Annotated in this window: 53 protein-coding genes (2 of these 53 only partly in view); 44 read left to right on the top strand and 9 right to left on the bottom strand. The window is 68.0% G+C overall.

The window, feature by feature from the left end; all coding sequences use genetic code 11:
- Positions 1–485, top strand: partial view of an SDR family oxidoreductase gene (locus tag ASF54_RS02485; protein WP_055958417.1) — the 3' portion only. 268 nt of this gene lie to the left of the window's left edge; the window shows 485 of its 753 coding nt (coding positions 269–753); its start codon lies off the left edge, out of view; it ends in the stop codon at positions 483–485.
- Positions 486–489: 4 nt separating this feature from the next.
- Here the strand turns inward: ASF54_RS02485 and ASF54_RS02480 are convergent, their stop codons facing one another.
- Together ASF54_RS02480 and ASF54_RS02475 are read right to left on the bottom strand one after the other, a co-directional pair.
- Positions 490–1,497, bottom strand: coding sequence for an App1 family protein (locus ASF54_RS02480; protein WP_055961886.1), 1,008 nt, complete (start codon positions 1,495–1,497; stop codon positions 490–492).
- Between the two features lie 190 nt (positions 1,498–1,687).
- Entirely contained in the window at positions 1,688–2,404 is a 717-nt protein-coding gene (locus ASF54_RS02475; protein WP_084815888.1) for an SOS response-associated peptidase, read from the bottom strand.
- Between the two features lie 64 nt (positions 2,405–2,468).
- Between ASF54_RS02475 and ASF54_RS02470 the strand changes: the two genes are divergently transcribed.
- The 9 genes from ASF54_RS02470 (at position 2,469) to cydC (ending at position 12,508) form a co-directional block, all read left to right on the top strand.
- Positions 2,469–3,113, top strand: a complete 645-nt coding sequence (locus ASF54_RS02470) for a TetR/AcrR family transcriptional regulator (RefSeq protein ID WP_055958410.1) — start codon at positions 2,469–2,471, stop codon at positions 3,111–3,113.
- A 143-nt stretch (positions 3,114–3,256) separates the two neighbouring features.
- Entirely contained in the window at positions 3,257–4,099 is an 843-nt protein-coding gene (locus tag ASF54_RS02465; protein WP_055958407.1) for an ABC transporter ATP-binding protein, read from the top strand.
- On the top strand, positions 4,096–4,776 hold the full coding sequence (locus ASF54_RS02460) for an ABC transporter permease (protein WP_055958405.1): 681 nt from the start codon (positions 4,096–4,098) through the stop codon (positions 4,774–4,776). Before ASF54_RS02465 ends, ASF54_RS02460 begins: the two co-directional genes overlap by 4 nt.
- Positions 4,773–5,519 carry an ABC transporter permease gene (locus tag ASF54_RS02455; RefSeq protein WP_055958402.1) on the top strand — a complete coding sequence of 249 codons (747 nt, stop codon included), beginning with the start codon at positions 4,773–4,775 and terminating at the stop codon, positions 5,517–5,519. The genes ASF54_RS02460 and ASF54_RS02455 overlap by 4 nt, the downstream gene beginning before the upstream one ends.
- Positions 5,519–6,445 carry an ABC transporter substrate-binding protein gene (locus ASF54_RS02450; RefSeq protein WP_055958399.1) on the top strand — a complete coding sequence of 309 codons (927 nt, stop codon included), beginning with the start codon at positions 5,519–5,521 and terminating at the stop codon, positions 6,443–6,445. The genes ASF54_RS02455 and ASF54_RS02450 overlap by 1 nt, the downstream gene beginning before the upstream one ends.
- Positions 6,446–6,704: 259 nt before the next feature.
- Positions 6,705–8,117, top strand: a complete 1,413-nt coding sequence (locus ASF54_RS02445) for a cytochrome ubiquinol oxidase subunit I (protein WP_055958396.1) — start codon at positions 6,705–6,707, stop codon at positions 8,115–8,117.
- Entirely contained in the window at positions 8,117–9,121 is a 1,005-nt protein-coding gene (cydB, locus tag ASF54_RS02440; protein WP_055958393.1) for a cytochrome d ubiquinol oxidase subunit II, read from the top strand. Before ASF54_RS02445 ends, cydB begins: the two co-directional genes overlap by 1 nt.
- Before the next feature lie 10 nt (positions 9,122–9,131).
- The gene (gene cydD / locus ASF54_RS02435) at positions 9,132–10,820 is read left to right on the top strand and encodes a thiol reductant ABC exporter subunit CydD (protein WP_055958390.1); all 1,689 of its coding nucleotides are present in this window, start codon (positions 9,132–9,134) and stop codon (positions 10,818–10,820) included.
- A complete protein-coding gene (gene cydC, locus ASF54_RS02430; protein WP_055958387.1) occupies positions 10,817–12,508 on the top strand; it encodes a thiol reductant ABC exporter subunit CydC in 1,692 nt (563 codons plus the stop codon). Before cydD ends, cydC begins: the two co-directional genes overlap by 4 nt.
- Before the next feature lie 290 nt (positions 12,509–12,798).
- On the opposite strand, the gene ASF54_RS02425 is transcribed toward cydC, so the two are convergent.
- Positions 12,799–13,533 carry an aminotransferase class IV gene (locus ASF54_RS02425; protein WP_055958385.1) on the bottom strand — a complete coding sequence of 245 codons (735 nt, stop codon included), beginning with the start codon at positions 13,531–13,533 and terminating at the stop codon, positions 12,799–12,801.
- Between the two features lie 12 nt (positions 13,534–13,545).
- Here ASF54_RS02425 and ASF54_RS02420 point away from each other — a divergent pair, with 12 nt between their 5' ends.
- The 6 genes from ASF54_RS02420 (at position 13,546) to holA (ending at position 23,043) form a co-directional block, all read left to right on the top strand.
- Positions 13,546–14,925 (top strand): anthranilate synthase component I family protein, encoded by a 1,380-nt coding sequence (locus ASF54_RS02420; protein WP_055958382.1) that lies wholly within the window; start codon positions 13,546–13,548, stop codon positions 14,923–14,925.
- A 115-nt stretch (positions 14,926–15,040) separates the two neighbouring features.
- Positions 15,041–17,581, top strand: a complete 2,541-nt coding sequence (gene leuS, locus ASF54_RS02415; RefSeq protein ID WP_055961883.1) for a leucine--tRNA ligase — start codon at positions 15,041–15,043, stop codon at positions 17,579–17,581.
- Positions 17,582–17,810: 229 nt separating this feature from the next.
- Complete coding sequence (locus ASF54_RS02410) at positions 17,811–18,497, top strand: helix-hairpin-helix domain-containing protein (RefSeq protein WP_084815886.1); 687 nt, start codon at positions 17,811–17,813, stop codon at positions 18,495–18,497.
- A gap of 91 nt (positions 18,498–18,588) precedes the next feature.
- Entirely contained in the window at positions 18,589–19,467 is an 879-nt protein-coding gene (locus tag ASF54_RS02405) for an NAD-dependent epimerase/dehydratase family protein (RefSeq protein ID WP_055958379.1), read from the top strand.
- A 175-nt stretch (positions 19,468–19,642) separates the two neighbouring features.
- On the top strand, positions 19,643–22,102 hold the full coding sequence (locus ASF54_RS02400) for a ComEC/Rec2 family competence protein (RefSeq protein ID WP_157509985.1): 2,460 nt from the start codon (positions 19,643–19,645) through the stop codon (positions 22,100–22,102).
- Positions 22,018–23,043, top strand: a complete 1,026-nt coding sequence (gene holA / locus ASF54_RS02395) for a DNA polymerase III subunit delta (protein WP_055958374.1) — start codon at positions 22,018–22,020, stop codon at positions 23,041–23,043. Before ASF54_RS02400 ends, holA begins: the two co-directional genes overlap by 85 nt.
- A gap of 316 nt (positions 23,044–23,359) precedes the next feature.
- Here holA and rpsT read toward each other — a convergent pair whose 3' ends face one another.
- Positions 23,360–23,620, bottom strand: a complete 261-nt coding sequence (gene rpsT / locus ASF54_RS02390; RefSeq protein WP_055958372.1) for a 30S ribosomal protein S20 — start codon at positions 23,618–23,620, stop codon at positions 23,360–23,362.
- Positions 23,621–23,917: 297 nt separating this feature from the next.
- On the opposite strand from rpsT, the gene ASF54_RS02385 reads away from it, so the two are divergent.
- The 5 genes from ASF54_RS02385 (at position 23,918) to hemW (ending at position 29,312) form a co-directional block, all read left to right on the top strand.
- Complete coding sequence (locus ASF54_RS02385; protein ID WP_055958368.1) at positions 23,918–25,057, top strand: pyridoxal phosphate-dependent aminotransferase; 1,140 nt, start codon at positions 23,918–23,920, stop codon at positions 25,055–25,057.
- 122 nt (positions 25,058–25,179) lie between these two features.
- Positions 25,180–27,030 carry a translation elongation factor 4 gene (gene lepA, locus ASF54_RS02380; RefSeq protein ID WP_055958365.1) on the top strand — a complete coding sequence of 617 codons (1,851 nt, stop codon included), beginning with the start codon at positions 25,180–25,182 and terminating at the stop codon, positions 27,028–27,030.
- Positions 27,031–27,067: 37 nt separating this feature from the next.
- Positions 27,068–27,226: a hypothetical protein gene (locus tag ASF54_RS16725; RefSeq protein ID WP_199726216.1), complete on the top strand. Its 159-nt coding sequence runs from the start codon at positions 27,068–27,070 to the stop codon at positions 27,224–27,226.
- Positions 27,227–27,432: 206 nt separating this feature from the next.
- Complete coding sequence (locus ASF54_RS02375) at positions 27,433–28,083, top strand: DUF1990 family protein (RefSeq protein ID WP_055958361.1); 651 nt, start codon at positions 27,433–27,435, stop codon at positions 28,081–28,083.
- Positions 28,084–28,085: 2 nt separating this feature from the next.
- Complete coding sequence (gene hemW, locus ASF54_RS02370) at positions 28,086–29,312, top strand: radical SAM family heme chaperone HemW (protein WP_055958358.1); 1,227 nt, start codon at positions 28,086–28,088, stop codon at positions 29,310–29,312.
- Positions 29,313–29,562: 250 nt separating this feature from the next.
- Here the strand turns inward: hemW and ASF54_RS02365 are convergent, their stop codons facing one another.
- A complete protein-coding gene (locus tag ASF54_RS02365; RefSeq protein ID WP_055958355.1) occupies positions 29,563–29,976 on the bottom strand; it encodes a DUF4870 domain-containing protein in 414 nt (137 codons plus the stop codon).
- Positions 29,977–30,121: 145 nt separating this feature from the next.
- On the opposite strand from ASF54_RS02365, the gene hrcA reads away from it, so the two are divergent.
- The 11 genes from hrcA to leuA all read left to right on the top strand — a co-directional run bounded on the left by hrcA (position 30,122) and on the right by leuA (position 41,323).
- Positions 30,122–31,153, top strand: a complete 1,032-nt coding sequence (hrcA, locus tag ASF54_RS02360; protein ID WP_055958353.1) for a heat-inducible transcriptional repressor HrcA — start codon at positions 30,122–30,124, stop codon at positions 31,151–31,153.
- A gap of 92 nt (positions 31,154–31,245) precedes the next feature.
- Positions 31,246–32,352, top strand: a complete 1,107-nt coding sequence (gene dnaJ, locus ASF54_RS02355) for a molecular chaperone DnaJ (protein WP_055958350.1) — start codon at positions 31,246–31,248, stop codon at positions 32,350–32,352.
- 2 nt (positions 32,353–32,354) lie between these two features.
- Complete coding sequence (locus tag ASF54_RS02350; RefSeq protein WP_055958347.1) at positions 32,355–33,095, top strand: 16S rRNA (uracil(1498)-N(3))-methyltransferase; 741 nt, start codon at positions 32,355–32,357, stop codon at positions 33,093–33,095.
- Between the two features lie 73 nt (positions 33,096–33,168).
- Positions 33,169–33,543, top strand: a complete 375-nt coding sequence (locus ASF54_RS02345; protein ID WP_055958345.1) for a histidine triad nucleotide-binding protein — start codon at positions 33,169–33,171, stop codon at positions 33,541–33,543.
- A complete protein-coding gene (locus tag ASF54_RS02340; protein ID WP_055958343.1) occupies positions 33,536–34,561 on the top strand; it encodes a PhoH family protein in 1,026 nt (341 codons plus the stop codon). The genes ASF54_RS02345 and ASF54_RS02340 overlap by 8 nt, the downstream gene beginning before the upstream one ends.
- The gene (ybeY, locus tag ASF54_RS02335; RefSeq protein WP_055958340.1) at positions 34,558–35,028 is read left to right on the top strand and encodes an rRNA maturation RNase YbeY; all 471 of its coding nucleotides are present in this window, start codon (positions 34,558–34,560) and stop codon (positions 35,026–35,028) included. Before ASF54_RS02340 ends, ybeY begins: the two co-directional genes overlap by 4 nt.
- A gap of 6 nt (positions 35,029–35,034) precedes the next feature.
- Positions 35,035–36,396: a hemolysin family protein gene (locus ASF54_RS02330; RefSeq protein WP_084815884.1), complete on the top strand. Its 1,362-nt coding sequence runs from the start codon at positions 35,035–35,037 to the stop codon at positions 36,394–36,396.
- Entirely contained in the window at positions 36,393–37,292 is a 900-nt protein-coding gene (era, locus tag ASF54_RS02325; RefSeq protein ID WP_055958337.1) for a GTPase Era, read from the top strand. The genes ASF54_RS02330 and era overlap by 4 nt, the downstream gene beginning before the upstream one ends.
- Positions 37,293–37,385: 93 nt before the next feature.
- A complete protein-coding gene (locus ASF54_RS02320) occupies positions 37,386–38,672 on the top strand; it encodes a sensor histidine kinase (protein WP_235480907.1) in 1,287 nt (428 codons plus the stop codon).
- Positions 38,669–39,370, top strand: coding sequence for a response regulator (locus ASF54_RS02315; protein WP_055958331.1), 702 nt, complete (start codon positions 38,669–38,671; stop codon positions 39,368–39,370). Before ASF54_RS02320 ends, ASF54_RS02315 begins: the two co-directional genes overlap by 4 nt.
- A gap of 189 nt (positions 39,371–39,559) precedes the next feature.
- The gene (gene leuA, locus ASF54_RS02310; protein ID WP_055958328.1) at positions 39,560–41,323 is read left to right on the top strand and encodes a 2-isopropylmalate synthase; all 1,764 of its coding nucleotides are present in this window, start codon (positions 39,560–39,562) and stop codon (positions 41,321–41,323) included.
- 141 nt (positions 41,324–41,464) lie between these two features.
- Here leuA and ASF54_RS02305 read toward each other — a convergent pair whose 3' ends face one another.
- Complete coding sequence (locus tag ASF54_RS02305; RefSeq protein ID WP_055958325.1) at positions 41,465–42,127, bottom strand: trimeric intracellular cation channel family protein; 663 nt, start codon at positions 42,125–42,127, stop codon at positions 41,465–41,467.
- A 34-nt stretch (positions 42,128–42,161) separates the two neighbouring features.
- Here ASF54_RS02305 and recO point away from each other — a divergent pair, with 34 nt between their 5' ends.
- Together recO and ASF54_RS02295 are read left to right on the top strand one after the other, a co-directional pair.
- Positions 42,162–42,995, top strand: coding sequence for a DNA repair protein RecO (gene recO, locus ASF54_RS02300; RefSeq protein ID WP_084815883.1), 834 nt, complete (start codon positions 42,162–42,164; stop codon positions 42,993–42,995).
- Positions 42,996–43,060: 65 nt separating this feature from the next.
- Positions 43,061–43,870, top strand: a complete 810-nt coding sequence (locus ASF54_RS02295; RefSeq protein WP_055958322.1) for an isoprenyl transferase — start codon at positions 43,061–43,063, stop codon at positions 43,868–43,870.
- A 263-nt stretch (positions 43,871–44,133) separates the two neighbouring features.
- Here ASF54_RS02295 and ASF54_RS16720 read toward each other — a convergent pair whose 3' ends face one another.
- Both ASF54_RS16720 and ASF54_RS02285 read right to left on the bottom strand, forming a co-directional pair.
- The gene (locus ASF54_RS16720) at positions 44,134–44,841 is read right to left on the bottom strand and encodes a hypothetical protein (protein ID WP_200919555.1); all 708 of its coding nucleotides are present in this window, start codon (positions 44,839–44,841) and stop codon (positions 44,134–44,136) included.
- A gap of 49 nt (positions 44,842–44,890) precedes the next feature.
- Positions 44,891–45,883, bottom strand: a complete 993-nt coding sequence (locus tag ASF54_RS02285) for a LysR family transcriptional regulator (protein WP_055958317.1) — start codon at positions 45,881–45,883, stop codon at positions 44,891–44,893.
- 81 nt (positions 45,884–45,964) lie between these two features.
- Here ASF54_RS02285 and ASF54_RS02280 point away from each other — a divergent pair, with 81 nt between their 5' ends.
- From ASF54_RS02280 to ASF54_RS02260, 5 genes are all read left to right on the top strand, one after another.
- Positions 45,965–47,020, top strand: a complete 1,056-nt coding sequence (locus ASF54_RS02280) for an aminotransferase class V-fold PLP-dependent enzyme (RefSeq protein WP_055958314.1) — start codon at positions 45,965–45,967, stop codon at positions 47,018–47,020.
- Positions 47,021–47,084: 64 nt separating this feature from the next.
- A complete protein-coding gene (locus ASF54_RS02275) occupies positions 47,085–48,470 on the top strand; it encodes a glycine--tRNA ligase (RefSeq protein WP_055958311.1) in 1,386 nt (461 codons plus the stop codon).
- 528 nt (positions 48,471–48,998) lie between these two features.
- Positions 48,999–49,493, top strand: a complete 495-nt coding sequence (locus ASF54_RS02270) for a hypothetical protein (protein ID WP_162237088.1) — start codon at positions 48,999–49,001, stop codon at positions 49,491–49,493.
- A complete protein-coding gene (locus ASF54_RS02265) occupies positions 49,490–50,173 on the top strand; it encodes a DsbA family oxidoreductase (protein ID WP_233573139.1) in 684 nt (227 codons plus the stop codon). Before ASF54_RS02270 ends, ASF54_RS02265 begins: the two co-directional genes overlap by 4 nt.
- Positions 50,170–50,373 (top strand): hypothetical protein, encoded by a 204-nt coding sequence (locus ASF54_RS02260; protein WP_055958307.1) that lies wholly within the window; start codon positions 50,170–50,172, stop codon positions 50,371–50,373. Before ASF54_RS02265 ends, ASF54_RS02260 begins: the two co-directional genes overlap by 4 nt.
- Before the next feature lie 28 nt (positions 50,374–50,401).
- Here the strand turns inward: ASF54_RS02260 and ASF54_RS02255 are convergent, their stop codons facing one another.
- Positions 50,402–50,890, bottom strand: coding sequence for an aminoacyl-tRNA deacylase (locus ASF54_RS02255; RefSeq protein ID WP_055958304.1), 489 nt, complete (start codon positions 50,888–50,890; stop codon positions 50,402–50,404).
- A gap of 167 nt (positions 50,891–51,057) precedes the next feature.
- Here ASF54_RS02255 and dusB point away from each other — a divergent pair, with 167 nt between their 5' ends.
- From dusB to ASF54_RS02230, 5 genes are all read left to right on the top strand, one after another.
- Positions 51,058–52,209: a tRNA dihydrouridine synthase DusB gene (dusB, locus tag ASF54_RS02250; RefSeq protein ID WP_235480906.1), complete on the top strand. Its 1,152-nt coding sequence runs from the start codon at positions 51,058–51,060 to the stop codon at positions 52,207–52,209.
- Positions 52,210–52,305: 96 nt separating this feature from the next.
- Positions 52,306–53,583, top strand: a complete 1,278-nt coding sequence (locus tag ASF54_RS02245; protein ID WP_200919594.1) for a deoxyguanosinetriphosphate triphosphohydrolase — start codon at positions 52,306–52,308, stop codon at positions 53,581–53,583.
- A gap of 37 nt (positions 53,584–53,620) precedes the next feature.
- Complete coding sequence (dnaG, locus tag ASF54_RS02240) at positions 53,621–55,528, top strand: DNA primase (RefSeq protein ID WP_055958301.1); 1,908 nt, start codon at positions 53,621–53,623, stop codon at positions 55,526–55,528.
- Between the two features lie 161 nt (positions 55,529–55,689).
- Positions 55,690–57,348: an ABC transporter substrate-binding protein gene (locus ASF54_RS02235; RefSeq protein WP_055958298.1), complete on the top strand. Its 1,659-nt coding sequence runs from the start codon at positions 55,690–55,692 to the stop codon at positions 57,346–57,348.
- A gap of 121 nt (positions 57,349–57,469) precedes the next feature.
- Positions 57,470–57,671, top strand: partial view of an ABC transporter permease gene (locus ASF54_RS02230; protein WP_423263762.1) — the beginning only. It continues 881 nt past the right edge of the window; the window shows 202 of its 1,083 coding nt (coding positions 1–202); the start codon lies at positions 57,470–57,472; the stop codon falls past the right edge of the window.

Here is a 57,671-nt window from a genome sequence, read left to right as displayed (position 1 = left end):
AGCCGGAAGACCTGCACTCGGCCGGGTTCCTCGAGACCGCCGAGAAGACGATCACGACCAACCTGCTCGGGACGATCCGCACGATCGCCGCGTTCACCGAGTTCTTGCAGACCAAGCCGGACGCCACGATCATGACCGTCACCTCGGGCCTCGCCTACACGCCGCTCGCCCTCACCCCGACGTACAACGCGACTAAGGCCGCCGTGGCCTCGTTCACCGACATCCTGCGCCTGCAGCTCGCCGACACGTCGGTCGAGGTGCTCGAGCTGGTCCCGCCGGCGGTCGCCACGACCCTGCTCGGTCAGGATCAGGACGACAGCGGGCGCGCCATGCCGGTCGACGAGTTCCTCGACGAAGTCATGTCGATCCTCACCGAGCGACCGGACGAGAAGCAGGTCATGGTCGAGCGCGTGAAGCCGCTGCGCTACTCCGAGGCCAACGGCAACTACGACCAGGTGATGCAGACGCTGGCCGGCAGCCACTAGCCGCTCAGTTCGGCTCGACGAGCCCCTTCTCGACCAGCTGATCCCAGATGCCGGCGCCGTCGGGCGCATAGATCCAGGGCACGTTGGTGGCGCGCTCGCGTTCCTCGCTCCGGGAGCGGCCACCGGCGAACACGGCCTCGCTCGACGACAGCTGGCGGATCGCCACGCCGGCCACGTTGCTCGGATGATCGCGCAGGAACCCGCCGTAGAGGTCTTCGTCGTGCTGCCCGTCGTCGCCGATGAGCAGCCATTCCATGTCGGGGAACTCCTGTGCCAGACGGGCCAGCGACTGCTGCTTGTGCTGGCGCCCCGATCGGAACCAGCGGTCGTGGGTCGGACCCCAGTCGGTCAGGAGGAGCGGACCGCGCGGGTAGAAGTTGCGAGTGAGGAACCGATAGAGCGTCGGAGCCACGTTCCAGGCGCCGGTCGAGAGGTAGATGACCGGGCAGCCGTCGTGTGTCGCGCGGAGGCGCTCGTAGAGGACGGCCATGCCGGGCACGGGCCGTCGAGCGTGCTCGTCGAGCACGAAGGTGTTCCAGGCGGCCAGGAGCGGGCGGGGGAGCGCCGTCACCATCACGGTGTCGTCGATGTCGGACACCATGCCGAATCGCACCGACGGGTCGATGACGAAGATCTCCGCCGAGACGTCGAGGGAGCCCTCGGTGCGGAGCGTGATGGTGTTCCACCCCGGCGGCAATCCCACTTCGATTCGAGCGTCGACGACTCCGCCGCGATCCGCGGTCGCGTGATGGGTGACGCCGTCGACCACCACGTCGACGACGACCTCGTCGATCGGAACGCTGGTGAAGCTCCTCCACCCGCGCACGTGCGTGTGCCCGGTGGAGCGTTTCTCGCCGTCTTTCGTCAGGAGCACCCGGCCGAGCACGCGGAACCAACCGTCGCCCCCATAGCCGACGAACGGGACGATCGTCGGGATCAGGCCGCGTCGCCGGGCATTCCGCTCGCGGAACTCGTGGATCGTGTCTTCCATGCGCGCGGCCCGGTGCAGCATCGGCTCGACGCCCTGCGAGACGACGTTCTGGGCCAGCTGGCTCTGGCCGAGGGGGCTCTGCCCGAGGGGGGTTTGCGCGAGGTTCTTGGCGAATCGGCTCGTCGAGTCGGATTTTCGGGCGGGTGGCGACTTTCGGGAGCCCAGCATTCGATCATTCTGGCACGCCGGCCGGTTCGCCCGTCCGCGACGATCAGTCGCCTGCGGCGCTCGCCAGCGCCTCGCCGACCTGCCCGCCCGGCACCTCTCGCACGGTCACCCGGTAGGCGTGCTGCTCGGCTTCGCCCGAGATGCCCTCGAGGAGGTCGGCGTCGCCCTCGGTGTGCGGGTCGAGCCAGTCCTCCATGATCTCGGCGTCGACCAGCACGGGCATCCGCTCGTGGATCTCGGCGAGCGGCCCGACGGCCTCGCGGGTCAAAATCGTGGTGCTCAGGATCCAGCGACCGGCGTCGTCCGCTGCCGCGCCCGGATTGCGCCACCACTCGTAGAGCGCACCGAAGAGCATCAGTTCGTCGTCGGGAAGGCTCACGTACACGGGGAGCTTGGATCCGTCGGCCTGCGGTACCCACTCGTAGTAGCCCGAGGCGGGGATCACGGCGCGCCTCGACACGACCGCGTCGCGGAAGGTGGGCTTCTCGGCCGCCGTCTCGATGCGGGCGTTGAAGGCGCGTGACCCTACCGAAGGGTCGTCGGCCCAGGAGGGGATGAGGCCCCATTTCGCCGAGGCCAGTCGACGGATCGGCGGCCCTCCCGCATCGTCGCCCCGGGGTGCTGCGTCGACGAGAAGACTCACCTGCGCAGTCGGGGCGATATTCCAGGAAGGCTCTGGAAGAGTGTCTCCCGTCACGTCCACGTCGAAGAGCGCCACTAGGTCGCTCGAGGCGCGCGCCATCACGATTCTTCCGCACATGACGTCCAGTCAACCGTAGGTGGACGACATCGAGGCGTCGCAACGCTTGTAAGAAGGAGAACCATTGCTCGTCACCGATGTCAATGAAGCACTGCCCGGGGGATCATCGCTGCTCAGGAACGAGCCCGTGCAGGCGAGAAGCTCTGCACGGCTCACCGGGCTCCTCGACGCCGCTGCCGGCATCATCGACGAGATCGGCTTCGAGCGTCTGACCACGGCCATGGTCGCCGAGCGGGCCGGAGCCTCCATCGGCACGGTCTACCGCTACTTTCCCGACCGTATCGCCGTCGTCGAGGCGCTGGCGGCGCGCAGCATCGCGCGCCTGCTCGAGCGGCTCGGGGCAGCGATCGGCGAGGCGGATTCGGCCGACTGGCACTCCGCCCTCGACCTCGCCATCACGGCCCAGGTCGAGATGTACCGCAGTGAGCCGGGCTTCCGCGCGATCCGCTTCAGCGAGACCGAGACGGCCGACCGCTCGGGCGATGCCGACGCGCGTCGATCGCTTTCCGATCAACTGACGTCTCACCTCGTCGACATCTTCTCTCTCGAACGCACCGCCGACCTCGAGTTCGCGATCGAGGTGGCGACCGAGATGTCGACGTCGCTCGTCGCCCGCGCGTTCCTGCACGATCCTCAGGGCGACTCGCGCTTCCTCGACGAGAGCCGGGTGGTCGTGGCGGCATATTTGAAGCGCATCCCGTCCGCCTGAGGCGATTTATGACGGCCTCGTAACACTGCCGCCGCAACTGTGGTTCAGTGTGACGACCTGGCGTGTGTCGATTTGTGGTGCCCACGAAGAAGGTGCCCGAAGAAACTGTCCATCGATGCCATGTCCAGCGAGAAGGGTCGCCCATGATCGAGTTCCGCTCGGTAACCAAGCAATATCCCGACGGAACTCGTGCCGTCGAAGACTTCAGCCTCATGATCCCCTCCCGTAAGACGACGGTCTTCGTCGGTTCCAGCGGGTGCGGTAAGACCACGATCCTCCGGATGATCAACCGAATGGTCGATCCCACCTCGGGGTCGATTCAGATCGACGGCGACGACATCGGCGGCCTCGAACCGGTGGGTCTCCGGCGCAGCATCGGCTACGTCATGCAGAACTCCGGGCTGCTTCCGCACCGCAAGGTGGTCGACAACATCGCGACGGTGCCGCTCCTCAAGGGCGTCAAGAAGGCCGAAGCAAGGATCCGGGCGCTCGAGCTGATGGACACCGTCGGTCTCGATCGCGCGTTTGCCGACCGCTACCCGAGCCAGCTCTCGGGCGGCCAGCAGCAGCGGGTCGGCGTCGCGCGGGGTCTTGCCGTCGACCCGAACATCCTGCTGATGGATGAGCCGTTCGGCGCCGTGGATCCTCTGGTTCGCTCCGACCTCCAGGAGGAACTGATCCGCCTCCAGCGCGACCTCGACAAGACGGTCGTCTTCGTGACCCACGACATCGACGAGGCCTTCTACCTGGGCGACCAGGTCGTGATCCTCAAGAAGGGTGGCCACATCGCTCAAGTCGGCTCACCCTCCGAGATCCTCGCGAACCCGGCCGACGACTTTGTCGCGGATTTCGTCGGGGCAAACCGCGGAAAGCGGGCGCTGCACATCGAAGAGACGGCGTCGGGCTCGATCGTCGTCGATGCCGACGGTCGCCCTGCGGGCACTCTGACCGGCCGAGTTCCCGTGGCGGATCGGCCTTTGTCGTGAAGTGGGTTCTCGAGAACCTTCCCTACCTCGCCGACTCGGCGTGGGCGCACCTCCAGCTAAGCATCCCTCCCATCATCCTGTCGTTCGTGTTGAGTGTGCCGCTCGGGTGGCTGGCGAACCGCTATCGGCTGTTCCGTGGGCCGCTCCTCACGGTCGCCGGTCTGCTCTACGCCATCCCTTCTCTTCCGCTGCTCGTCGTTCTCCCGCTAGTTATCGGGACTGGTCTTCGAAGCCCGGTCAATGTCATCATCGGACTCACGCTCTATGGAATGGCGCTCATGGTCCGGTCCACAGCTGACGCCCTCGAAGCCGTCGAGCCGGACGTCCGGCAGTCGGCGACCGCAATCGGATTTAGCGCCTGGGGACGTTTCTTCGCTGTCGACTTTCCGCTCGCCGGGCCGGTGCTTCTCGCAGGAATGCGCGTCGTCGTCGTGAGCACCGTAAGTCTCGTCACGGTCGGCGGTGTTCTCGGCGTCAACGGTCTCGGGCTTCTGTTCACCGACGGACTCCAGCGCGCCATCATTGCGGAGATCGTGTCCGGAATCGTGCTCACGGTCGTGCTCGCGCTCGTCCTCGACAGGCTCCTCGTTCTTCTCGGTCGGGCGCTGATGCCTTGGACGAAGGCGACTGCGACGCCTAGCCGCAGAGCCGCGAGGCGGGTGATGGCAACAGCATGAACCTTTTCGTTGACGCAATTCAGTTCATCTTCACTCCGGCCAACTGGGGCGACGCGGCGTTGAACCCCATCGGCGCTCGCCTGTTCGAGCACCTCTGGTACACCCTTCTCGCGCTCGTCATTTCCGCTGTCATCGCCATTCCGATCGGGCTCGCGATCGGTCACACCGGTCGCGGTCGATCCGCGGCCGTCCTCATCTCAGGAGGGGCGCGAGCCCTGCCGACCTTCGGCGTCATCACCCTGTTGGCAGTACTGCTTGGTATCGGGCTTCGAGCTCCTCTCATCGCATTCGTGATTCTCGCCATTCCGTCGATCCTTGCGGGGGCTTACTCGGGGATCGAGGCTGTCGACAGAAAGACAGTCGATGCGGCTCGCGCCATGGGAATGACCGAGTGGCAGATCTTGACGCAGGTCGAGGTACCCCTGGGCCTGCCCCTTTTGATCGGCGGCCTCCGCTCGGCCACCCTGCAGATTGTGGCTACAGCGACCCTGGCGAACTACGTCGGCGCAGGAGGCCTGGGGATCTTCATCTTCCTCGGTCTCGGCACCCAGAATTACACCGACATGCTCGTCGGAGCGATTCTCGTCGTCGCCCTCGCCATCGTCCTGGAGATCGTCTTCTCGATCATCCAGCGCCTCGTCGTCCCCGCGGGTGTCCGCGCGGGACGCACTCAGAACGACCGCCCGGGAGCAACCCGTTCCCGCGCGGTAGTGGGATCCCCACTCCAGGAAGGAAGCAAGTGATGTTCACAGCGAAGAGAGGCCGGCTCGCCCTCGTGGGCGCAGTCGCGATCGGGGCTATGGTCGCCCTGGCAGGGTGCTCGTCAAGCGACCCGCTCAAGTCGGGATCGGATGCCACGGCGTCCGGTGACACGATCGTGATCGGCTCGCAGCAGTACTACTCGAACGAGATCGTCGCCGAGGCGTACGCCCAGGCGCTCGAGAACGCCGGGTTCAAGGTCGACCGCCAGTTCAACATCGGTCAGCGCAACGTCTACCTGCCCGAGCTCGAAAAGGGCACGATCGACGTCATGGCCGACTACAGCGGAAGCCTGCTGCAGTACTACGACGCCAAGACCACCGCGAAGAGCGAGGACGACATCGTCGCTGCTCTGCCGGATGCACTGCCGGACGGATTACGGGTCCTCAAGGCCGCTGAGGCGACCGACCAGGACACGTACACCGTCACCAAGAAGTTCTCGGAAGACAACTCGATCACGAGCCTCGCCGACCTGAAGGACTACTCGGGCAAGCTCGTCGTCGGAGCGAACGCGGAGTTCCAGACCCGTCCGTACGGCATCACCGGCCTCAAGTCGGTCTATGGCGCGACGGCGACCCTCAAGACCATCAGCGACTCCGGCGGAGCGAACACCGTCGCCGCGCTGAAGAACGGTCAGGTCCAGCTCGCCGACATCTACTCGGCCAGCCCGGCGATCAAGGCGAACGACTTCGTCAGCCTCGAAGACCCCGAGAACATGATCCTGCCGCAGCACGTGATCCCCGTGGTCGACGACAAGGTCGACTCGAAGGCTGCCGGCATCATCGAGGACGTCAACGCGAAGCTCACGCAGGCCACGCTGATCGACCTCAACACCACGAGCGTCGACGACAAGTCGTCGGCCGCCGTCATCGCAAAGAAGTTCCTGAGCGATTCCGGGCTCGTCAAGTAACGTCGCAGCACCCCGGAAGGGCCGTCGTTCGAGTCAGAGGCACTCGAACGGCGGCCCTTCTTCTGTGCCATCCGCGCTCGTGACAGCAGTCTCTCGGGATCGAGCGTTCCCCGGCGTGATCAGGCTTTTCGCAGGTGAGACGGCCCGATTGGGGCCCGCCGGACTCCTAGGGTTTAAGTGTCCCCAGGAAGTCGCAACGACGAGACGACCACCCCTCGGAATGACAAGAGGCACCCGTGAACCACCCGGTGAGCATCGCATGAACGAGCTACTCGATCCGCTCCTTCTTTCGAGATGGCAGTTCGGCCTCACGACCATCTACCACTTCTTGTTCGTGCCTCTCACGATCGGCATGGGCTTCACCGTCGCCGTCTTCCAAACCGCTTGGTACCGCACAGGCCGTGCTCACTACCTCCAGCTGACGAAGTTCTTCGGCCGCATCTTCCTGATCAACTTCGCAATGGGCGTCGTCACCGGAATCGTGCAGGAGTTCCAGTTCGGCATGAACTGGTCGGAGTACTCCCGCTTCGTCGGCGACGTGTTCGGCGCTCCGCTCGCCCTCGAGGGCCTCCTCGCGTTCTTCCTCGAGGCGACGTTCCTCGGCGTCTGGATCTTCGGATGGGACCGCGTGCCCAAGGGCCTGCACCTCACCTCGATCTGGGGTGCGACCATCGGCAGCATCGCGTCGGCCTACTTCATCATCTGCGCCAACTCGTTCATGCAGCACCCGGTCGGCTACGCCATCAACGAGGAGAAGGGCCGTGCCGAGCTCACGAGTCTCTGGGAGGTGCTGACCAACAAGGTCGCCCTCGCGGCGTTCCCGCACACGCTCTTCGCCTGCTTCATGGTCTCGGCCGCCGTCATCATCTCGGTCGCCGCCTGGCACCTGCACCGCAACCAGCACCTCGAGACCATGCGTCCGGCCCTGCGGTTCGGTATGTGGATGATGCTCGCCGCCGGCGCGCTCACCGTGCTCTCGGGCGACCAGCTCGGCCTCGCCATGGTCGAGACCCAGCCGATGAAGATGGCTGCGGCCGAGGCGCTCTACAAGACGTCGACCGGCTTCGACGCGTCGTTCTCGGTCTTCACCCTCGGCACTCCCGACGGTGTGAGCGAGCTCTTCAGCATCCGCATCCCGTACCTGCTGTCGTTCCTGTCGACGCACACGTTCACCGGCACGGTCGAGGGCATCAACAACCTCCAGGCGCAGTACGTCTCGGCTTACGGCCCCGGCGACTACACGCCGATCATCTGGGTGACCTACTGGGCCTTCCGCTGGATGATCGCCCTCGGCATCCTCGCGATCATGATCGCGGCCGTGGGCCTCTGGATCACCCGCAAGGGTCGCATGCCGCAGAACAAGTGGGTCTGGCGCGCCGCGACCTGGAGCTTCCCACTCCCGCTCGCCGCCATGGTGATCGGCTGGATCTTCACCGAGATGGGTCGACAGCCCTGGCTCGTCTTCGGGCTGCTCAAGACGAGCGACGGCGTCTCGCCCGGCACCACCGGCGTCGAGGTGCTCATCTCGCTGCTCGCCTTCACCGCGATCTACGGGACGCTCATGGTCGTCGAGTTCCGGTTGACCCTGAAGGCCGCGCAGAAGGGGCCCGACGCCCCAACTAAGGTCGACGAGACCACCGGCAAGCTGATGCACGAAGCGACGGTCTATTGATGAGTCTCCCCGATATCTGGTTCCTGCTGATCGGCCTGTTCTTCACGGGGTACTTCGTGCTCGACGGCTTCGACTTCGGTGTGGGAATGTCGCTGCCGTTCCTCGGCCGCGACGACACCGACCGCCGCGTGCTCATCAACACCATCGGCCCTGTCTGGGATCTCAACGAGACCTGGGTGATCGTCGCCGGCGCCGCCCTCTTCGCGGCGTTTCCGGAGTGGTACGCGACCGTGTTCAGCGGCTTCTACCTGATCATGCTGATGATCCTGCTCGCACTGATCCTCCGCGGAGTCTCGTTCGAATACCGGCACCAGCGGCCCGACCACAAGTGGAAGCGCAACTTCGACCGGATGATCTTCATCGGCTCCGTGGTGCCGGCGTTCCTCTGGGGTGTCGTCTTCGCCAACATCGTTCGCGGCCTCGCGCTCGATGCGAACTTCGACTACATCGGATCCTTCGCCGACCTCTTCAACTGGTACTCGGTCGTCGGCGGCCTGGCCACCCTGCTGCTGTTCTTCACGCACGGGCTCATCTTCGTGTCGCTCAAGACCGATGGTGAGATCAGGATCCGGGCGCGCCACCTGGCCACCCGCGTCGGTGTCGCCACCATCGTCGTGGCCGGCGGGTTCCTCCTCGCCACCAGCCTCGCTCACGGTCGCCCGCTTTCGATCGCCCTCTCCGGTGTCGCGGTCGTCACCCTCGTCAGCTCGTTCGTCTCGAACCTCCGCGGTCGCGAGGGGGTCTCGTTTGCCTTCATGGCGGCGACGATCGCTGTGACGGTGGCCAGCCTGTTCGCCGCTCTCTTTCCGAACGTGCTCGTGGCGACGAACGACCCGGCCAACACGATGACGATCGTGAACTCGTCGAGCGGCGAGTACACCCTGTCGATCATGAGCTGGATCTCGTTGATCTTCGTGCCGCTGATCCTGGGGTACCAGGGGTTCACGTACTGGATCTTCCGCAAGCGCGTCACCCGTTCGCTCATCACCGCGTCGGCGCACTGACGGTCGCGCCGTGAAGCCCCTCGATCCGCGACTGCTGCGCTACGCCTCGTCCGTCCGCTCGTTCCTGGTGGCGGGTGCGGCCCTCGGCGTGGTGCAGACGGCCACGACCGTCGCCTTCGCCTGGTTCGTCTCGCAGGCGGTCGTCGCGGTCGTTGCGGGGCGTTCGGGTGAGCTGCCGCCGCTTCTCTTCGGGCTCGGGGCGACCCTCGTCGTCCGTTCGGCGTTGCTGTGGGGGCTGGAGGCCCTGTCTGCGCGAACGGCCGTTCGCGTCAAGAGCGAGCTGCGGTCGCGACTCGTGGCGGCGATCGCCGGTCAGGGTCGCGCGTGGGTGGCCGCTCACGGTTCGGCCCGCCTCGCCACCCTGGTGGGGCCGGGTCTCGACGCACTCGACGAGTACTTCGCCAAATATGTGCCGCAGCTGATCCTGACGGCGCTGGCGACCCCGCTGCTCGTGGTCGTCCTCTTCACCCAGGACGCCCTCACCGGCATCATCGTCGTCGTGACTCTGCCGCTGATCCCGGTCTTCATGATCCTGATCGGCTGGACGACCCGCTCCGCCCAGACCCGCCAGTGGGAGCGCCTGGCCGGCCTCGCCACGGCGTTCCTCGACGCGGTCGGGGGCCTCTCGACCCTGAAGGTCTTCGGTCGCGACCGGAGACAGGTGCGACGGATCGGCGCCATCACCGACGAGTACCGCACCGAGACGATGAAGGTCTTGCGGGTGTCGTTCCTCTCCGGGTTCGCCCTCGAGATGGCCGCCTCGCTCTCGGTCGCTCTGGTCGCAGTCGCCATCGGGCTCCGGCTCGTCTCCGGGTCGATCGAGCTGCCGGTCGGCCTGTTCCTGCTGCTCCTGACCCCCGAGGCCTACCTGCCGCTGCGCCAGGTCGGGGCGAACTACCACGCTGCCGCCGACGGTGTGGCCGCTGCCGATGAGGTGTTCGGGGTGCTCGACCAGCAGGTCGGTGCGGCTCCGACGAGAGTTTCGGGCGGCTCCGCGGATCCTTCGTCGTCTCAACCGGTCGGGCACGGCGACGTGTTGGAGGCACGGGGTCTCAGCGTGGCCTTCGACGGGCGGCGCGTCTTCGACCCGGTCGATCTCGACCTTCCGGTCGGTCTCGTAACGTCGATTTCAGGATCCAGCGGGGTCGGCAAGTCGACACTGCTCGCGGCCCTCCTCGGAACAGCGCCGCACGAGGGCTCGGTGCACTGGCAGACGGCCGACCGTGCACCGCTCGCGACCGACATCGCGTGGTCGGGTCAGCGTCCGGCGCTGTCGGCCGGCACGATCGCCTCGAACGTCGCGCTCGGCGACCGAGTCGACCTTCTCGCGGTCAGAGAAGCTCTTGCGACCGCCGGAGTGGGCGACATCGAGGCCGAATCGCTGCTCGGGGCCGGCGGAACAGGACTCTCGGGCGGCCAGTCCCAGCGGGTCGCGCTCGCTCGAGCCATCTATCGGGTGCGCCGCCGCGGGTGCCGGTTGCTGCTCGTCGACGAACCGACATCGGCCCTCGACGCCGACTCCGAGGCCGTGCTCGTCACCGGGCTACGGGCCATTGCAGCGACCGGCGTGGCCGTACTCGTCGTGACCCACCGCCCCGCCGTCGCCGAGGCCGCCGATGTCGCCCTCACGCTGACGCCCTCGGGCCTCGTCGCCGGTGCCAAGTCTGTCTCTCCGTCTGCTCGTGAGGTCTCGGCATGACGAATTCGATCCTTCGAACCGCACAGCCGTCGCTCCGCCGCAGCTGGCCGGGACTCGCCGCGGGGGTGCTGAGCGCGCTGAGCGGTGTCGCGCTCCTCGCGATGAGCGCCTACCTCATCACCCGCGCCGCCGAGCAGCCGCCGATTCTCTATCTGTCGATCGCCATCGTGTCGGTGCGGCTCTTCGCGCTGACTCGAGCCGTCTTTCGCTACCTCGAGCGCGTGGCGAGCCACGACGCCGCGTTCCGCCAACTCGCCGTGGTGCGGACGGGCCTCTACCGGCGACTCGTGCGGATCGCCCCCGCCGGTCTCAGCCGGACGGATCGCGGCGATCTGCTCAGCCGAGTCGTGAGCGACGTCGACGCGCTGCAAGATCTACCGTTGCGGGTCGCGCAGCCCCTCGTCATCTCGGGTGTCTCGGCGCTCGCGGCTGTCGTCGCGGTGTTCATCGTCGCGCCTCGGGCCGGGCTCGTGCTGCTCGTCGGCCTCCTCGTGGCGTTCGTCGTGGGCTGCCTTCTCGCCTCCCGGCTGGCGCGAACGTCGGAGATGGATCTGGCCGAGCGTCGCGGTGCCCTGTCGGCGGCTGTGCTCGACACCGTCCAGAACCTCGATGTCTTGGTCGCGTTCGGAGCGATCGACCGTCAGCTCGATCGGGTCGACGCCCTGGACGCCGATCTTCGTGGCGCGTCGCTGCGACGGGCTTCGAGCGCGGGCATCGTCGCCGGGCTGATCGCACTCGTCTCGGGTGCCACGGTGTTGTTCACGATCGTCGCCGCCGCGCCCTCGCTGGGTCACGGTCTCACCGGCCCGGAATTCGCCCTCGTCGCGCTCGTGCCGCTGGCCGTCTTCGAGGTCGTCGGAGCCGTTCCCGTCGCCGTACTCGCCTGGCGGAAGGTCGCCGCAAGCGCCCGACGGGTCGACGAGGCCGCCCCGTCGAGCTCCCCGGTCGGTGTCGTGATCGACGACGAGCCCGACGACGCTCCCGCCGGCGTGGCCCTGGAGCTCGGGCCCGTGGGATCGCCGGCGCTGACGCTTGCAGGGGTGGGCGCGGCCTGGCCTGAACCCGACGGCGGTGCGTCGTCGTCGCCGGCTCTCTCCGACGTCACTCTCGAGGTGGCGGTGGGTGATCGCGTGCTCATCGAAGGGCCGAGCGGCGCCGGTAAGACGACGCTCGCGCAGGTGCTGGTGCGCTTTCTCGACCACTCGGGCTCGTACCGGATCGGGGGAGTGGCCGACGCCGAACTCCGCCCCGCTGACGTGCGTGCGACGGTCGGGCTCATCGAGCAGACGCCGTACCTCTTCGACGAGAACGTCCGGCAGAATCTCCTTTTCGCACGCGACACGGCAACCGATGACGAGCTCACCGCGGTACTCGAGCGGGTGGGGCTCGGCGAGTGGCTACGGGAGCGCGGCGGGTTGACGGCGCGACTCGGCGAACGGGGCGAGCTGGTCTCGGGCGGTCAGGCCCAGCGGATCTCCCTGGCCAGGGCCCTGCTGCGCGGTTTCCCGATCCTGGTGCTCGACGAGCCCGCGGCGGGGGTCGACCCCGCTGTCGCCGACGTGCTCCTGCGCGACCTTCTGACGGCCGCGGCTGCCGACGGCACCACGGTGATCCTGATCTCGCACGTGCCGGTGGCGGCGTCTCTCGTGACGCGGCGGGTGCGGTTGGTTGGCGGTCGCTTGGCGTAGTGGCGCCGATCGGGAGTGCCGGCCGTGGGCTTCGAGTGCCGCCAAATGCATGCCCAGCCGGTGCCTGAGCGGCATTTGGCGGCACTGGGCGCCTCGCACTGACTGGGCACGGCGAGCCACCTGCCGCGATTGACGCCGAATGCCGGCCCCAGGGCGCGCCGCACGGCATAGGGCGGCACTCGGCGACTCAGCCTGAGCTGGCACGGCGAGCCACCTACCGCGAGTGCCGCAAATTGCTGCCCCGAGGGCGCGCCGTACGGCACACAGCGGCACTCGGCACCGCGGGCCGGCTAGGCCACCGGACGCCTGAGCGCGTCCAGCCGGGCACGCCACGCGCGCAGCCGCCCGGGCTGGGCGGCCAGCGCCGGGCCGCCCACCCACTTCGTCGCGATCCGCGGCCCATGCAGCGACCCGAGCGACCACACCTCGTGGCCCTCCAGGTCGGAGGGTTCGACCAGCTCGGGAACGATCTCGACCCCGAGTGCTGTCGCCAGGGTCACCAGGGCGCTCTCGGTGATGCTCGGCAGGCGTGGGAGCGACCCGTCGACGATGCAGAGCGAATCGCCGCGCCACCAGACGATCGACGAGTAGTTGCCTTCGACGACCAGCCCGTCGGGGGAGAGGATCACCGCCTCGTCCGCTCCAGCCCGGGCGGCTGCCGACCGGAGCGCGTCTAAGCGTGCCAGGTCGGGCCCCTTCACGAGCGGCGTCGTGCGCGGGTCGCCGGACGCGGTCGCGAGCACGAGCGACTCCGACCCGGTGGGCGCCGGGCGCGGTGACACCTCGAAGGTCGGCGCCGAGCTCCCCTCCGGCAGGGCCCACGAGATGCGCGGAAACCAGCGACCGTCCGACGGCACAGCGGCGACCGAGGCATCCCAGAACGAATCCGCCTCCTCGGCGAGATCGGCATCGAGCTCGGCCACGGACGCGACGAACCGCGACCGGTGGGCTGCGGCGGCAAGAATGCGCCCCCCGTCGACGAGGAACGAGTCGACCACCAGAGTTCGCACCGCGCCGGGTTTCATACAATCAACCCTATGCGGCAGTTGCTCCCCGGCTGGATCGCCGCCGAGACGGTGGTCAGGCGCTTCGGCGACTCCGGCGACGTCGTGTGGCTCGACGCCGGAGCCGCAAGCGACCTGGCAGGTGGCCTGCCTCTGGCCGGACATCCGACGACGACACTGGTCGGCTGGGGAGACCGCAGGATCCTCGCCCACGCCTCTACACAGGGCGCCATCGCGGGCGCCCTCCGCGACCTCGACACCGCCCTCGCCGCGGGGGCTAGCGTGGCGGAAGAGCCCCTCGGCTGGTGGGGCCTCGTCGGCTACGGCGTGGCGGCCGAACTGTTGGCACCGGGAGACCCGGCGTGGGCGGCGGCCCTGGCCGACGACACCCACCCCGATCTCGCGCTCCTCGAAATCGATCGGGCCCTCGTCTTCGACCACGTGCGGGGCACCGTCGAGCTGGTGACCCGGGGCGATCACGCCGACTGGGTCGAAGCGCTGATCCGCTGGTGGAATGGTGGTCCGGTGGCGGCAGCCCCGGATCCTGCGCTCGGGTCTGTCGACACGGCTCGACCCGCTGACCCGGTGTGGCACGACGACGACGCCGGGTACGTCGCGCTGGTGGACCGCTGTCGGGCTGCGATTCACGAGGGTGATGCGTTCGTGCTCTGCCTGACCACCGCTGTCTCGGTGCCGACCGTGGCGGTCGACCTCGATCTCTACGCACGTCTGCGGCGGCACTCACCGGCACCACGAGCATCGTTCGTGCGCATCGGCGAACTCGCGCTGATCGGGGCGAGCCCGGAGTCGTTCCTGCAAATCGACACTGACGGGCGAGTGTCGACGTCGCCGATCAAGGGGACGAGGATCCGCGACTCCGACCCCGAGGTCGATGCCGAGAGCGCGGCAGAGCTCCGGGGCAACGCGAAAGAGCGCGCCGAGAACCTCATGATCGTCGACCTGATGCGGAACGACCTCGGGCGAGTGTGCGAGCCGGGGTCGGTCGAGGTGCCGGAGCTGTTCGCGGTGCATTCGTACGAGCACGTGCACCAGCTGGTCAGCACGGTCACCGGCCGCGTGCGTCAGGGGCTGAGCGGAGTGGATGTGCTGCGCGCGACGTTCCCGCCCGGATCCATGACCGGCGCGCCGAAGCACAGCTCGGTGGCGCTGTTGCAGTCGTTCGAGGGGCATCCCCGCGGGGTGTATTCGGGCGTCGTGGGCCGGTTCGGCTATGACGGCACAACCGATCTCGCCGTCGTGATCCGCTCGATCGCGCTCGATCTCGCCTCGGGCACCGCGCGCGTCGGCGTCGGGGCCGGCATCACCGAGGGATCGGTGCCGACCGACGAGCTCACCGAGGTGCACGCCAAGGCCGCCCCGCTGCTGCAGGTGCTCGGCGCGGCGAGTCGCTAATCTAGATCGTCGGGTCTGCAAGCGCCCCGCAGCCCTGCCCCCAAGACCTGAATTGAGAATCTCAGTGGCACACGAGCACGACCAGAACAGCGCACCCCACGACGACCAGTTCGGAGTGGGCGGCTACGACTTCGCGAGCCTTCAGACGAAGTGGCAGGCCATCTGGGAGGAACGCCAACCCTTCACGGTCAGCGACGCCGGCGACAAGCGCCCGCGCAAGTACGTGATGGACATGTTCTCGTACCCCTCCGGCGACCTGCACATGGGTCACGCCGAGGCGTTCGCGTTCGGCGACGTGGTCGCCCGCTACTGGTGGCAGCAGGGCTTCCAGGTGCTGCACCCCGTCGGCTGGGATTCCTTCGGGCTCCCCGCCGAGAACGCCGCCATCAAGCGCGGTACCGACCCGCGCGAGTGGACCTACTCGAACATCGACCAGCAGCGCGCCGCCATGAAGGCCTACGGCGTCTCGGTCGACTGGACCCGCGAGATCCACACCTCCGACCCCGAGTACTACAAGTGGAACCAGTGGCTGTTCCTCAAGATGTACGAGAAGGGCCTCGCCTACCGCAAAGACAGCTGGGTCAACTGGGATCCGGTCGACCAAACAGTTCTCGCGAACGAGCAGGTGCTGGCCGACGGCACCTCCGACCGCTCGGGTGCCGTCGTGGTCAAGAAGAAGCTGACCCAGTGGTACTTCAAGATCACCGACTACGCCGACCGTCTGCTCGACGACTTGAACCAGCTCGAGGGCCGCTGGCCGTCGAAAGTCTTGGCCATGCAGCGCAACTGGATCGGCCGCTCGACCGGCGCCGACGTCGACTTCGTCGTCGAGGGTCGCTCCGAGAAGATCACGGTCTTCACGACGCGCCCCGACACGCTGTTCGGCGTGACGTTCATGGTGGTCGCCCCCGAGTCCGACCTCGCCGCCGAACTCGTCGCGGGGCAAGACGACGCGCAGATTCGCGCGGTGTTCCAGGACTTCCTCACCGAGGTGCAGAAGTCCAGCGAGATCGAGCGGATGACCGCCGACCGGCCCAAGAATGGCGTGTTCCTCGGCCGGTACGCGAAGAACCCGATCACGGGGGAGCGGATCCCGGTCTGGGCCGCCGACTACGTCCTGCCCGACTACGGTCACGGCGCCGTCATGGCCGTGCCCGCGCACGATCAGCGCGACCTCGACTTCGCGCTCAAGTACGACCTGCCCGTTCGGGTGGTCGTCGACGTGAACGCGCCCGTCACCGGTGTGATCCCGGCTCTCGAGCTCGACGAGAACGGTCTGGCGATCCTGCCTGACGATCTCGAGCCGTCCAACCCGGCCGAGACCGGCGAGGCGCTGACCGGCGAGGGCCGCCTGCTCAACTCGGGTGTCTTCACCGGCCTGTCGAAGTCGACAGGCATTAAAAAGATCATCGAGGCGCTCGAGACGTCGGGAGACGGCCGCGCCGCCAAGACCTACCGCCTGCGCGACTGGCTCATCTCGCGCCAGCGCTTCTGGGGCACCCCCATCCCGATCATCCACGGTGCCGACGGCACCGAGGTGCCGGTGCCGTACGACCAGCTCCCTGTCGAGCTGCCGTCCACCGAGGGTCTCGACCTGAAGCCGAAGGGCCAATCGCCCCTCGGCGCCGCCACCGACTGGGTCTCCGTGAAAGATCCCCGCGACGGTTCCGACGCCCTGCGAGACCCCGACACGATGGACACCTTCGTCGACTCGTCGTGGTACTACCTGCGCTACCTCAACCCGAACGACCCCGACAAGGCGTTCGACCCGAAGGAGGCCGACAAGTGGGCCCCCGTCGACCAGTACGTCGGTGGAGTCGAGCACGCGATTCTGCACCTGCTCTACGCGCGTTTCATCACCAAGGTCCTGTTCGACCTCGGTTACGTCGGATTCACCGAGCCCTTCAGCGCCCTGCTGAACCAGGGCATGGTGCTGTCGGGTGGCGCGAAGATGTCGAAGTCGAAGGGCGGGGTCAACCTCTCCGACGAACTCGCACTCCACGGCGTCGACGCGATCCGGCTGACGATGGCCTTCGCCGGCCCACCCGAAGACGACATCAACTGGGAAGACGTGTCGCCGGCCGGTGCCGCGAAGTTCCTCGCGCGCGCCTACCGCCTCGCGAAAGACGTGACCTCGGCCCCGGACGCCGTGTGGTCCGAGGGCGATCAGAACCTCCGCCGGGTGACGCACCGCTTCCTCTCGGAGTCGCCCGGTCTCGTCGAGGCCTTCAAGTTCAACGTCGTCGTCGCGCGCCTGATGGAGCTCGTCAACGCGATTCGCAAGGTCGTCGACTCCGGCGCGGGGGCAGCCGACCCGGCTGTTCGCGAGGCCACCGAGACCGTGGCGCTCGCCCTGTCGCTCTTCTCGCCGTTCGTGGCGTCTGAGATGTGGGAGATGCTCGGATACGACTCCGACGTCGCCACCTACGGCTGGCGCAAGGCCGACCCCACACTCCTGGTCGAGACGAGCATCACCGCGATCATCCAGGTCAACGGCAAGGTGCGAGACCGCATCGAGGTGTCGCCGAAGATCGCCTCCGACGAGCTCGAGAAGCTCGCCCGGGCTTCTGAGGCCGTCATTCGTGCCGTCGGCGACAAGGAGATCGTGAACGTGATCGTCCGTGCGCCGCGCGTGGTGAATATCGCCGTTCGCTGACTGTCGCTGTCTCGGGGCTCGACCCCCGGCCGGCCTCGGCCCTCCGGCGCCGGCCCTCAGGCCCCGGCGGGTGAGTGTCCATGATCTGCTGATTTGGGAGGTCTCCGATCAGCAGATCGTGGACACTCACCTTGTAAACCAGGTCTCCCCAGGAGCGGCTAGGCGCGAGTTGTGTACAGGGTGGGCCACCACGGGATCTGCAGCACGGCGGCGTCCCTAGCGTCGAGGGATGACCACTGAGCTCCGTGCATCTGAGCCCCGCCCACCCGACTTCCGCGAGCCCGGCTCCGCGCCGCGCTGGCGGATCGGCGTCGGTGCCGCGGTCGTCGCAGCCCTCGTCCTCTTCGGAGTGCTCGTGGTCGTGTCGGCGCTGAGGTCGGGCGGCGCAGCTGTCTCCGACGTCCCCCTCCCAGCCGGCTCCACCGCCGGCGCGGGCCGGCCCACCGCTTCCGCCTCTACCTCTGCTTCGGCCGGGCCGACCGTCTTCGTTCACATCCTCGGCCGAGTCCGCAAACCCGGGCTCTACGAGGTAGCCGGCACGGCGCGGGCGGTCGATGTCGTCGCCGCTGCCGGCGGCTTTCAGAACGACGCCGACCAGGCCGCTCTGAACCTCGCCCGCACCGTCACCGACGGCGAGCAGATCGTCGTTCCGCGGGTGGGCGAGTCACCGCCTCCTCTTCCTCCCGCAGGATCCGACAGCTCGGCTTCCACCACCGGCACCGCGCCCGTCGACCTGAACGCGGCCGATGAGGCCACCCTCGAGACCCTCACCGGGGTGGGTCCAGCGACCGCGGCCGCGATAATCGCCTGGCGCGACGAGCACGGCCGCTTCGAGTCGGTCGACGACCTCCTCGACGTCACGGGCATCGGCGAGAAGAAACTCGAGAAGCTTCGCGATGGGGTGGTGGTGCGATGACGGCGCTTTCACCCGACCCTGACTAAGTTCGTCTGTGTCGTGTCGCTCGGATTCGATCGAAGTGCCGGATGCCGGTTCGAGGGAGAACACTATGAAGGTCGTCATCACAGGATCCCGCGGCAAAGTCGGTCGGGCCGCGGTCGAGGCGTTCGTCGCCGCCGGTCACGATGTGCTCGGCGTCGATCTGGTGCGTCCGGTGTTCGACGCCGGCGTCACCGTACCAGGGCGCTACATGATGGCCGACCTCACCGATGCCGGCTCCGCGTACGCGGTCGTCGCCGGGGCCGATGTGGTCGTCCACGTCGCGGCCATCCCGCAGCCGACCGGCAACCCGCCGCATGTCGTCTTCCAGACCAATCTCATGTCGACGTTCAACCTGATCGAGGCGGCCGTCCGCTTCGGTGTCACGCGTTTCGTCAACGTGTCGAGCGAGAGCATTGTCGGCAACTTCTTTCCGGAGCGGCCCTTCCTGCCCGACTATGCGCCCGTCGACGAAGACCACCCGCTGTACCCGCAGGATCCTTATGCTCTGTCGAAGTCGTTCGGTGAGCAGCTCATGGATGCTGCAGTGCGCCGCTCCGACATTCGGGCGATCTCGATCCGGCCGAGCACGGTGCACAACGAAGACAACTACGAGGAGAACCTCGGCAAGCAGGTGCGAGACCCCTCGAACCTCAGCGCCAATCTGTGGAGCTACATCGACGTCTACGACCTCGCCGACGCCCTCGTGCTGTCGGCCGAGTCCGACCTTCCGGGCCATGAGGTGTTCTACATCGCCTCTCCCGACAATGCGGGCGGGCACGACTTCGCCGCGCTTCTCCACGAGCACTACGGAGACCAGATCGAGCTGCGCCCCCTCGACCGAGTCGACGCCTCCGGTATTTCGATCGCCAAAGCCCGCCGACTGCTCGGCTGGAATCCCACCCGGTCATGGCGTGACTACCTCGACGAGCAGGGGCACGCGCTCTAAGAATCGCCGACACGGTCTCCACAGGCCGACCCGACAACGACTTATTCACCTAGAGCTCGCGGGCTTGTCGCGGTCGTCGTCGCCTTCTCTACCGTCGAGGCATGCCCTCCGCACACGACTGCTCTGCCCGACGTAGCCCACCCTCCGCTGCCCGCGGCTGGAGCAGGGCTGCGCCGTGATCGACGTGCGGTTGGGCGCCCCGGCGGCGCTGGGCTGGGCGGCGCTGGCGGGAGTGCTCCCTCAGCCGGGCGCACTCGGGCCCACTGCAGCGGTCTGTGGGGGAGTCGGGGTGGCGGCACTCGGATCCTGCGCTCTGGTCGCCCGGCGGTGGCGTTCCACGATGGCGTCTCTGTCGCTGGCGCTGCTGGTCGTCGCCCTGCTGACGGCGATTGCTGTGCTGCAGACACCCGCCCGTGCCCCGGAACGATTGGTCGCACTGGCCGACCGGCCGGCCACGGTCGAGGTGACCGGGCGTGTCGTCGGCGTGCCGACCGCAGACCGGGTGGCGCTGGCGGTCACCGAGGTGCGCGCACGGGGTGTGCCGGTCGTGTCGGGAGCGAACGTGCCGATGCTCGTGCTGGGGCTGGAGGCCGAGCGCTTACCCGGCGCGGACGACCGCGTGTTACTCACCGGCCGTCTCGGCGTGGCCGATCCGGGCGGCAGCGGCGCCTTTCTGCTTCGACCCGCCGGCGACATCGAGGTCGTGTCGCGCGCCGCCTGCGTCCACGCCGTGGCGGCCACCCTGCGGGAGTCGTTCACTCGCACATCCCAGGGCCTCACCGGCGACGGCGGAGACCTGCTGCCGGGCCTCACAATCGGCGACACCTCCCGCGTCGACGAAGGCCTCGACGCCGCGATGAAAGCCTCGTCGCTGGCACACCTCACCGCCGTCAGCGGAGCGAACTGCGCCGTGCTCGTCGCGCTGATCCTCGCAATCGGGGCCTTTCTCAGAGCGCCGAGGATCCTGGTGTCGTCACTCGCCATCGTCGTCCTCGCCGGCTTCGTCGTGCTGGTGACCCCCGAGCCCAGCGTCGTCCGCGCCGCCGTGATGGCCGTTCTCGCGCTGGTCGCCCAGGCCGCGGGTCGCCCCGTGCGCGGTCTGCCACTCGTTTCGCTCGCAGTCGTCATCCTCCTCGTCACCGACCCGTGGTTGGCCCGGTCGTACGCCTTCGCGCTCTCCGTTCTCGCGACAGCTGGGCTCGTCGTGCTCACGAGGCCGCTCGTTGCGCTCCTCGCTCGAGTGATACCCGAGCCGCTGGCCCTTGTGCTCGCAGTGCCGGTTGCCGCACAGGCCGCAGTGCAACCGCTGCTGCTGAGCCTCGACCCGGGCATCGCCGTTCTGGGGGTGCCGGCGAACGTGCTCGCGGATCCTGCGGCACCGCTCGCCACCGTGCTCGGCCTGATGGCCTGCCTGCTGGGGCCGGTGTGGCCCTTTGGCGCGGGCGTCGCTGCCGCTGCGGCCTGGGCACCGGCCTCATGGATCGCCCTCGTCGCCCGCGGCGCCGCCTCCCTCCCGTCGATGAGGCTGGAGACCGATGGTTCCCTTCTTGCCATCGGGGTCTGTGTCGTAGTGACCGCGCTCGCGGGTGTGGCGATTCTGCTGCCGTCGCGCCGCCCGAGCCGGCTCGTCACCACGCTCGTGCTGGCGGGCCTCCTGCTGCCGCTCGGCGCCGTCGCGGTCGGCGGCACACTCGGGCGACGCGCAACCCTGCCTCCCGACTGGCAGATCGCACAGTGCGACGTCGGTCAGGGCGACGCGGTGCTGCTTCGGTCTGCGGGGCGCGTCGCGCTGGTCGACACCGGCGACGACGCCACGCTCCTGCGGTCGTGTCTCGACCTCCTCGCGATCGAGCAGTTGGATCTGCTCGTCCTCACGCACTTCGACGCCGACCACGTCGGGGCCGCCCCATCGCTCGCCGGCCGGGTCCAGTCAGCGCTCGTCGGGCCGAGTGATGGGCCGGGCGATGAGCGGCTGGTCTCGACCCTCCGCCGCGGCGGTGCCGCCGTGATCGACGCTCGGCCGGGGGAGTCGCTCGACCTCGGCGATCTGTCGCTCGAGGTGCTCTGGCCCCCGGAGAAGACGGAGGCGGGCAACGGGGCCAGCGTGGCCCTGCGGGTGGAGCCCCGGGTCGGGTGTGCCGGATCCTGCCTGTCTGCCGTTCTCCTCGGCGACCTCGACGAGACCGCCCAGCGTCGCCTGCTCGGGCGCGGTCTCGGCGTCGGTCCGGTCGACGTCGTGAAGGTGTCGCATCACGGATCGCGCGACCAGAGCCCCGAGCTGTATCGATCGCTCGGCGCTCGGGTCGCGCTGATCGGGGTCGGAGCCGGCAACACCTACGGGCACCCCGTACCCGCGACGGTTCGCCTTCTCGAGCGAACCGGGGCAAGGGTCGTCCGGTCAGACCGCGACGGGACGGTGGCCCTGACGGGAACCGCCGATGGCCGTATCTCGCTCTGGCAGAGCGGGGCGCGCCCGGCGTCGGCGGGTGCCTCTAGGCTTGACGACGAGCCGAACCCGGTCGGGGCGGCGTGGCTGAGCGAAGGACGAAAATGGCGCGCGCGACGGGCAAGGCCACCACCGCGAAGGCCAAGATCGAGCAGTTGCCGTGGCACGGAATCCGGCCCGCGCGAGTGATCCTCGTCTCGGGGCCCGAGCAGTTCTTGGCCGACCGGTCGATCAGGCAGCTCCGCGACCAGCTCGTGGCCGAAGACCCGCGGCTCGAGATCAACGACATCGAGGCCGACCACTACGCACCGGGGCAGCTGCTCACGGTGGCGAGCCCGTCGCTGTTCGCCGAGCCCCGCCTCATCCGCGTCTCGAACGTCGAGAAATGCACCGACGCCTTTCTGCTCGAAACGCTCGACTACATCGAGAACCCCGCCGACGACACCTACCTCGTGCTGCGACACGGCGGGGGCGTCCGGGGCAAGAAACTGCTCGACGCGCTTCGCGGAGGAGCCGGGGGAGCGATCGAGGTCATCTGCCTCGAATTGAAGAAAGACACCGAGAAGCTCGACTTCGCCGCCGCCGAGTTCGCCGCCGAGGGCCGCAGGGTCAGCGCGGGCGCACTCCGGGCCCTCGTGCAGGCCTTCCAAGACGACCTCGCCGAGCTGGCCGCCGCATGCCAACAGCTACTCGCCGACGGCGACGCGCAGATCACCGAGGCCACCGTCGAGAAGTACTACGCGGGCCGGGTTGAGACCACCGCGTTCAAGGTCGCCGACTCGGCGATCGCGGGCCGGCACGGCGAGGCCCTGATCCTGCTCCGTCACGCCCTAGCGTCCGGCCAAGATCCGGTGCCGATCGTGGCCGCGTTCGCCAACAAGCTGCGCACGATGGCGAAGGTGAGCGGTAATCGCGCGTCGTCCGGCGAGCTCGCCTCGCGCTTCGGCATGGCTCCGTGGCAGGTGCAGAAGGCACAGCGCGACGTCAGCTCCTGGTCTGACGAGGGGCTCGGCAACGCCATAGACCTCCTGGCCACGACCGACGCCGCCGTCAAAGGCGCCGAACGCGATGCCGTCTATGCGCTCGAACGCATGGTCAGTGTGATCAGCCGGCGCGGCGACCTGCGCTGAGCTCGCGCCGATTCGGCGACGGCAGCGGGCTACGTGTGCCTGCCGGTCGCCGAGATCGCAGTTGTGGTCGGGTGCACCCGACCACTAGTGCGATCTCGCGGGGCCAGCCTGCCCGGACGCCGGGGCAGGGCCGCGGCCGCGGCGCGAGATGGCCGAATCGACGTCGAAACGCCCCACAGCGGCGCAGATCAGGCCATCTCGCGCGCGACGAGCACCCGCCCACGGCGCACACGACGAAGGCCCCGCCTCCCAGTTGGAGAGCGGGGCCTTCGTACGAGCGCGAGGCTCCGGGCGGGAGCCGCCCGAAAGACGCGGCTTAGAGCGCGCTGACCTGCTTGGCGATGGCCGACTTGCGGTTCGCGGCCTGGTTCTGGTGGATGACACCCTTGCTGACGGCCTTGTCGAGCTTCTTCGACGCGACGACGAGAGCAGCGGTCGCAGCAGCCTTGTCGCCGGCGGCGATGGCGGTGTGCGTGGAGCGGAGGGCGGTCTTGAGGCCGCTCTTGACGGCCTTGTTGCGCTCCTGGGCCTTCTTGTTGGTGCCGATGCGCTTGATCTGCGACTTGATGTTTGCCACGGTGGTGACCCTTCGTCTGAGTGAGTTGTAGTTGTTGTACGCAGCCGACCAGACCTTTAGAGGGAAGTTCTGCTCGCGGTAGCGCGATGTCCGCCCGGAACGATGTCGAAAGACACTGACCAGATGAACGGTGGCTGCGATTCGCTGCGCAGCGGGGAAGCGGCAGCGGAAGCCAAAAATCAACACTACCAGGGGGTCCCTCTGCCCACAATGCAGGGCAGAGGCGCGTGTTGCCGACGGATTCGGCACCAAGACGCACGAAGCAAGCAGGAAACATCCGCGTAGTAGCGTCCCAGCATGCCTTCCCTCGCTCCGCACATCGAGTCCGTGCCGGGCTCCGGAATCCGTCGCGTCTTCGAGATCGCGATGAAGCTCGACGACGTCACGATGCTCGTGGTCGGAGAGCCCGACGTCCCGGTGGCCCGCCACATCATCGACGCCGCCCGCCGCGCCTGGGCCGAAGACCGCACGGGCTACACGCCGAACGGCGGCATCACGCCCCTTCGCGAGGCCCTCGTGGCGAAGCTCGCACGCGAGAACCAGATCCAGGCCGATGTCGAGCAGGTGTGGGTGACGGTGGGTGCCACGCAGGCGCTGCACCAGGCGATGGGGCTCGTCCTCAGCCCAGGATCCGAGATCCTCGTCCCCGATCCCGGCTACACGACCTTCACCATGAACGCCCACATGCTCGACGCCCGCGCCGTGCCGTACCAGCTCGCTCCCGAGGCGGAGTTCCAGCCCGACCTGGAGGCGCTCGAGCACCTCGTGACCGACCGAACGCGGGCGATCATCGTCAATTCCCCGTCGAATCCGCTCGGAGTGGTGTTCGGTGAAGCGACGCTCCGACGGATCCTTGACTTTGCGAAACGCCACGACCTCTGGGTGATCAGCGACGAGGTCTACGAGTACTTCACCTACGGGCCGAAGCACGTCAGTCTTGCCGCCCTCGACGACGACGATCGTGTCTTCAGCGTGTTCTCGCTCAGTAAGACGTATGCGATGACGGGCGTGCGCGTGGGGTATCTCGTCACGCCGAAGGGTCTCGCCGACACGATGCGCACGGTGCAGGAGGCCCAGATCAGCTGCGTCGCCGAGCCCGACCAGTACGCCGCCCTCGCCGCCGTGACCGGCGACAACCAGCCGGTGGCCGACGCTCGCGAGCACTACCGCGAGAACCTCGACCTCGCTCGCGGCCTTCTCGACGAGCGCGGCATCGCCTACCTCGACCCGGAGGGCGCCTTCTACCTCTGGATCGACGTCTCCCACGCCTCGCGCGGTGACGTCGCGACCTGGGCCGAAGACTTCCTTCTGAGTCACCGCGTCGCCGTCGCACCGGGCAGCGCATTCGGCCGCACGGGGGAGGGCTGGATCCGCATCAGCCTCGCCTCACCTGCCGACGCCCTCACTCGCGGGCTCTCGGCGCTTCCCGCGCCCTGACGCTCGTCTTCGGCCCCACAGAACAGAACCAAAGGATCCGACCCGGCGCCGACGAACCGCACCGTCGCCGGTCCGTGGGAGAATCGACGGACCGCACTCCCGTCTGCAATCAGAGAGTCTCCGTGAGCCCCAAAGCCGTCACCGCCCTCGAGCCGAAGTCGACCGCGCCCGACGCGATCCGCAACTTCTGCATCATCGCGCACATCGACCATGGCAAGTCGACTCTCGCCGACCGCATGCTCGGCATCACGGGCGTCGTCGAAGACCGCGCCATGCGCGCTCAATACCTCGACCGGATGGACATCGAGCGAGAGCGCGGCATCACGATCAAGAGTCAGGCCGTGCGCATGCCGTGGGCACTCGACGGCAAGACGTACGCGCTCAACATGATCGACACTCCGGGGCACGTCGACTTCAGCTACGAGGTCTCCCGGTCGCTCGCCGCCTGCGAGGGTGCGATCCTGCTCGTCGACGCGGCTCAGGGCATCGAAGCCCAGACTCTGGCGAACCTCTACTTGGCGCTCGAGAACGACCTCGAGATCATCCCGGTGCTCAACAAGATCGACCTGCCGGCCGCCGACCCCGACAAGTACGCGGCCGAGTTGGCGCAGCTGATCGGCGGCGACCCGAAAGACGTACTGCGCGTGAGCGGCAAGACCGGTGTCGGAGTCGAAGAGCTCCTCGACGTCGTGGTCAACCGCATCCCCGCGCCGAAGGGCGTCAAAGACGCTCCGGCCCGCGCCATGATCTTCGACTCGGTCTACGACAGCTACCGCGGCGTCATCACCTACGTGCGCATGATCGACGGCACCCTATCGCCGCGCGAGAAGATCCAGATGATGTCGACCCGCGCGGTGCACGACATCCTCGAGATCGGTGTCTCGTCACCCGAGCCCATCTCGTCGCAGGGCCTCAGCGTGGGAGAGGTCGGCTATCTGATCACCGGCGTGAAAGACGTGCGCCAGTCGAAGGTCGGCGACACGGTCACCACCGCCGCAAAGCCCGCGACCGAGGCCCTTGCCGGGTACACCGAGCCCCTGCCGATGGTGTTCTCCGGTCTCTACCCGATCGACGGCAGCGACTACCCGGTGCTCCGAGAGGCGCTTGACAAGCTCAAGCTCTCCGACGCCGCCCTCGTCTACGAGCCCGAGACGTCTGTCGCGCTCGGGTTCGGCTTCCGCTGCGGGTTCCTCGGCCTGCTGCACCTCGAGATCATCACGGAGCGCCTCGAGCGCGAGTTCAACCTCGACCTCATCACCACCGCGCCGAGCGTGGTCTACGAGGTCACCACCGAAGACAAAAACACGGTCACGGTCACCAACCCGTCGGAGTTCCCCGACGGCAAGATCTCGTCGGTCGCCGAGCCGATGGTCAAGGCCGCGATCCTGGCACCGAAAGACTACGTCGGCGTGATCATGGAGCTCTGCCAGTCGCGTCGCGGCACCCTGCTCGGCATGGAGTACCTCGGTGAAGACCGGGTCGAGCTGCGCTACAACATGCCGCTCGGCGAGATCGTCTTCGACTTCTTCGACTCGCTGAAGAGCAAGACCCAGGGCTACGCCTCACTCGACTACGAGCCGAGCGGCGAGCAGGAGGCCGACCTCGTCAAGGTCGACATCCTTCTCCAGGGAGAACAGGTCGACGCCTTCTCGACGATCGTGCACCGCGACAAGGCGTATGCCTACGGCGTGCTGATGACGGGCCGCCTTCGCGAGCTCATCCCGCGCCAGCAGTTCGAGGTGCCGATCCAGGCCGCGATCGGCGCCCGCATCATCGCTCGCGAGTCGATCCGCGCCATGCGCAAAGACGTTCTCGCCAAGTGCTACGGCGGCGACATCAGCCGCAAGCGCAAGCTGCTCGAGAAGCAGAAAGAGGGCAAGAAGCGCATGAAGACCATCGGTCGCGTCGACGTTCCTCAGGAGGCGTTCATCGCCGCGCTTTCGGGCGACGTGGAGAAAAAAGAGAAGAAGTAGCACGCGGCCGACGACGAGAGCGGGCATGCTTGGGGGCATGCCTGCTCTTTTTATCATCCTCATCATCGTCGGAATCGTCCTCTTCGGACTGAGCTTCATCGGCGCCGCCGTCAAGTTCCTGCTGATCATCGGTCTCATCGTGGTCGCGATCGGTGTGATCGGCTGGATCGTCCGGGCGGTCACCGGCAAGCGCTGACCCCAAGCGCTGGGGCCCGGCCCCATCGAGTGCACGAAAACCGCCCCCGCGACTCTCGCGAGGGGCGGTTTTCGCACACTCGGCGTCGTCCGGTCGCGCGCGGCGCCGAGTGCCGCCTAATGCCGACGCACACGCGCGCAATCCGGCAAAAGGCGGCACTCGGCCTCCCGCGCGAGCACCCCAGGGCCCGGCGTTAGACTCGACGGATGCGCCGCGCGACCCACACCGACACCCAGACCACCTACGGGCAGGTCGGGGCAACGCAGGCCCCCGACCTGATGCAGTACCCGCCGAAGGGCTTCCGCCCCGTCGAGTACCGCACCCGCATCGGCCACGGCGACGCCCGCTTCGAAGCGGCCTGGTCGGCCATCATGACCTGGAAGGTGCAGGAGCGCAGCGGCATCGACGTCCACGTCGATTCCGTGCCGACCGTCGAGGAGGGCGCGTACACGCCCGTCACCTTCGACGACGAGGGCAACCCGCTCGAGGGTGCCGACTACTCGCCCTCCGACGGAGAGTCGCACTTCTCGCCCGAAGGGGAGCCGTTCCTGACTGCCGGAACAACTGCCACCCTCTCGATCAAGGCTTACGGCCGCACCAATCGCGCGCCGGTGCGTGTGGTCTACGTGATCGACGAGCCGACCCGCAAGGGCTTCGCTTATGGCACCCTCGAGGGTCACCCCGAGAGCGGCGAAGAGTCGTGGGTCATCGACCAGACCGACGACGGCTCCGTCTGGCTCACGATTCGCGCGTTCTCGCGTCCCGCCAACTGGAAGTGGCGCCTCGTCGCCCCGTTCCTCCGCGCGCAGCAGAACAAGTTCACCCAGCGCTACCTCCGCGTGCTGGTCGGCGACTAGGCGTGCCCAGCACTCTTCCTCTCGGCGACCCCGCGCCCGCCGACGGCGCCCTTCCGGCATCCGTCGTCGAGGGGGCCGACGCTCGCGACTTCGGCGTCTACCTGCACGTGCCGTTCTGCCGCGTGCGGTGCGGGTACTGCGACTTCAACACCTACACGGGCGACGAGCTCCGCGGGGTGAAGAGGAGCGATTACGCCGGGCAGGCGGTGAGTGAGATCGAGGGGGCCGGGCGGATCCTTCGCTCTGCCGGTCTTCCCGACCGAGTCGTGTCGACCGTCTTCTTCGGCGGAGGCACCCCGACGATGCTGCCGTCGAGCGATCTCTCGGCGATGCTCGATGCAGTCCGCGACACCTGGTCGCTCGAAGACGGGGCAGAGGTCACCACCGAGGCGAATCCCGATTCGGTCGACGCCGAGTACCTCCGGGCGCTCAAAGACAGCGGGTTCACGCGCGTCAGCTTCGGCATGCAGTCGGCCGTTCCGAGCGTGCTGGCAACTCTGGAGCGCACGCACGACCCGGCAAGGATCCCGCTCGTCGTCGAATGGGCCCGAGACGCGGGGCTCGACGTCAGCCTCGATCTCATCTACGGCACGCCCGGCGAGACGCTCGGCGACTGGGAGCGCTCGCTCGACCAGGCCCTGGCCCAGGAGCCCGATCATCTGTCGGCGTACTCGCTCATCGTCGAAGACGGGACGAAGCTCGCCCGGCAGATCCGGCGTGGCGAGGTCGCTCAGCCCGACGACGACACGGCCGCCGACATGTACGAGTTGGCCGACGCGCGCCTCGCCTCGGCGGGCTACGAGTGGTACGAGGTCAGCAACTGGGCGCGGGGCGACGAGCACTCGAGCCGGCACAACCTGTCGTACTGGCGCGGCCACGACTGGTGGGGTGTCGGCCCCGGCGCTCACAGCCACGTCGGGGGAGTCCGCTGGTGGAACGTCAAGCACCCCGCCGCCTACGCCGAGCGCGTGCTCTCGGGCGTCTCGCCCGCGGCCGGTCGAGAGACCCTCGACGCCGAGACCCGTGCGGTCGAGAACGTCCTTTTGAAGACGAGGATCCGAGACGGCCTGCTCGTCGCCGAGCTCGACGAGACCGGCAGAAAGGCCGTGGCCGGGCTCATCGCCGACGAGTTGGTCGATGGCAGGCGGGCGCTTGCGGGCACGATCCGGTTGACGCTTCGCGGTCGGCTGCTGGCCGACGCCGTCGTGCGCCGTCTGCTCGGCGACTGAGCTCGTCCGCTGCTCACCCGGCCCTGGCTCGGTGATCGGTTTCGCCGAGTGCCGCCCAATGCTCGCTCGGCAAGATCCGTGCCGGCATTTGGCGGCATTCGGGGTTTCAGCCAGTGCCCGGCCAGCGGCAGGCCGAGCAGCTTCTGCCGAGTGCCGCCAAATGCTCGCTCGGCAAGACCCGTGCCAGCATTTGGCGGCACTCGGGGCTCTACCGTCGCGCGGCGGCCCGCGAGGAGACTCGCAGGGCGCCTCAGGCCTTGATGAACTCGATGCTCAGCGGGTAGCGGTAGTACTCGCCGCGATTGGCCGCCAGCGCGGCGATGATCGAGAAGACGATGTTGACGACCCAGACGGCGCCCACGATCAGCAGGCCGATGCCGACGATCGAGAGAAGGCCGCCGATGAAGCTAGCGATCAGCATCGTCAGCTGGAAGTTGAGGGCGACGCGAGTGTGCTCGCGGATGAAGGGCCCGCGGTCGCGCAACAGCAGGTAGCCGATCAGCGACGGCAGGAAGTAGAAGATGCCGCCCACGTGAATCAGCGTGGCCCAGAGCTTCTCGTCTTCGGGCCGGAGCGGCTGCTGCGGCTGGTTGCCGCCGTAGGGAGGCTGGTTTCCGCCGTACGGGCCGTCGGTCGGGGGCGGAGGGGGAGGTGTGCCGGTCATGTCTCGCCAATCGTCGTCGGTCAGCGAGCCTAGCGGCACGCCCCGCCCCACGACCAGGGCTTGTCGGGGGCGTGGAGTACCATTGGCAGTCTCACGGAGCGAGTGCCAGCCGTGCGACGTTCCGAATTCGTGGAAGGAGGCGACCGTGGTCAGCGAGCGAGGTCTCGAGGTTCTCCGCGTCATCGTCCACGACTACGTCGAGTCGCGCGAGCCCGTCGGTTCGAAGTCGATCGTCGAGCGCCACCAGTTCGGTGTCTCCGCGGCCACGATCCGCAACGACATGGCGCTGCTCGAAGAAGAAGAGCTGATCGCCGCGCCCCACACGTCGTCGGGTCGAGTGCCCACCGACAAGGGGTACCGCCTCTTCGTCAACCAACTTGCCGACCTGCGGCCGCTCACCGCAGCCCAGCGCACGGCGATCGAGACGTTCCTCGGCAACTCGTCCGATCTCGACGAAGTTCTCTCACGCACGGTGCGGCTCCTGTCGCAGCTCACCAACCAGGTCGCGCTCGTCCAATACCCCACGTTCTCCCGAGCAACGGTTCGTCACGTCGAGCTCGTTCGTCTCAGCGAGACCCGCCTGATGACGGTGCTCATCACCGACTCCGGCCACGTCGAGCAACGCAGCATCGAGACGGCGATCGCGGTCGACGAGGCCTTCGTCGGCGAGCTCCGCGCGAAGCTCAACACCCGTGTCGGCGGCAAGACGCTCGCCGAGGCAGCCGCCGTGCTGACCGCGCTGCCGACCGAGTTCCGCCCCGAGCGCGCCGCCTTCGTGGCAGCCGTCTGCACCGCCCTCGTCGACGAGGCGACGGCAGGCCGGCAAGAACGCCTGGTCATGGCCGGCACGGCGAACCTCGTGCTCACCGAAGACGACTTCTCGGGCAACCTCTTTCCCGTCCTCGAAGCCATCGAAGAGCAGGTCACCCTGCTTCGACTCTTCGGCGAGATGCGCGACGGCCCGGCGGGCGACGCCGACGTCATCGCGCGAATCGGCCGTGAGAACGACTCGTTCGGCCTCGGCCAGACGTCGGTTCTCGCCAGCGGCTACACGGCGTCGGGTGGCGAGGTGGCCCGGCTGGGCGTCCTCGGCCCCACCCGCATGGACTACTCGAGCAACATGGCGGCCGTCCGCGCGGTGGCACGCTACCTGAGTGGCCTTCTCGGCAACGACTGAGACGATTTCGCACCCTTTCCCGTCGGATCCTGAGCTTCAGGATCCCTCCCCAAGACTCACCGAATCCCCTTACGAAAGCACGACGGAGACCAGTGGCAGATCACTATGACGTCCTCGGAGTCGAGCGCAGCGCGACCCCGGAACAGATCAAGAAGGCGTACCGGAAGCTCGCACGCGAGCTCCACCCCGACGTCAACCCGAGCCCCGAGGCATCGGACCGCTTCAAAGACGTCACGCACGCCTACGACGTCCTGAGCGACCCGCAGCAGCGGGAGCGATACGACCTCGGCCCGCAGCCGGGCTTCGGGGGCGGTGGCGGCGGCGGCGCCGGTTTCGGTGACATCTTCGACGCGTTCTTCGGTGGCAACCAGCAGCGGCAGGGCCCCAGGTCACGCCGCGAGCGTGGGCAAGACGCCCTGCTGCGCCTCGAGGTCGACCTCGAAGACATCATCTTCGGCGTGCAGCGCGACATCGAGGTCGACACGGCCGTGCTGTGCGAGACCTGCAACGGCTCGTGCTGCGCGCCGGGTACCAGCCCGCAGACCTGCGACATCTGCCACGGCACCGGCTCGATCAACCGCCAGGTGCGCTCGCTCCTCGGCAACGTGATGACCTCGAGCCCCTGCGGCACCTGCCGCGGCTACGGCACGGTCATCCCGAACCCCTGCCCGACCTGCCAGGCCCAGGGTCGCGTCCGCGCCCGCCGCACCATCCCCGTAGACGTTCCCGCGGGCGTCGACACCGGCATCCGTCTGCAGATGCCCGGCCAGGGCGAGGTCGGCCCCGCCGGCGGCCCGAACGGCGACCTCTACCTCGAGGTCAAGGTGAAGCACCACGACGTCTACAGCCGCAACGGCGACGACCTCCTGGCAACACTCGAGGTGCAGATGGCCGACGCGATCCTCGGTACGACGACCACGGTCAAGGCCCTCGACGGCGACATCTCGGTCGAGGTCAAGCCGGGCACGCAGAGCGCCGACGTCGTCACCATCAAAGACCGCGGCGTCACGCGACTTCGCGGCACGGGGCGCGGCGACCTCAAGATCGGCATCCAGGTGGTCACCCCGACCAAACTCAGCCACAAGGAGCGCGAGCTGGTCGAGAAGTTCGCCTCCGGCCGCAAGCACGATTCGCCGCAGCTCTCGCAGTTTCAGCAGGGTCTCTTCGGCAAGCTCCGCGACCGGTTTCTGAACTTCTGATCGTGGCGCATTTCTACCTCGCCGACGAGCTGACCGAGACCTCGGTCGGCTCCGACGTGGTGCTGACCGGCGCCGAAGCCCGGCATGCCGTCACGGTGAGCCGGGTTCGGGTCGGCGAGGCGCTACGAGTCGGCAACGGGCGAGGGCTCGTCGTCGGGGGAACCGTGCAGGAGGCGAGCGGAGACCGACTCGTGCTTCGCGTCGAGACGGTGGCGGCGGATCCTGGTCCGCTTCGCCGTGTCGTGCTCGCGCAAGCGCTTGCGAAAGGCGATCGCGATGAGCTGGCCGTGCAGGCAGCCACCGAACTCGGGGTCGACGAGGTCGTGCCCTGGGCGGCGGGGCGCAGCATCTCGCGCTGGGAGGGGCCGAAGGTGGCCAAGGGCCTGGCACGCTGGCGCGCCATCGTGCGCGAAGCGACCAAGCAGTCGATTCGCGCGTGGCAGCCGACGGTGTCCGAGGTCGCGACGACGGCCCAGCTCGTGGCCCGGGCGGCCACGGCACGAGTGCTGGTGCTCGAACCCACGGCTTCCGTTGCGCTCTCGACCGTCGATCTGGGCGACGAGGCCGACACTCGCGACGTCATCATCGTCGTCGGCCCGGAGGGCGGCGTGACGCCGCACGAGATCGAGGCGCTCGAGGCGGCTGGAGCCATCGCTGTGCGCCTCGGCGACTCGGTGCTCCGCACCTCGACAGCCGGCCCGGCCGCGCTGGCCGCGCTCAGTCTGCGACTCGGGCGCTGGTGACGGTGCGCTGCGGCTCCTGCGACCCGCTTTCTCCGCCCGGTCCGGTGTCCGTCGCCTTCGTTACGATGAGGGCATGAGCACCTCCGCAGCCGAGCCGACGATCTTCGAGCGAATCGTGCGTCGAGAGATACCGGCGACGATCGTTTTCGAGAGCGATTCGGTGATCGCCTTCGAAGACATCGCGCCGAAAGCACCCGTGCACCTCCTCGTCGTACCGAAGACCGCCGCCTACGCGAATGTGGTCGAGTTGGCCGCAGGCGATCCCGGGCTACTCGCCGAGATCGTCGATGTCGCATCGCGGTTGGCGGCAGATCCCGCCGTCATCCGGGAATTCACGCCGGGTGAGTTCCGCTTGATCTTCAATACCGGCGAAGCAGCCGGTCAGACCGTTTTCCACGTTCACGCCCACGTCATGGCGGGCACCCTCCAGGAAGGCTCACTTGCCTAGTAGCTCCGAAAGCCCTACCGGTGCCGGCGGCACCGGTTCCACCGTTCGCGACGACATCACCATTGATGGCGTGGCCATGGTGCAGCTACTCGGCCCGCAGGATCGCCTGCTGCGCACCGTCGAACAGCGGTATCCGTCGGTGCGAGTGCTGGTCCGGGGCAACGAGGTCTCGCTCGAGGGCCCCGCAGACGACGTCCGCCGTGCGCGCGGCCTCGTCGACGAACTGGTGACGATGGTGCGGTCGGGGCACGAGCTCGGCCCCGCCGAGGTCGCGACCACGGGCGAGATCCTCGACAGCGGCAAGGGTCACCCCGCTGAGCTGTTCGGCACCACGATCCTGACGAACAAGGGCAAGAGCATCCGGGCGAAGACGCTCGGCCAGAAAGACTACGTCGACGCCATCGACGACAACACGATCGTCTTCGGCATCGGCCCGGCCGGCACCGGCAAGACCTACCTCGCCATGGCCAAGGCCGTCCAGGCGCTGCAGCGGCGTGAAGTCTCGCGCATCATCCTCACGCGGCCCGCCGTCGAGGCCGGTGAGCGGCTCGGCTTCCTGCCGGGCACCCTCACCGACAAGATCGATCCCTACCTCCGCCCCCTCTACGACGCGCTCGGCGAGATGATGGATCCCGAGATCGTGCCGAAGCTTCTGGCGGCGGGCACCATCGAGGTGGCTCCGCTCGCGTACATGCGCGGCCGCACGCTCAACGACGCGTTCGTCGTGCTCGACGAGGCGCAGAACACCACGCCCGAGCAGATGAAGATGTTCCTCACGCGTCTTGGGTTCGGCTCCAAGATGGTGGTCACCGGCGACATCACCCAGGTCGACCTCCCGACCGGCTCCAGCGGGCTGCAGCTCGTCACGCGGGTGCTCGGCGAGATCGACGACATCCACTTCGCTCGGCTCACCAGCGACGACGTGGTGCGCCACACCCTCGTCGCCAAAATCGTCGACGCCTACACGAAGTTCGACGCTGAGAAGCTCGCCCGACTCCACGCGAAAGAAGCCCAGTGAGCATCGAGATCAACAACGAATCCGGCATCGACGGGTTGGAGGGCGACGAGGCGACCATTCTTCGCCTCGCGACCTTCGCGCTCGATCAGATGCACGTCCATCCCGAGGCCGAGCTCGCGATCGTGCTCGTCGACGAGGCAGCGATGGAGCAGCTCCACGTGCAGTGGATGGACGAACCCGGCCCCACCGACGTGCTGAGCTTTCCGATGGACGAACTCCGGCCCGGCACCGAAGACGAGCCCACGCCCGCCGGTCTCCTCGGTGACATCGTGGTCTGCCCGCAGGTCGCCGCCGCCCAGGCTGTCACAGCGGGCCACTCGACGCTCGACGAGATGCTGCTGCTCACCTGCCACGGCATCCTGCACCTGCTCGGCTTCGACCACGCCGAACCCGACGAGAAGGCCGAGATGTTCGGCATTCAGGGGCAGATCCTCTCGGCCTTCGCCGAGCTCGATTCCGCGAGGTAGCGACCGATGATGATCGCGATCTTCGTCACCGCGGCCGTCCTCCTCGTCGTGTTCGGCGGTGTGCTCGCAGCGACCGACTCGGCTCTGACCGTGTTGAGCCGTGCCGACCTGCTCGAACTGGCCGAGAAGCGGCGCCGAGGTGGCAGCGCCCTGGTAGCGATCGCCGACGACATCGGCGCGCACGTCAATGCGGTCAACTTCGTGCGGATCCTCGCCGAGACGGCCGCCGCCGTGCTGGTCTCGCTCGCCTTCGCCTACACGATCGCCGAGTGGTGGTGGGCGTTGCTCCTGTCCGCCCTCATCATGACCCTGGTCTCGTTCGTGCTCGTCGGCTCCAGCCCTCGCAGCGTCGGGCGGGCTCACGCGCGCACTCTGATCGGCTTCGACGCTTCGCTCGTCCGGGCGATCCGGCTCGTGCTCGGCCCTGTCGCAGCCCTACTGGTCGCACTCGGCGACCGGGTGACCCCGGGCCGCAACAGCGCCACTTCGTTCTCCTCCGAAGAGCAGTTGCTCAGCATGGTCGACGAGGCCACCGAGATGGAGGTGCTCGACGAAGACGACCGCACTCTCATCCACTCCATCTTCGAGTTCAGTGAGACCGTGGTCCGCGAGGTGATGGTGCCGCGCACCGACATGGTCACCGTCGACGCCGACGCCACGATCGAGACGACCATGGGCGTGTTCCTCGGCAAGGGCGTCTCCCGTGTGCCGGTCGTCGGGCGCGACAGCGACGACATCCTCGGCATCGTCTACCTGCGCGACACGGCCCGCTTCCTCCACGAGGGTCGTGGTGCGTCGCTCCGTTACGCGTCTGACCTCGCCAAGCCCGCGGTCTTCGTGCCCGAATCCAAGCGAGCCGACGAGACTCTGCGCCAGATGCAGGCGGGCAAGAACCACCTCGCGATGATCGTCGACGAATACGGCGGAATCGCCGGCCTCGTCACTCTCGAAGACCTCATCGAAGAGCTCGTCGGCGACATCAGCGACGAATACGACCAGGCCGTGTCGTCGCACCGCGAGGTCTCAGACGGCGTGTACCTCGTCAGTGCCCGTTTGCCGGTCGACGAGCTCGGCGACCTGTTCGGCATCGAGCTCGACGACGACGACGTCGATTCGGTGGGCGGGCTCCTGACGAAGGCGCTCGGACGACTTCCCGAACGAGGATCCGAGGCCACGGTCTCTGGGCTCATCCTCACCGCGAATCGCACGGAGGGCCGCCGGCGCGACCTGCAGACCGTCCTGGTGCGTCGCGACCCGGCCCTCATCGCCAGCCAGGCCGCCTTCGCAGCTCACGCCGGCCCCACGACCCCGATCAGACCGAATTCCCCCGGCAGCACCAGCACCTCCAACGAGCGGACAGCACGATGACCCCTTCCCCCGAATACCGCGCCGGCTTCGTCTCGTTCGTCGGTCGACCGAACGTGGGCAAATCGACCCTCACCAATGCTCTGGTGGGCGAGAAGGTCGCGATCACCTCGTCGAAGCCGCAGACCACCCGTCGCGCCATCCGCGGCATCGTGCACGCACCCAGCGGACAGCTCGTGCTCGTCGACACCCCCGGCATGCATCGCCCCCGCACCCTTCTCGGCGAACGGCTCAACTCGGTCGTGCAAGACACGCTGGGCGAGGTCGATGTGATCTGCTTCTGCGTTCCCGCCGACGAGAAGCTCGGCCCCGGCGACCGCTTCATCAACGAACAGCTCGACCAGTTTCCTCGCGCCAAGAAGGTCGCGCTGGTCACGAAGGTCGACGCGTCCTCCCGCGCCGCTGTGGCAGAGCAGCTCCTCGCCGTCAGCGGCCTGCGCGACTGGGAGACGATCATCCCGCTCTCCGCGGTCTCGAAGATCCAGCTCGACACGGTGGTCTCCGAGCTGATCCGACTCCTGCCGGTGTCGCCGCAGCTCTACCCGAGCGACATCGTCACCGAGGAGCTCGTTGAAGACCGCGTCAGCGAGTTCATCCGCGAAGCCGCGCTCGAGGGCGTCCAAGACGAGCTTCCGCACTCGCTCGCCGTCACCATCGACGACATCGTCGAGCGCGACGACAAGGAGCTGATCGAGATCTACGCCAACCTCTTCGTCGAGCGCGACAGCCAGAAGGGCATCATCATCGGCCACAAGGGAGCGCGCCTCCGCGAGGTCGGCGAGCGAGCCCGTGCTCAGATCGAACCATTGGTCGGCAAGCAGGTCTTCCTCTCGATCCGGGTGAAGGTCGCGAAAGACTGGCAGCGCGACCCGAAGCAGCTCGGGCGCCTCGGCTTCTAGCCAGTACATCGCGAGAGTGATTCCGCTCGCCGAAGGTCGCGACTCCGCTTCCCGAGCGGGGCGGGCGGCGACAGACCCCCTACGGTGGAGGTCGTGATCTTCCGACGCCTCACCTCGCGCCAACTGGCGTTCGACGTGGCGGTCGCCGTCGTCACGGCGCTGGTCACTCTGCCGTTCGACTACCGGGCCAACGCGTTCTCGCTGATCATCACCGGCGGCATGGTCGTCGCGCTGGCGTTCCGCCGCATCTCGCCCGCGGCGGCATTGTCTCTCGCCTGGGCGACCGCCGCCTTCGAGATGCTGACGCTCTCGACCCCGCAGGTGTCGAACCTCGCGATCTGTGCGGTGCTGTACGCAACCGCGGCGTATGGCAGCTCCCGCGTCAAATGGCTCGGCCTCGGCTCCGTCGGCATCGGCGCAGCGCTCGGCATGTTCTACGTGACTTTCGCCCGGCTGGCCCTGTTCGGGGTGCCGCACGACGTCACCAACGCGACCGACCTCGTCCAGTTGCTGCTCCAAATCGGCGTGACGTTCCTCGGATTTCTGGCGCTTCTCGGGTTGCCCTGGGTGGGAGGTCAGCTCGTCCGCACGCGACTCGCCGCGAGGGAGAGCCGCGACGCGCAGCTCATCGCCGAGCGCGAAGCTCTCCGTGCCGAGAACGATGCAGCCCGTGCCGCCCGCGAGGCGGCTCGGGCCGAGCGCGACATCGCCGTCGAGCAGGAGCGATCACGGATCGCGCGCGACATGCACGACGTCGTCGCGCACTCGCTCGCCGTCGTCATCGCGCAGGCCGACGGTGCCCGCTACGCCTACCAGGCTGACCCGACCTCCGTCGAGCAGTCGCTGAGCACCATCGCGGCGACCGCCCGCGAGTCGCTGGTCGAGGTGCGTGTGCTCCTCGGCCAACTCCGGCACAGCCAGGGTGCGGCGCCGCAACCGGTCCTCGGCGACCTCGAGAAGCTCGTCGACCAGATGACGGCAGCCGGCCTCTCGATCGATCTGCGCTCGAGCGGCACCCCGGGCCAGCTCGGTAGCAACCGCCAACTCGCCATCTACCGGATCGTGCAGGAGTCCCTCACGAACGTCCTGCGCCACGGCGACCGGACGTCCACCGTCGAGGTGCTCTTCGACTGGCGTCCCGACGACCTGATCATCGTCGTCGCGTCGACCATGCAGCCTGCGGCACCGATCGATCCGAACGCCCTGACGTCGAGCGGGCAGTTCCGCCCCGATGAGCGGCGGGGCCACGGCATCGTCGGCATGCGCGAGCGCGCGACTCTCGCCGGCGGCACCCTCACCACCCACCAGGCCGGGGGCAGCTTCATCGTGCGAGCCACGATCCCCACCGCCGCGCTGACCCAGGAGGTCCGACTTCGATGACAACCACCAGCCCCACCGACGCCCCGACCGCCTCGCGCATTCGGGTGCTCCTCGTCGACGACCAGGCGCTGTTCCGGGCGGGCATCCGCATGGTGGTCTCGTCGCAGCGCGACCTGGAGTTCGTGGGGGAGGCAGGCGACGGAGCCGAGGGCGTCGAGGTCGCGGCGCGGACGCGACCGGACGTCGTGCTCATGGACATCCGCATGCCGAACATGGACGGCATAGCTGCCACCGCAGCCATTCTCGAACAGGCGGACCGCGAGAAGAGGCCCGCACCCCGGATCCTCGTCTTGACGACCTTCGATCTCGACGAGGCGGCGACTCGCGCGATCCGCAGCGGCGCCAGCGGCTTCGTGTTGAAAGACAGCGATCCCGAGTTTCTGCTCGCCGCGATTCGCACGGTGCACGCGGGCACGAGCGTCATCGCCGCGTCGGCGACGCGCGAGCTCTTCGAGCACTTCGACGGCGGAAACCAAGGATCCAAGGTGGCGCCCGAGGCGTTCGGCGCACTGACCACGAGAGAGCGCGACATCTTCCAGTCGGCCGCTCGCGGGCTGTCCAACTCTGAGATCGCGCAGCTCGAGTACCTCAGCGAGGCGACCGTCAAGACCCACATCTCGAGGATCCTCGCCAAACTCTCGCTTCGCGATCGTGTCCAGCTGGTGGTCTACGCCTACGAGCACGGCCTCATCGTCTGACGTACCGCCCCCGAGCCGTCACGCGGTGGCCTCTGACGGGAGCGCGGTGCTAGGGTCATTTTGTGCTGTTCGGCCTGCTCCTTCTTAGTTGCCGCGACGAGACTTCCTCCTAAGGCCTCCCTCGTCGCGGTGTTCGCGTTGCTTCTCCACGCAACTGGCTGACCACTTTCACGACGCAAGGTAGAGACCATGAAGAACTCGCAGCAGCCCTCCGGGATGCCGATCCACAAGTACGTCCCGTTCCACGAGCAGATCGCAGTCGACCTGCCCGATCGAACCTGGCCGACGAAGCGAACGACGAAGGCCCCTCGCTGGTGCGCGGTCGACCTCCGTGACGGCAACCAGGCCCTCATCGATCCGATGAGCCCTGAGCGCAAGCGGATCATGTTCGATCTGCTCGTGAACATGGGCTACAAAGAGATCGAGGTCGGTTTCCCCTCGGCCTCGCAGACCGATTTCGACTTCGTGCGCAGCCTCATCGAAGAGAACGCAATCCCCGACGACGTCACCATCCAGGTGCTGACCCAGGCGCGCGAACATCTCATCAACCGCACCTATGAGTCGATCAAGGGCGCCAAGCAGGCGATCGTCCACCTCTACAACTCCACCAGCATCCTGCAGCGCGACGTCGTGTTCCGCACCGATAAGCAGGGCATCATCGACATCGCCCTCGAGGGCGCCCGCCTCTGCAAGATCGCCGAGGCCACCGTCCCCGAGACGATCGTCTACTACGAATACAGCCCCGAGTCGTTCACCGGCACCGAGCTCGAATTCGCCCGCGACATCTGCAACGCCGTCGTCGAGGTGTTCGAGCCGACCCCGGAACGCCAGGTCATCGTCAACCTGCCCGCCACCGTCGAGATGGCCTCGCCGAACGTCTACGCCGACGCCATCGAGTGGATGAGCCGCAATCTCGCTCACCGCGAGAACGTGATCCTGTCGCTGCACCCGCACAACGATCGCGGCACCGCTATCGCCGCGGCCGAACTCGGCTACCTGGCCGGTGCAGACCGCATCGAAGGCTGCCTCTTCGGCAATGGCGAGCGCACCGGCAACGTCGACCTGGTCGCCCTCGGCATCAACCTGTTCACCCAGGGCATCGACCCCGAGATCGACTTCTCCGATCTCGACGAGGTCAAGCGCACGGCCGAGTACTGCAACCAGCTGCCCGTGCCCGAGCGCAGCCCGTGGGCCGGTGACCTCGTCTACACGGCTTTCTCGGGCTCGCACCAGGACGCCATCAAGAAGGGCTTCGAGGCGATGGCCGCATCGGCTGCGTCTCAGGGCAAGTCCGTCGACGACATCGCCTGGGCCGTGCCGTATCTGCCGGTCGACCCGAAAGACCTGGGTCGCTCGTACGAAGCCGTCATCCGCGTCAACTCGCAGTCGGGCAAGGGCGGCGTCGCCTACCTGCTGAAGACCGACCACTCGCTCGATCTGCCGCGCAAACTGCAGATCGACTTCTCGGGTGTCGTGCAGTCGAAGACCGACTCCGAGGGCGGCGAGGTGACGAGCGAGCAGATCTGGGAGATCTTCCAAGACGAATACCTGCCCGCCAAGGTCGACGACGCCAAGTGGGGTCACTTCGAGCTCACCCGCACCGGCACCCGCAGCGACATGAGCGGCGAGACTCACCTCTCGGTCGACCTCCGCGCCGGTTCGTCGGTCGTCTCGACCGAGGGCGTCGGCAGCGGCCCGATCGCCGCGTTCATCGCCGTGCTGGCCGATCAGGGCGTGCAGGTGAAGCTGTACGACTACGTCGAGCACACCCTCAGCGCCTCGGGCGACGCTCAGGCCGCGGCCTACGTCGAACTCGACGTCGACGGCACGCGCCTGTGGGGAGTCGGAATCGACGCCGACATCTCGACGGCGAGCCTGAAGGCCATCGTCTCGGCCGTCAACCGCGCGCTGCGCACCCGGGCCGACGTCGATGCCGAGTTGGCGACGGCCTAGCCCGCTCGCGCCCTAGCGGCCCGGCGACACTGCCACACTGCGACACTGCGACACTGCGACACCGCCTTTCGGGGAAGACACCGCCCATCGCGGGTGTCTTCTCCGAAAGGCGGTGTCGTTCGTGCCTGCGGCGGGCCTCGCCTAGCGAGGGCGACGCCAGCGCGGCAGCCGCGACAGCGCGCGTTGCTCGGGCAGGCTCCACCCGAACCGCACCGCGAGCAGGCGGATCGAGAACGTCGTCGCGGTTCCGATGAGGCCGGCCAGCGGGGTCGGCACCCCGAAGACGACGAGGGCGACGAGCAGGGCTGCTCCGGCTCCGGCGGCCACGGCGTAGAGCGAGCCGACGTGCATCATGGCGATCGTCAGGTTCATCAGCAGGTCACGGACGACCGAGCCGCCGACCGCCGAGACGACCCCGACGAAGACCGCCGGGATCTCGGGCAGGCCGAGCGCCAGCGCCTTGGTCGCTCCGATCGCTCCGAACAGGCCGATGGTCAACGCGTCGAGGATCGTGATGAACCCCGCCAGCCGGTTGAACAACCGCTGCAGCAGCATTCCGAGCAGCGCGGCAAGCACCGCGGTCATGAGATACCAGTTGCTCTGCATCGCTCTCGGCACCTCGCCGATGAGCACATCACGAAGGATCCCGCCGCCCAGCCCCGTTGCCGTGCCGATGATGGCGACCCCGAGCAGATCGACCCGACGCTCCCGGAACTGGCTCGCGAAGAGGGCACCCTGGAGGCTGCCGATGGCCACCGCCAGAAGATCAGCCCAGAGGGGGATGGAGAAGGCTGTGGCGGACACCCAGTGATTCTGCCACGCGGGGGATACTGGACGGGTGCCGGTCTATCGAGATGAATGCGTGATTCTGCGCACCCACAAGTTGGGTGAGGCAGACCGGATCCTGACGATGCTCTCGCGCTCACACGGCAAGATCCGCGCCGTCGCGAAGGGCGTCCGCCGCACCGCGTCGAAGTTCGGCGCGCGGCTCGAGCCGTTCATGGTGGCCGACCTGCAGCTCTACGAGGGCCGCAGCCTCGACATCGTCACCCAGGCCGAGTCGATCGGGTCGTACGGCGCCGCGATCGTCTCCGACTACGCGAGCTACACCGCCGCCAGCGTGCTCGTCGAGACCGCCGACAAGCTCACCGACGCCGAGGCAGGTCTCCAGCAGTACCTGCTGCTCGTCGGCGCCCTGCGGTCGCTCGCGCAGCGCGCTCACGACCCTCAGCTGATCCTCGACTCGTATCTCCTCCGCGCCCTGTCCATCGCCGGCTGGGCCCCGAGCTTCGGTGACTGCGCCGTCACCGGTGCCCCCGGCCCGCACTCCGCCTTCGTGGTGCAGCTCGGCGGCGTCGTGGCCGATGAGGCGGCACCCCCCGGGGCGCCGCGCCTGGATCCTCAGACTCTCGCCCTGCTCGGGGCCCTGCTCAGCGGAGACTGGGCCACCGCCGAGGCGATGGGCGAGAGCACCCGCAATCAGGCGAGCGGCGTGGTCGCCGCCTACACGCAGTGGCACCTCGAGCGCGGGCTCCGGTCGCTGCAACACGTCGATCGCACCCCCGCCGTCAGTGCCGCTGACGCCGGTGCCGCTGGCGCCGGTGCCGCTGGCGTCAGTGCCTCTGGCGTGACTGCCCCTCGCATCAACGCCCGAACAGGAGAAGTTCTGTGAGCTCTACCCCCTCCGCCGGTTCTGAGAAGCGCGGGCTGTTCGGTCGACGCGCCGTCCCGAAGCACATGGACGCCGTCGACATGGAATACCTGCCCCTCGACTGGCAGGGCGGCACGCCTCCGGTCTATGAGCCGGGCGCGGCGCCCAAGCACGTCGCCGTCGTCATGGACGGCAACGGACGCTGGGCCAATGCTCGCGGCCTGCCCCGCATCGAAGGCCACAAGGCAGGCGAGGCGGCCCTGCTCGAGGTCGTCGCGGGTGCCATCCAGGCCGGAGTGCAGCACCTCAGCGTCTACGTCTTCTCGACCGAGAACTGGAAGCGCTCGCCCGAAGAGGTCCGCTTTTTGATGGGCTTCAACCGCGAGGTGCTCCACCGGCGGCGCGAGCAGCTCAACGCGTGGGGCGTGAAGATCGTGTGGTCGGGTCGGCGTCCGAAACTCTGGGCGTCTGTCATCAACGAGTTGCAGGTGGCCGAGGAGGCGACGCGCACCAACACCACGATGACCCTGAACATGTGCGTCAACTACGGCGGTCGCAACGAGCTCACCGACGCCATGCGGTCGATCGCCGCCGAGGTCGCGGCCGGGCGCCTCAAGCCGTCGGGGATCACCGAGAAGGTCATCCAGCGGCACCTCTACCAGTCGCAGCTGCCCGACGTCGACCTGTTCGTGCGGTCGTCGGGGGAGCAGCGCACATCGAACTTCCAGCTGTGGGAGTCGGCGTACGCCGAGATGGTGTTCCTCGATCAGCTGTGGCCCGACTTCACGCGCGGCGACCTCTGGGGTGCGATCGACCAGTACACGAATCGCGGGCGGCGCTTCGGCGGCGCGGTTGATGCGCCGGCTGCTGGCGGGGCTTCGGCGGAGCCCGCCTAGACCCGCACGGTCGGCACAGACCCGCACGCTCGGCACAGGCCCGAGCGATCGGCACAAACCCGCACGACCGGCACAGGCCCGCGTCCTAGCCGGGCTGTTTTCGCCGACGGCGCGGGTCTGAGCCGCTCCGGCGGGTCCGTCGCGCGGCCGATGCAAATTCGAAGGAAAAACGCCCGGCCGCGAGCAGAAACATCAGGATCCAACGGGGTCGAGCACCCGGATCTTCTTCGAATTCGGAGGCGAGGCGGGGCGGGCGCGATCGGCTAGAACGTCACATTGGCGCCGAGGAAGATGCGCTCCGACGGCCAGAGGAACTGCAGCGTGAGCGGACCGTCGCTGGCCCGGTGGAACCACGCGTTGCCGAACACGACGGCCTTGCCGGGCAGCAGGTACCACGTCGACGACCCGGCGGGGAACTGACTGCCGAGGTCGGAGCTGTACCCGTCTTTCTTGAGCAGGTCGGCGCCAGCGAACGTGTCTTGCGTTGCAAGGGCGTTGCCGTACGACGAGTAATCGGCGCTCAGGTCGGTGAGGTCGAGCCGTCGTCCGGAGTCGTTGACCAGCACGTACGCGGTCACCTCGACCTTGGTGCCGGCCGGGTAGGGGTCGTTGCCGCCCGGGTGGGCGTAGATCGACGGCGCGGTCGTCGTGAGCTCGCCGACCCGGTAGACGTAGATCGTGAGGTCTTTGTAGTTGACCTGGTTGAGCAGGGTGCCGCCCGGAGCGAGCGACTTCGGATCGATGCTCGACGACGAACCACTGCCGCCCGAGCCGGTGCCGCCAGTGACCTGCGGCTGGGGCGCCGAAGTCGAACCGCCAGAGCCCGAACCGCCCGACCCTGAATCGCCGAGCCCGGAGCCCGACGTGCCGTTGTCGCCAACCGGGGTCAGCGACCCCACGGCGGGAGCGCATCCGGCGACGGCGAGCACCACCGCGGTCGCGAGCAGGGCTTTCAGCAGTCGTCTGGGCACACGGTCACCCTAACCGGCGCCCCCGACAGCGCCGTGAGCCGGGCCGAGGCTAGACGGAAACGGGCCGGAGCCCGAACGCGGCATGGTCGAGCGTTCGCACGATCTCGACCGCCACCCCGATCGCGGGTATCCGCTCCGCCCCGCTGGCGTACGCCACCGACAGCACGCGATCGCTCGCCTCGGGCAGCCGCGCCGTCTCAACGCCCGGCGGAACGGGTGCGGGAACGAGCGAGAGCGCGGGCAAAAGTGCCACGCCAAGCCCAGCCGCCACCAGGCCGAGCACGGCCAGAGCGTTGTCGGTCTCGAGGATGATCTCTGGCTCGAAACCCGCTCGGCGGCAGGTCGCGAGAAGGTGCCCTCGGCATCGCGGGCAGCCGCCGATGAACCTCGACCCCGCGAGGACGGCGAGGTCGTCGAGGCGGGAGCCTGGGCCAGACGACGAGGATCCGAGGGTGCCGGCAGGCGCGACAGCCAACATCGTGTCTCGGAAGAGCGGCCGCTCGGTGATGCCGTCGTGCTGAGACCCGGCCGGGCGGGGGCCGGGTTCGGCCGGGTCGGATCCTGGGGTTCGTCCGTCTCCCGGGTAGCCGAAGGTCAGCGCCACGTCGACCTCACCACGGCGGAGGAGATCGAGGGCCTCGGGTGGTTCGACCTCGATGTAGGTCGTGGTGAGCCCGGGGTGGGCTACGGCGAGTGCGGAGAGGATGGCGGGAACGAGGGTGGAGGAGGCGCTCGGGAATCCGGCGAGGCGGACGGAGCCCGACTCGACGCCGCGAAGCCCGGCCAGGTCGTCGCGAGCGGCGGCCAGGGCGGCCTCGACGTGGACGGCGTGGCGGGCCAGGCGCGTGCCGGCCTCGGTCAGCGAGACCGAGCGGCCGGACCGCCGCAGCAACGGCTGGCCGATCTGCTCTTCGGCCCGCCGCAGCCGCTGCGTGACCGCGGGCTGGCTGTAGCCGAGCCGCACGGCGGCGGCAGTGATGCTGCCGGTCTCGGCCACCGCTCGGATGGCTCGCAGGTCGGCGAGGTCGAGATCGTCGGTCATCGCGCCAGGATAACCGGCGGTTATACATTCGATCGACAAGTGGCGGTTGTGTGATGCCTGCCCCGGTTCCACGCTGGACTCATGACCGCATTCGATCGACTCGTCGCCGACTTTCCGAGCGGAACGAACTACCTGGCGGCCTGCACCGGCGGTCTGCCGACCCGCACGGCGACGGCCGCGATGCGTGCCGACCTCGACGCCTGGTCGGGTGGCACCGTGTCGCCCACCGCCTACGGAGCGTTCGCCGAGCGGGCCCGTGTCGCGTTCGCTCGCATCGTCGGAGTCGGCGCGGACCGGGTAGCGCTCGGCTCGCAGACCTCCGTGCTCGTGTCGGTGATCGCCGCAGCTGTTCCGGACGGAGCGGAAGTGCTCTGCGTCGAAGGCGACTTCAGTTCGATCGTCGCCCCGTTCGCCAGCCAGTCGCATCGGGGGGTTCGTCTTCGCGAGGTTCCTCTCGACTCGCTCGCTGAGGCGGTGAACGACGACACCTGGCTGGTCGCCTACTCGCTCGTGCAGTCGGCCACCGGCGAGCTCGCCGACGACGATCTCGTCGTCGCCGCGGCTCGTGCCCACGGCGCCCGGACGCTCGTCGACCTCACCCAGGCGGCAGGAGTCCTTCCCATCGACGCGGGCCGCTACGACGCGACGGTCACCCACGCCTACAAGTGGCTCTGCTCGCCGCGCGGAGTCGCCTTCTTGACCCTGTCGGAGGCATTCGAGCCGACACTTCGGCCCATCCAGGCCGGCTGGTACGCCGGAGCCGACGTCTGGGCGTCGTGCTACGGAGCCGCGTTCGAGCTCGCCAGAGACGCCCGGCGGTTCGACGTGTCGCCCGCGTGGCAGGCCGTGGTCGGCGCGGCCGTCGTACTCGAACAGTTCGCCGATGTCGATGCGGCCCTCATCTGGTCGCACGCGAGCGGACTCGGCGACGCGCTGTGCGACGCGCTCGAAATCCCTCGGCAGGGACGGGCCATCGTGACGTGGGCGGATCCTGAGGGGTCTGACCTGGCCCTGCTCGGCGCTGCGGGGATCACCGCCTCCGGTCGCGCCGGCCGGGCCCGAGTGGCCTTCCATCTCTGGAACACTCCGGCCGACGTGGCAGACGTAGCCGCCGCCCTCGGCTCGGCGCACCGGTAAACTCGCCCGGAGCCTCGCGCATCCAGCGCGAGCGTCGCATCACTAACTTCTGGGAGTACTCCACGTGGCAGCACCGAACCGTCTCGATTCCGTCATCGCCCTGGCCAAGCGCCGCGGCTTCGTCTTTCAGGCGGGCGAGATCTACGGGGGCAGCCGCTCGGCGTGGGATTACGGGCCCCTCGGCACCGCCCTGAAAGAGAACATCAAGCAGCAGTGGTGGAAGTTCATGGTGCAGGGCCGCGACGACATCGTCGGGCTCGACTCCTCCGTGATCCTGCCGCGCACCGTCTGGGAGGCCTCCGGCCACGTCGAGGTCTTCTCCGACCCGCTCGTCGAATCGCTCCACACCCACAAGCGCTACCGGGCCGATCACCTGCTCGAGGCCTACGAGAACAAGCACGGCCACCCGCCGGTCAACGGCCTCGCCGACATCCGCGACCCCGACACCGGTCAGGAGGGCTCGTGGACGGAGCCGCAGAACTTCTCCGGCCTGCTCAAGACCTACCTCGGCCCCGTCGACAACGAGCAGGGCATGGTCTACCTGCGCCCCGAGACCGCGCAGGGCATCTTCGTCAACTTCAACAACGTCATGAGCGCCTCGCGTATGAAACCGCCCTTCGGCATCGCGCAGGTCGGCAAGTCGTTCCGCAACGAGATCACGCCCGGCAACTTCATCTTCCGCACCCGCGAGTTCGAGCAGATGGAGATGGAGTTCTTCGTCGAGCCCGGCACCGACGACGAGTGGTTCCAGTACTGGATCGACGCGTGCGAGGCCTGGTACCTCGACCTCGGCGTGACCCCGGAGAACATCCGCCGCTACGAGCACCCGGCCGAGAAGCTGTCGCACTACTCGAAGCGCACCGTCGACCTCGAGTACAAGTTCCGCTTCACCGGATCGGAGTGGGGCGAGCTCATGGGCGTCGCGAACCGCACCGACTTCGACCTGAAGACGCACAGCGAGGCATCGGGCGTCGACCTGTCGTACTTCGACCAGGCGAAAAACGAGCGCTGGACCCCGTTCGTCATCGAGCCGGCGTTCGGCCTGACCCGAGCCCTCATGGCGTTCCTCGTCGACGCGTACCACGAAGACGAAGCACCGAACGCGAAGGGCGGTGTCGACAAGCGCACCGTGCTGAAGCTCGACCGCCGCCTCGCGCCGGTCAAGGTCGCCGTGCTGCCGCTGTCGCGCAACGAGAACCTCTCACCGCTCGCCCGCGGGGTCGCGGCCACGCTCCGCAAGCTCTGGAACATCGACTTCGACGACGCCGGAGCGATCGGCCGCCGCTACCGCCGCCAAGACGAGATCGGCACGCCGTTCTGCGTCACGGTCGACTTCGACTCGCTCGACGACAACGCCGTGACCGTGCGCGAGCGCGACACGATGGCTCAGGAGCGCGTGCCGCTCGACGAGCTCGAGGCGTACCTCGGGGCGCGGTTGCTCGGCGTGTAGCTCCGTTCTGGGGCCCGGGCGGTTCAGAACTCTGGCAAAACCGGCTCTAAACCGGCCTCAAGGGGCTTGTTGGGGCCGGTTTTGCCAGTTTTTTGAACGTGTGGAGAGCGGCAGCGGCACTAAGCGCGGGCGTTCCACGCTGGACGCATGCAAGTGGAAGCGCAAATCACGTCACTCGGCGGCATCGCCTCACGTCAGAATCTGGTCGCCAGAGGGGCGACAAGTCGGGCCCTCACTGCGGCCGTGAAAAGCGGCCACGTCCGTCGCATTCGCAACGGCTGGTACACAACATTGCCCGCGTCAGACCCCCAGGTGATCGCGGTCCGTCTCGGAGGAGTACTCACAGGCGCTGCAGCCCTTCACCTGCAAAACGCGTGGCTGTGGAATCCGCCCAGGTCACTCGACGTGCGCCTCGCCGCCGGGGCATCCCGCCCGAAACTCGTTCCGCGAAACGTGACTCTGAGCTACGGACGCCTTCCACGAAACAGGAGGACAGTCGCGACCGACCACGAAGCTCTTGTGCACGCGGTGAAGCACCTGCCCTTCGAAGAAGCAGTCGCGGTACTCGACTGGGCCTGCCACACCCGCCGCCTCGACGAGGTCGACCTGCATCGGCTCTGCGCCCGGCTGCCGAAGCCGCTGCGGAGGATTGCCGAGTGGGTCGATCGCGACTGCGAAAGCGTGCTCGAGAGCATCGTCCGGACGCGGCTGCGGCTGCTCGGGTACGAGGTCGTCTCGCAGGTGCCGGTCGATACCGTGCGGTCGATCGACCTCGTCGTCGACGGCGTGCTGGGGCTCGAACTCGACGGCCGGGCTTATCACGAGAGCTCGTTCGAGTCGGATCGCGAGAAAGACCTGGCGATCGTGCTGGAAGGGCGCTCGGCGATGCGCGTGTCGTACGGGATGGTGCGTCGCGATTGGCCACGGGTCGAACAGGGGATCGCCGCGGCGGTGGCCATGCATCGGGGTCACCGACGCGCGTCGGGAATGCCCGAGCGACACCGACGGTTGCAGACGCCGTGAGTATCGAGAACGCCGCCGCAACCGCCCCCATCAAAGTCGACATCTGGTCAGACATCGCCTGCCCGTGGTGCTTCATCGGCAAGCGCAAGTTCGAGGCCGGAGCTGCCGGTTTCGCCGGAGAGGTCGAGATCGAGTATCACTCGTTCGAGCTCTCGCCCGATACGCCGGTCGACTTCGAGGGTGACGAGGTCGAGTTCCTGTCGACGCACAAGGGCATCGCCCCCGAGCAGGCCCGCCAGATGCTCGACAACGTCGGCGGCATCGCCGCGTCGGTCGGCCTGAAGTACGACTTCGACGCGATGCACCACACCAACACCGTCAAGGCGCACCAGCTCATTCACTTCGCCAAGGCCCGCGGGCTCCAGCTCGACATGAAGGAGCGCCTCCTCGCCGCGTACTTCGAAGACGGCCGCCACCTCGGCCGACTCGACGTGCTGGCCGACATCGCCGCCGAGGCGGGGCTCGATCGCGCCGAGGTGCTGCAGTCGCTCGAGAGCGACGAGTACCTCGACGCCGTCCGTGCCGACCAGGCCCAGGCCCAGGCGTTCGGCATCAACGGCGTGCCGTTCTTCGTGATCGAGGGCAAGTACGGAGTGTCGGGAGCCCAGGAGGCCTCGGCGTTCCAGAACGTCCTCGAGACGGTCGCCGCCGAGAAGCGCGATGCGGCGGTGGCCGAGTGACCGACTCCGCACCGACTCCGGGCAGCTTCACGATGCTCGGCTCGGCCGACGCAGCGGCCTGCGAGGGCGACAGCTGCCTGATCCCCGGCGCCCTGACTGAGACCGTCACGATACCCGAGATCGAGCCCACGGCCGACGAGGCCGCCGCCGCCTCGGCGCGGGCCGTCACTGCGGCCCTCGACGAAGGCGCATCGCTCTAGGCCACCGATGCCCCGGGTGTCCACGGCTCTACGAGCGCGGCACCTCGGGGTCGGTGATGTCAGCGACGGTGGCGGCCAGCGCTTCGATAAGCGCATCGGCCTCCACGAACGCACTGCGTCCGTGCGAGCCCGCACCGAGTGCGACGCGGGATCCTCGGATCCTCTCGTCGGCGAACACCGGCCACGCCGTGGTCGATCCCAGGGGAGTGATCGTGCCTCGCTCGTAACCGGTCGCCTCCAGAGCGATCTCGGGGGAGGGCATCGACAGCTTGTTCACGCCGACCACGGTGCGCAGCTTCGACCACGAGATCGACCGTCCGCCCGGAACAAGAGCAAAAACGAAGGATCCGTCATGCCTCTTCACCACCAGACTCTTCACGACGGCCCCGGGCTCGATCCCCAGCAGCCCTGCTGCCTCGGCAAGGCTGTCCGCTGCCGGCCGCTCGACCACCTCGACGGCCAGCCCTCGGCTTTCGGCATCGGCGAGCATTCGGTCGGTTCCGCTGATGTTCGGCATTTCTTCTCCAAGGGGGTGGGCGGCATCGAGTTCTCTACAGGGGCGTCTCGATCCCTCATCGGGCTTGCGGCCGTCTGGGATAATCAGTGGTGATGACAACCACTCTTTCGCAACCAGAAGCCGGCGTGCATTCTTCCGCGCAGCCTGGGCAGACTTCTCCGCACCCGGTGCAGACCTCTCCGCACCCAGGGTTGGCCATCGGCCCCATCCAGGTCGCTTCGCCGGTCGTGCTCGCGCCGATGGCCGGCATCACCAACACCGCGTACCGCCGGCTCTGCCGCGAATACGGTGCCGGGCTGTACGTCAGCGAGATGATCACCAGTCGGGCACTGGTCGAGCGCACGCCCGAGTCGATGCGCCTCATCACCCATCACGAGAGCGAAACCACCCGGAGCATCCAGCTCTACGGGGTCGAGCCGAAGACGGTCGCCGAGGCCGTCACGATGCTGGTGGCCGAAGATCGTGCCGACCACATCGACCTCAACTTCGGCTGCCCGGTGCCCAAGGTCACCCGCAAGGGCGGCGGATCGGCCCTGCCCTGGAAGCTCGGGTTGTTCCGCGACATCGTCGAGGGCGCGGTCAAGGCCGCCGGCGACATCCCGCTCACCATCAAGATGCGCAAGGGCATCGATGACGATCACCTCACGTATCTCGAGGCCGGCAAAGCGGCTGAAGGGGCAGGGGTCGCCTCGATCGCGCTTCACGCACGGACCGCGGCCGACTTCTACTCCGGCCAGGCCGACTGGTCAGCTATCGCGACGCTCAAGAACGCCATCACGGGGGTGCCGGTGCTCGGCAACGGCGACATCTGGTCGGCGGCCGACGCGCTCCGCATGGTCGACGAGACGGGGTGCGACGGCGTGGTCGTCGGTCGCGGCTGCCTCGGCCGCCCATGGCTGTTCGGCGACCTCGCGGCGGCGTTCCGCGGCGAAGAGCGCAAGGCGGAGCCCACCCTCGGCGAAGTGGCCCAGGCGTTCCGACGCCATGCCGAGCTCCTGATCGAGTTCTACGAGGGCGACGAAGCGCGCGCCTGCCGCGACATGCGCAAGCACGTGGCCTGGTACTTCAAGGGGTATCCCGTGGGCGGCGACGTGCGAGCCAGCCTGGCCGCCTCGTCGAGCGTGGCGGAGATCGACGACCTCCTCGGCACGATGGATTGGACTCAGGCCTACCCCGGCATCGACGCCGAGGGTCCGCGCGGGCGCGCGGGCAGCCCCAAGCGTCCATCGCTTCCCGACCGGTGGCTCGAGAGCCGCGAGCTCGACGAGGCGTTCCGCGAAGAGCTCGCCGCCGCCGAACTCCACCACAGCGGTGGCTGAGACGCCCCGCACACGAGCGCTCCCGACCTACCCGCACCTCCCGCCCGAAGGGCCCGCGTGACCACCCAGAACACCCCTACCGCCAACGCCGATCTGCTGGGCACCCCACGCTCTGGTCCCGGCTCGGTCGGCTCCGCCGGCTACAGCGAGCACGACGGAGAGCGGTGGCTGCCCGAAGAGCACTCCAGCCGGCGAAGCGACTTCGCGCGCGATCGCGCGCGACTTCTCCATTCGAGTGCCCTCCGGCGCCTGGCCGCGAAGACGCAGGTGCTCAGCCCGACAGCGGGGCTCGACTTCGCCCGCAACCGCCTCACGCACTCGCTCGAAGTCGCCCAGGTGGGGCGGGAGCTCGCAACCAGCCTCGGCCTCGATCCCGACGTCGTCGACACGGCCTGTCTCGCTCACGATCTCGGTCATCCGCCCTTCGGCCACAACGGCGAGAAGGCCCTCAACGACTGGTGCACCGACATCGGCGGCTTCGAGGGCAACGCGCAGACGCTGCGACTGCTCACGCGCATCGAGCCCAAGGTCATCGGCGCCGACGGCCAGAGCTACGGTCTCAATCTGACGCGCGCCAGCCTCGACGCCAGTTGCAAATACCCGTGGCCGACCGCCCAGGGCATCCCCGATCCCGGCGGTCGAGTGAAGTTCGGGTTCTACGACGACGACACCCCGGCCTTCGAGTGGCTCCGCATCGGTGCGCCACGACGCCAGCGGTGCATCGAGGCCCAGGTGATGGATCTCAGTGACGACATCGCCTACTCGGTGCACGACTTCGAAGACGCCGTCGTCAATGGCTACATCGACGTCGCGGCGCTGTCGTCACCGGTCGGCCACGACTCGCTGATCGACGCCATGCACGCCTGGGTCGGCGGAGAACTCAGCCGAGACGAGCTCACCGAGGCCTTCGACCGCCTCCGCGGCCTCGACTTCTGGCTGCACGACTACGACGGCGGGCGGGTCGCGCAGGCTCGTCTGAAAAACCTGACGAGTCAGCTCATCGGCCGATTCGCCGGTTCGGCAATCGACGCGACACACGAGCACTATCCGCTCGACAGCCTCATCCGTTTCGCCGCCAGCGTCGTGATCCCCGCCGAGATCATCGGCGAGATCGCCGCGCTCAAGGGCATCGTCGCGGCCTTCGTGATGACCCGCAACACCCGCCAGCCCATCTACGTGCAACAGCGCGAAGTGCTGACCACGCTCGCCGATGTCCTTTGGGCCAGCGGCGCGACCGAGCTCGACCCGGGATTCGCCGCCGACTGGCGCGACGCGTCCGACGACGCGGGCCGACGGCGCGTGATCGTCGACCAGGTCGCCTCCCTCACCGACCAGAGCGCCATGGCCTGGCACGACCGGCTGGTCCGCTCGTGACCCCGCCTAGACTGGATCGATTCGAAGGGGGCGGTGCGTGCCAGGTCTGATCAAACGCGCCGACATCGACGAGGTCCGCAGCCGCGTCAACATCGCCGACGTGGTCGGCGACTACGTCACCCTCAAGGGCGCCGGTGTGGGCTCGCTCAAGGGCCTCTGCCCGTTCCACGACGAGCGCAGCCCCAGTTTTCACGTGCGCCCCCAGGTCGGTCGCTACCACTGCTTCGGCTGCGGCGAAGATGGCGACGTCTTCAGCTTCATCCAGAAGACCGACCACACGACGTTCCAAGAGGCCGTCGAGCGGATGGCCGCGCGGATTAACTTCACCCTGCACTACGAAGACGGCGGTCAGGCGAGCGATCACGGCAATCGCGCGAGACTCCTGGCGGCGAACGAGGCGGCTCGCGAGTTCTACGTCGAGCAGCTCACCGGCGCAGACGCCGATCCGGCGCGACGGTTTCTGGGGCAGCGCGGATTCGATCCGGCGGCCGCGCAGCGGTTCGGTGTCGGCTTCGCACCCAAGTCGTTCGACGCGATCCGCTCGCATCTCAAAGGTCGAGGGTTCTCTGAGGAGGAGTTGGTCACCTCCGGCCTCCTCAGCCAGGGTGATCGCAACGCCTACGACCGGTTCCGCGGGAGGCTCATCTGGCCGATTCGCGACGTCACGGGCGCCACGATCGGCTTCGGCGCCCGCAAACTTCTCGACGACGACAACGGCCCGAAATACCTGAACACCCCCGAGACGCCGGTCTATCACAAGTCTCAGGTGCTGTACGGGCTCGACCTGGCGCGCAAAGACATCTCGCGCTCGAAGAGGGTCGTGATCGTCGAGGGCTACACCGACGTCATGGCCTGCCACCTCGCCGGTGTCACCACGGCGGTCGCGACCTGCGGCACGTCGTTCGGCGTCGACCACATCAAGGTACTCAGGCCGATGCTCGGCGACGTGCGGGGCGCCGATGCTTCGAGCCTCGGCGAGGTCGTCTTCACCTTCGACCCCGACGAGGCCGGTCAGCGGGCCGCCAGCCGGGCCTTCGCCGAAGAGCAGCGATTCGCGGCGCAGACGTTCGTGGCGGTCGCCCCCGACGGGCTCGACCCGTGCGATCTCCGACTCAATCGAGGCGACGACGCCGTTCGACGCCTGGTCGACGGCAAGCGGCCGATGTTCGAGTTCATGATCAAGCGCACCCTCGACGGTCACGACCTCGAGACGGTGGAGGGGCGGGTCGCCGCACTCCGCTCGTCGGCACCGGTCGTTGCCGGCATCCGCGATGCCTCGCTCACCCAGGGGTACGTCCGGTCACTTGCCGGCTGGCTCGGCCTCGACCCCGACGAGGTCGGCACAGCGGTCGACGCGGCCCGTCGCACGGTCGCCGCGCAGCCGAAGGCCGTCGAACGTCTCGCCCCCTCGAGCGATCCCTCACGGCAGTCGATCACCAGCCTCCCGGAGGCGGAGCCGGTCGACGAGGGCCCGAGCATCCTCCGCCTGCCCGACGACCTCTCCACGCGCATGGAGCGCGACGCGCTGATGGCGATCCTGCAGCACCCGGCGTCGGCCCCCCGCGACCTCACCATCCAAGCCGCCTTCTCGGTCTTTGTGAATGGCTCGCTGGGGGTGGTCCGCGACGCGATTGCGGCCAGCCTCGATCACCTCGACGCTCCGAACTTCGTCGATCTGGTGTTGGAGCAGACGCCCGGGCCGTTCGCCGGTCTGGTGCGGGAGCTGGCAATGGGGCCCCTGCCAGAGCGCGAGGGCGCCGATGTGGCGCTGTACTGCGCCGGGATCCTCGGCTCCCTCGTCGAACGCGACCTGCTCCGTCAAAAGGCGGAGCTGCTCGGCCAGATGCACCGCACCGATGTGCGGGCCGAACCCGAGAAGCGGCGCGAGATAGGGCAGAAGCTAGTCGAAGTCGAGGCGGCGCGCCGCATCCTGCGCAACGAATAGGAGAGATGCGCACACAAAGTGCGCGGCGCATTGCGAACCTGTAAACACTTCCGCCTGAATTTCAGCCCAGCACCGGGCGTGTGTTAAGAATGAAATCCCGGCAGTCGATCACAGCTCTGCTCCGACCCCGGGTTCATGCACCGACACAAAGGGGTACCACCGTGAATTCCACGTCTTCCGTGAGGCGACGCCTCTTGATCGGGGTGGGTGGCGCCGTCGCCACCACTCTCGTTCTCGCAGGCTGCGCCAACAGCAGCTCCACGAGCACCGACGCCCTCGACGGTGTCGTGATCGGCACGTCCGACGTCATCACCTCGCTCGACCCGGCCGGCTCGTACGACAACGGCTCGTTCGCCGTGATGAACCAGGTCTATCCGTTCCTCATGAACACGCCGTACGGCTCGCCCGATGTCAAGCCCGACATCGCCACCAGCGCGGAGTTCACGAGCCCCACGCAGTACACCGTGAAGCTCAAGTCCGGCCTCAAGTTCGCCAACGGCGACGCACTCACCTCGTCCGACGTGAAGTTCAGCTTCGACCGTCAGATCGCGATCGCCGACGCGAACGGCCCCTCGTCGCTGCTCTCGAACCTCAAGAGCACCGCTGCTCCCGACGACAGCACCGTCGTCTTCACCCTCAAGTCGAAGAACGACCAGACGTTCCCGCAGGTGCTGTCGAGCCCGGCCGGGCCGATCGTCGACGAGCAGGTCTTCAGCGCCACCAAGGTGACCTCCGACGCCGACATCGTCAAGGGCAAGCCGTTCGCCGGCCAGTACTCGATCTCGCAGTACAAGGCGAAAGAGCTGATCCAGTACACCGCCTTCTCGGGCTACAAGGGCCTCCTCGGCGCACCCAAGACGAAGAGCGTCACGGCTCAGTACTTCACCGACGAGACGGCGCTCAAGCTGGCCGTGCAGAAGGGCGACGTCAACGTCGCCTACCGCTCGCTCAGCCCGACCGACCTCGCGTCGCTCAAGAAAGACGACAAGCTGACCGTCCACGACGGCCCCGGCGGCGAGATCCGCTACATCGTCTTCAACTTCGACACCATGCCCTACGGTGCCAAGACCTCGGAGGCCGACTCGGCCAAGGCCCTCGCCGTCCGCAAGGCCGTCGCCGACTCGGTCGACCGCGAGGCCCTCTCCGAAGACGTCTACAAGGGCAGCTACACGCCGCTGTACTCGCCCGTGCCCGACGGCCTCACCGGCTCGATCACCCCGTTCAAGTCGCTCTACGGCGACGGCGACGGTGGCCCCGACGCCGACAAGGCCAAGTCGACCCTGACCGCGGCCGGTGTCACGACGCCCGTCACGCTCAACCTGCAGTTCACGCCCGACCACTACGGTGCGTCGTCCGACGACGAGTACGCGCTGATCAAGAAGCAGCTCGAAGACACCAAGCTGTTCAAGGTCAACATCCAGTCGACCATCTACGACGAGTACAGCACCGAGCGCACCAAAGACAGCTACCCGCTGTACCAGCTCGGATGGTTCCCCGACTACTCCGACGCCGACAACTACCTGACGCCGTTCTTCCTGCCTTCGCCCGGTGCCGACGGCAAGCCCCTCGACGGCGGCTTCCTGCTGAACCACTACAACAACCCGAAGGTCGACGCCCTCATCGAGGCGCAGCGCAGCGAGACCGACACTGCTGCCCGCACCAAAGACATCGAGCAGATCCAGACGCTCGAGGCCGGCGACATCTCGACCCTGCCGCTGCTCCAGGGCGCTCAGGTCGCGGTCTCGGGCAAGGACGTCAAGGGTGTCGACGACGCCCTCGACGCCTCGTTCAAGTTCCGCTACGCGACGTTGTCGCTGTAGCTTACGAACAGAAGGTGGGGTGCTCCGCCGGGCCGAAAGGCCGGGGGAGCACCCCACCACCGTGTCGGGCGATGACGCCCGCCGAAGAGCAAACGAAAGGGAACGCGACCTCGTGACCGTTCTGAACGACACCTCGCCCACCGCACCCGCGGTGCCGGGGCCCTCTCAGGGGAAGACCAAGGGCGGTGGCCTCGGCCGCTACGTCTTGATCCGGTTCCTGCTCATCATCCCGACCGTCTTCATCCTGGTCACGCTGGTGTTCTTCCTCATGCGAGTGGTCGGCAACCCGATCACCGCCTCGGTCGGCGGGCGTCTCACGCCGA

The organism is Frondihabitans sp. Leaf304, from assembly GCF_001423105.1.
Taxonomy (GTDB): Bacteria; Actinomycetota; Actinomycetes; order Actinomycetales; family Microbacteriaceae; genus Frondihabitans.
This window is presented reverse-complemented; position numbering and strand designations above follow the sequence as displayed.

Coding starts and splice junctions, on each gene's coding strand:
- ASF54_RS02345 (WP_055958345.1), top strand. CDS start 33,169: ATGAGCACCTCCGCAGCCGAGCCGACGATCTTCGAGCGAATCGTGCGT.
- ASF54_RS02450 (WP_055958399.1), top strand. CDS start 5,519: ATGTTCACAGCGAAGAGAGGCCGGCTCGCCCTCGTGGGCGCAGTCGCG.
- ASF54_RS02295 (WP_055958322.1), top strand. CDS start 43,061: ATGGACGCCGTCGACATGGAATACCTGCCCCTCGACTGGCAGGGCGGC.
- ASF54_RS02315 (WP_055958331.1), top strand. CDS start 38,669: ATGACAACCACCAGCCCCACCGACGCCCCGACCGCCTCGCGCATTCGG.
- ASF54_RS02365 (WP_055958355.1), bottom strand. CDS start 29,976: ATGACCGGCACACCTCCCCCTCCGCCCCCGACCGACGGCCCGTACGGC.
- ASF54_RS02475 (WP_084815888.1), bottom strand. CDS start 2,404: ATGTGCGGAAGAATCGTGATGGCGCGCGCCTCGAGCGACCTAGTGGCG.
- ASF54_RS02480 (WP_055961886.1), bottom strand. CDS start 1,497: ATGCTGCACCGGGCCGCGCGCATGGAAGACACGATCCACGAGTTCCGC.
- ASF54_RS02375 (WP_055958361.1), top strand. CDS start 27,433: ATGCGCCGCGCGACCCACACCGACACCCAGACCACCTACGGGCAGGTC.
- ASF54_RS02385 (WP_055958368.1), top strand. CDS start 23,918: ATGCCTTCCCTCGCTCCGCACATCGAGTCCGTGCCGGGCTCCGGAATC.
- cydC (WP_055958387.1), top strand. CDS start 10,817: ATGACGAATTCGATCCTTCGAACCGCACAGCCGTCGCTCCGCCGCAGC.
- holA (WP_055958374.1), top strand. CDS start 22,018: ATGGCGCGCGCGACGGGCAAGGCCACCACCGCGAAGGCCAAGATCGAG.
- ASF54_RS02465 (WP_055958407.1), top strand. CDS start 3,257: ATGATCGAGTTCCGCTCGGTAACCAAGCAATATCCCGACGGAACTCGT.
- ASF54_RS02410 (WP_084815886.1), top strand. CDS start 17,811: ATGACCACTGAGCTCCGTGCATCTGAGCCCCGCCCACCCGACTTCCGC.
- ASF54_RS02255 (WP_055958304.1), bottom strand. CDS start 50,890: ATGCCGAACATCAGCGGAACCGACCGAATGCTCGCCGATGCCGAAAGC.
- ASF54_RS02455 (WP_055958402.1), top strand. CDS start 4,773: ATGAACCTTTTCGTTGACGCAATTCAGTTCATCTTCACTCCGGCCAAC.
- ASF54_RS16725 (WP_199726216.1), top strand. CDS start 27,068: ATGCCTGCTCTTTTTATCATCCTCATCATCGTCGGAATCGTCCTCTTC.
- ASF54_RS02285 (WP_055958317.1), bottom strand. CDS start 45,883: ATGACCGACGATCTCGACCTCGCCGACCTGCGAGCCATCCGAGCGGTG.
- leuA (WP_055958328.1), top strand. CDS start 39,560: ATGAAGAACTCGCAGCAGCCCTCCGGGATGCCGATCCACAAGTACGTC.
- ASF54_RS02420 (WP_055958382.1), top strand. CDS start 13,546: ATGCGGCAGTTGCTCCCCGGCTGGATCGCCGCCGAGACGGTGGTCAGG.
- ASF54_RS02330 (WP_084815884.1), top strand. CDS start 35,035: ATGATGATCGCGATCTTCGTCACCGCGGCCGTCCTCCTCGTCGTGTTC.
- ASF54_RS02280 (WP_055958314.1), top strand. CDS start 45,965: ATGACCGCATTCGATCGACTCGTCGCCGACTTTCCGAGCGGAACGAAC.
- era (WP_055958337.1), top strand. CDS start 36,393: ATGACCCCTTCCCCCGAATACCGCGCCGGCTTCGTCTCGTTCGTCGGT.
- cydB (WP_055958393.1), top strand. CDS start 8,117: ATGAGTCTCCCCGATATCTGGTTCCTGCTGATCGGCCTGTTCTTCACG.
- ASF54_RS02405 (WP_055958379.1), top strand. CDS start 18,589: ATGAAGGTCGTCATCACAGGATCCCGCGGCAAAGTCGGTCGGGCCGCG.
- ASF54_RS02425 (WP_055958385.1), bottom strand. CDS start 13,533: ATGAAACCCGGCGCGGTGCGAACTCTGGTGGTCGACTCGTTCCTCGTC.
- ASF54_RS02445 (WP_055958396.1), top strand. CDS start 6,705: ATGAACGAGCTACTCGATCCGCTCCTTCTTTCGAGATGGCAGTTCGGC.